Origin of the sequence: Micromonospora sp. NPDC049089 (genome assembly GCF_040648775.1) — a bacterium.
In the GTDB taxonomy this organism is placed as follows: domain Bacteria; phylum Actinomycetota; class Actinomycetes; order Mycobacteriales; family Micromonosporaceae; genus Micromonospora.
In genome coordinates this window covers 1-47,737 of the sequence record NZ_JBEZEH010000021.1, presented here as the reverse complement: position 1 = coordinate 47,737, position 47,737 = coordinate 1, and the positions used below count along the sequence as shown (strand labels likewise).

At 70.6% G+C, this 47,737-nt stretch carries 34 protein-coding genes; 21 read left to right on the top strand and 13 right to left on the bottom strand.

Annotated elements, in window-relative coordinates:
- Positions 1 to 49: 49 nt before the first annotated feature.
- A complete protein-coding gene (locus AB0B48_RS06380) occupies positions 50 to 1,684 on the bottom strand; it encodes a GMC family oxidoreductase (RefSeq protein ID WP_357196738.1) in 1,635 nt (544 codons plus the stop codon).
- The gene (locus tag AB0B48_RS06375) at positions 1,681 to 2,250 is read right to left on the bottom strand and encodes a DUF5987 family protein (RefSeq protein WP_357196735.1); all 570 of its coding nucleotides are present in this window, start codon (positions 2,248 to 2,250) and stop codon (positions 1,681 to 1,683) included. Before AB0B48_RS06375 ends, AB0B48_RS06380 begins: the two co-directional genes overlap by 4 nt.
- Positions 2,251 to 2,624: 374 nt before the next feature.
- On the opposite strand from AB0B48_RS06375, the gene AB0B48_RS06370 reads away from it, so the two are divergent.
- The 12 genes from AB0B48_RS06370 (at position 2,625) to AB0B48_RS06315 (ending at position 20,194) form a co-directional block, all read left to right on the top strand.
- Positions 2,625 to 3,689, top strand: a complete 1,065-nt coding sequence (locus tag AB0B48_RS06370) for a carboxymuconolactone decarboxylase family protein (RefSeq protein ID WP_357196732.1) — start codon at positions 2,625 to 2,627, stop codon at positions 3,687 to 3,689.
- A gap of 216 nt (positions 3,690 to 3,905) precedes the next feature.
- Positions 3,906 to 4,484, top strand: a complete 579-nt coding sequence (locus AB0B48_RS06365; RefSeq protein WP_357196729.1) for a hypothetical protein — start codon at positions 3,906 to 3,908, stop codon at positions 4,482 to 4,484.
- Complete coding sequence (locus AB0B48_RS06360; RefSeq protein ID WP_357196726.1) at positions 4,481 to 5,053, top strand: copper resistance CopC family protein; 573 nt, start codon at positions 4,481 to 4,483, stop codon at positions 5,051 to 5,053. Before AB0B48_RS06365 ends, AB0B48_RS06360 begins: the two co-directional genes overlap by 4 nt.
- A gap of 102 nt (positions 5,054 to 5,155) precedes the next feature.
- Positions 5,156 to 6,148, top strand: coding sequence for a DUF1702 family protein (locus AB0B48_RS06355; RefSeq protein ID WP_357196723.1), 993 nt, complete (start codon positions 5,156 to 5,158; stop codon positions 6,146 to 6,148).
- A gap of 146 nt (positions 6,149 to 6,294) precedes the next feature.
- Positions 6,295 to 7,263 (top strand): DUF1702 family protein, encoded by a 969-nt coding sequence (locus tag AB0B48_RS06350; protein WP_357196720.1) that lies wholly within the window; start codon positions 6,295 to 6,297, stop codon positions 7,261 to 7,263.
- Between the two features lie 75 nt (positions 7,264 to 7,338).
- Positions 7,339 to 13,137 carry a type I polyketide synthase gene (locus AB0B48_RS06345; RefSeq protein WP_357196717.1) on the top strand — a complete coding sequence of 1,933 codons (5,799 nt, stop codon included), beginning with the start codon at positions 7,339 to 7,341 and terminating at the stop codon, positions 13,135 to 13,137.
- 5 nt (positions 13,138 to 13,142) lie between these two features.
- Positions 13,143 to 13,583: an acyl-CoA thioesterase gene (locus AB0B48_RS06340; protein ID WP_357196712.1), complete on the top strand. Its 441-nt coding sequence runs from the start codon at positions 13,143 to 13,145 to the stop codon at positions 13,581 to 13,583.
- 48 nt (positions 13,584 to 13,631) lie between these two features.
- The gene (locus AB0B48_RS06335; protein ID WP_357196746.1) at positions 13,632 to 14,138 is read left to right on the top strand and encodes a flavin reductase family protein; all 507 of its coding nucleotides are present in this window, start codon (positions 13,632 to 13,634) and stop codon (positions 14,136 to 14,138) included.
- On the top strand, positions 14,135 to 15,490 hold the full coding sequence (locus AB0B48_RS06330; RefSeq protein WP_357196709.1) for a cytochrome P450: 1,356 nt from the start codon (positions 14,135 to 14,137) through the stop codon (positions 15,488 to 15,490). Before AB0B48_RS06335 ends, AB0B48_RS06330 begins: the two co-directional genes overlap by 4 nt.
- Positions 15,491 to 15,817: 327 nt before the next feature.
- Complete coding sequence (locus AB0B48_RS06325; RefSeq protein WP_357196744.1) at positions 15,818 to 17,752, top strand: CRTAC1 family protein; 1,935 nt, start codon at positions 15,818 to 15,820, stop codon at positions 17,750 to 17,752.
- On the top strand, positions 17,749 to 18,795 hold the full coding sequence (locus AB0B48_RS06320; RefSeq protein WP_357196706.1) for an enediyne biosynthesis protein: 1,047 nt from the start codon (positions 17,749 to 17,751) through the stop codon (positions 18,793 to 18,795). The genes AB0B48_RS06325 and AB0B48_RS06320 overlap by 4 nt, the downstream gene beginning before the upstream one ends.
- An 85-nt stretch (positions 18,796 to 18,880) precedes the next feature.
- Positions 18,881 to 20,194 carry a glutamyl-tRNA reductase gene (locus tag AB0B48_RS06315; RefSeq protein ID WP_357196699.1) on the top strand — a complete coding sequence of 438 codons (1,314 nt, stop codon included), beginning with the start codon at positions 18,881 to 18,883 and terminating at the stop codon, positions 20,192 to 20,194.
- Between the two features lie 6 nt (positions 20,195 to 20,200).
- Here AB0B48_RS06315 and AB0B48_RS06310 read toward each other — a convergent pair whose 3' ends face one another.
- Entirely contained in the window at positions 20,201 to 20,743 is a 543-nt protein-coding gene (locus tag AB0B48_RS06310; protein ID WP_357196696.1) for an SRPBCC family protein, read from the bottom strand.
- A gap of 251 nt (positions 20,744 to 20,994) precedes the next feature.
- Between AB0B48_RS06310 and AB0B48_RS06305 the strand changes: the two genes are divergently transcribed.
- Positions 20,995 to 22,539, top strand: coding sequence for an NAD(P)-binding domain-containing protein (locus AB0B48_RS06305; RefSeq protein ID WP_357196693.1), 1,545 nt, complete (start codon positions 20,995 to 20,997; stop codon positions 22,537 to 22,539).
- Here the strand turns inward: AB0B48_RS06305 and AB0B48_RS06300 are convergent.
- The 8 genes from AB0B48_RS06300 to AB0B48_RS06265 all read right to left on the bottom strand — a co-directional run bounded on the left by AB0B48_RS06300 (position 22,523) and on the right by AB0B48_RS06265 (position 30,183).
- Positions 22,523 to 23,122 carry a nitroreductase family protein gene (locus AB0B48_RS06300; RefSeq protein WP_357196741.1) on the bottom strand — a complete coding sequence of 200 codons (600 nt, stop codon included), beginning with the start codon at positions 23,120 to 23,122 and terminating at the stop codon, positions 22,523 to 22,525. The two genes, AB0B48_RS06305 and AB0B48_RS06300, sit on opposite strands and share 17 nt — an antisense overlap.
- Before the next feature lie 162 nt (positions 23,123 to 23,284).
- Positions 23,285 to 24,436: a glutamate--cysteine ligase gene (locus tag AB0B48_RS06295; RefSeq protein WP_357196690.1), complete on the bottom strand. Its 1,152-nt coding sequence runs from the start codon at positions 24,434 to 24,436 to the stop codon at positions 23,285 to 23,287.
- Positions 24,437 to 24,509: 73 nt separating this feature from the next.
- Positions 24,510 to 25,652: a M20/M25/M40 family metallo-hydrolase gene (locus AB0B48_RS06290; RefSeq protein WP_357196687.1), complete on the bottom strand. Its 1,143-nt coding sequence runs from the start codon at positions 25,650 to 25,652 to the stop codon at positions 24,510 to 24,512.
- 91 nt (positions 25,653 to 25,743) lie between these two features.
- On the bottom strand, positions 25,744 to 26,310 hold the full coding sequence (locus tag AB0B48_RS06285; RefSeq protein WP_355008744.1) for a carboxymuconolactone decarboxylase family protein: 567 nt from the start codon (positions 26,308 to 26,310) through the stop codon (positions 25,744 to 25,746).
- 237 nt (positions 26,311 to 26,547) lie between these two features.
- Positions 26,548 to 27,612 carry a PHB depolymerase family esterase gene (locus AB0B48_RS06280; RefSeq protein ID WP_357196683.1) on the bottom strand — a complete coding sequence of 355 codons (1,065 nt, stop codon included), beginning with the start codon at positions 27,610 to 27,612 and terminating at the stop codon, positions 26,548 to 26,550.
- 240 nt (positions 27,613 to 27,852) lie between these two features.
- The gene (locus AB0B48_RS06275) at positions 27,853 to 28,776 is read right to left on the bottom strand and encodes an AEC family transporter (protein ID WP_357196680.1); all 924 of its coding nucleotides are present in this window, start codon (positions 28,774 to 28,776) and stop codon (positions 27,853 to 27,855) included.
- Positions 28,777 to 28,873: 97 nt separating this feature from the next.
- Positions 28,874 to 29,830, bottom strand: coding sequence for a hypothetical protein (locus tag AB0B48_RS06270; protein ID WP_357196677.1), 957 nt, complete (start codon positions 29,828 to 29,830; stop codon positions 28,874 to 28,876).
- Positions 29,827 to 30,183, bottom strand: a complete 357-nt coding sequence (locus tag AB0B48_RS06265; protein ID WP_357196674.1) for a PadR family transcriptional regulator — start codon at positions 30,181 to 30,183, stop codon at positions 29,827 to 29,829. Before AB0B48_RS06265 ends, AB0B48_RS06270 begins: the two co-directional genes overlap by 4 nt.
- A 261-nt stretch (positions 30,184 to 30,444) precedes the next feature.
- On the opposite strand from AB0B48_RS06265, the gene AB0B48_RS06260 reads away from it, so the two are divergent.
- The 4 genes from AB0B48_RS06260 to AB0B48_RS06245 all read left to right on the top strand — a co-directional run bounded on the left by AB0B48_RS06260 (position 30,445) and on the right by AB0B48_RS06245 (position 35,165).
- Positions 30,445 to 31,236 carry an SCO2525 family SAM-dependent methyltransferase gene (locus AB0B48_RS06260; RefSeq protein ID WP_357196671.1) on the top strand — a complete coding sequence of 264 codons (792 nt, stop codon included), beginning with the start codon at positions 30,445 to 30,447 and terminating at the stop codon, positions 31,234 to 31,236.
- Positions 31,237 to 31,431: 195 nt separating this feature from the next.
- A complete protein-coding gene (locus AB0B48_RS06255; protein ID WP_357196668.1) occupies positions 31,432 to 33,273 on the top strand; it encodes an SCO2524 family protein in 1,842 nt (613 codons plus the stop codon).
- Complete coding sequence (locus AB0B48_RS06250) at positions 33,274 to 34,203, top strand: SCO2523 family variant P-loop protein (RefSeq protein ID WP_357196665.1); 930 nt, start codon at positions 33,274 to 33,276, stop codon at positions 34,201 to 34,203. It abuts the gene before it with no gap.
- Positions 34,188 to 35,165 (top strand): SCO2522 family protein, encoded by a 978-nt coding sequence (locus AB0B48_RS06245; protein WP_357196662.1) that lies wholly within the window; start codon positions 34,188 to 34,190, stop codon positions 35,163 to 35,165. Before AB0B48_RS06250 ends, AB0B48_RS06245 begins: the two co-directional genes overlap by 16 nt.
- 6 nt (positions 35,166 to 35,171) lie before the next feature.
- On the opposite strand, the gene AB0B48_RS06240 is transcribed toward AB0B48_RS06245, so the two are convergent.
- Positions 35,172 to 36,128, bottom strand: a complete 957-nt coding sequence (locus tag AB0B48_RS06240) for an SCO2521 family protein (protein WP_357196660.1) — start codon at positions 36,126 to 36,128, stop codon at positions 35,172 to 35,174.
- A 297-nt stretch (positions 36,129 to 36,425) separates the two neighbouring features.
- On the opposite strand from AB0B48_RS06240, the gene AB0B48_RS06235 reads away from it, so the two are divergent.
- The 3 genes from AB0B48_RS06235 to AB0B48_RS06225 all read left to right on the top strand — a co-directional run bounded on the left by AB0B48_RS06235 (position 36,426) and on the right by AB0B48_RS06225 (position 43,018).
- Positions 36,426 to 40,640, top strand: a complete 4,215-nt coding sequence (locus AB0B48_RS06235) for a HEAT repeat domain-containing protein (RefSeq protein WP_357196657.1) — start codon at positions 36,426 to 36,428, stop codon at positions 40,638 to 40,640.
- A 76-nt stretch (positions 40,641 to 40,716) separates the two neighbouring features.
- Entirely contained in the window at positions 40,717 to 42,516 is a 1,800-nt protein-coding gene (locus AB0B48_RS06230; protein WP_357196654.1) for a RyR domain-containing protein, read from the top strand.
- Positions 42,506 to 43,018: a hypothetical protein gene (locus AB0B48_RS06225; RefSeq protein WP_357196651.1), complete on the top strand. Its 513-nt coding sequence runs from the start codon at positions 42,506 to 42,508 to the stop codon at positions 43,016 to 43,018. Before AB0B48_RS06230 ends, AB0B48_RS06225 begins: the two co-directional genes overlap by 11 nt.
- 288 nt (positions 43,019 to 43,306) lie before the next feature.
- Here the strand turns inward: AB0B48_RS06225 and AB0B48_RS06220 are convergent, their stop codons facing one another.
- Positions 43,307 to 46,393, bottom strand: a complete 3,087-nt coding sequence (locus AB0B48_RS06220) for a hypothetical protein (RefSeq protein ID WP_357196648.1) — start codon at positions 46,391 to 46,393, stop codon at positions 43,307 to 43,309.
- A 150-nt stretch (positions 46,394 to 46,543) separates the two neighbouring features.
- Here AB0B48_RS06220 and AB0B48_RS06215 point away from each other — a divergent pair.
- On the top strand, positions 46,544 to 47,737 hold a 1,194-nt coding region (locus AB0B48_RS06215; protein WP_357196645.1), incomplete at its 3' end, for a serine protease.

Sequence of the window (47,737 nt, the reverse complement as noted above, 5' to 3'; positions counted from 1 at the left end):
TTACGGAGGCTGCGGACGTGCTCGGCCCGGCCGGCCGACGCCCGACGGTTCAGCGGGCGAACACCGCCCGGCGGCCGGCGGTCTCGCCGTCCGGCGATGGCGCCCCGTAGGTGACGGAGACCCCACGCTCCTGCGCGGCCCGAATGATGCCCGGCATGGCGCGTTCGGCGAGGGCGGCGATCGTGAACGCCGGGTTCACCGTGAGCGCACCGGGGACCGCCGATCCGTCGGTGACGAAGATTCCGGGGTGTCCGCGCAGCTCGTGCCGGTCGTCCAGCGCCGAGGTGGCCGGGTCGTCGCCGATCCGGCAGGACGCCAACGGGTGCACCGTGTACGCGCCGACCAGGTCGTTCGTCCACGGCTCGACCCGGGCCAGCCCGTCGCGTTCCAGGATGTCCTTGATGTCGGCGTCGGCCAGTGACCAGCCCCGCCGGGTGTTCGCGGTGGGCTTGTAGCTCAGTGGACCGTGCCCCAGCATCTGCTGGGAGAAGCGGTGCGCGTTGCCGGTCTCCGGCGGTGGTCCGAAGACGCCCTCGTTGTCGTCCTCGGACATGATGAAGATCGTCAGCCAGGACTGCCAGCGGCGCAGCATCTCCTTCTTGTCCACCCCGAACCAGGTCGGGCCGCTGGCGTCGGGTGCCTGCGCCAGGATGGTGCCCAACCCCGGCGGGAAGTAGAGCTGCTCCAGTGAGTAGCGCTCGAACTCGGGCAGGTTGCCGTCGAGCCGGTCCCAACTGGCCACCGTCGGGCCGCGCCCGATCTGGTAGGCCTCGTAGGCCCGCCCGTCCGGTCGGGACAGCCCGAGCACGTCTCGGATCCGGTCCTCGTCGAAGACGGCGGTGTTCAGTCGCTCCCCGTTGCCGGAGAAGTAGCGCCCCACCGCGTGCGGCATGGTGCCCAGCCCGGGCTCCGACCGTTGCAGGATCACCGGTGTGGCACCGGCACCCGCCGCGACGATGACGAGCTTCGCGTCGATGGCACCTTCGTCGTGCAGGATCCGGTAGTCCTCGCCGTCCACGATCCGGTAGTGCACCCGGTAGCCGCCGTCGTCGTTACGGGAGATCTGCTGCACCTCGTGCAGCGGCCGGATCTCCGCGCCGTGGGCGAGCGCCGCCGGCAGGTAGTTCAGCAGCAGCGATCGCTTGGCGTCGAACCGGCAGCCGGACATCATCCAGTTGCAGTTGGTGCACATGTCCACGTCGACGGCGGACGGCGCCGGGTTGGCGGTGCGCCCGGCGTGCCGACAGGCCGCGCCGAACAGACCACCGGCGTACGGGATCTTGTCCCAGGTCTGCCGGGTGATCGGCAGTGCCTCGGCGACCCGGTCGTACCAGGGTTCGAGGGCGTCCCGGCTGATCGAGCTGGGCCACATCCGGCGGCCGATGCTGCCTTGTCGCTCGAAGACGAAGCGCGGCGCGCGCGGCATGGTGGCGAAGTAGACAACGCTTCCGCCGCCGACACAGTTGCCGCCGAGCACGCTCATGCCGTCGCCGACCACGAAGTCGAAGACCCGGGTGTACGACGAGCCGAGCAGGAAGTCGTGGTCGAACTCCTCGCCGCGCAGCCACGGGCCGCGCTCCAGGACGGTCACGCGGGCACCGCCCGCAGCGAGGTGGTACGCGGGGATGGCCCCGCCGAAGCCGCTGCCGATGATGAGAACGTCGGTCGATTCGATGCTGGTCATGCGGGGCTGCCCGTCGCCGTCGTGTCGGGGTGGAGGTCGGCCAGTTGCCGGCCGTAGGAGAAGGACTCGAACCGCCAGATGCCGTCGGCCTGCGGCTGTTCGTAGCCGATGGTGAGCAGACCCGGGTGGCCGGCGGCCAGCGCGGCGGGTGTGCTGAGGTGCGCGGCGCTGTCGAAGGCCATGTTGCTGAACAGGGCCAGGCCCACCCACATCTGCTTTTCCGGGTGATCCGGTTGGGTGAGGTCCGCGACCAGGGCGGTGCGGTGGTCGAACGGCAGTGCCACGAACGGCGGCACCGTCGGGTCCAGCGTCAGGTCGCGGCCGGCCGCGTACTCCCGTGCGTGATCGTTGAGGGAGAACACCAGGGAGTCCAGCCCTTCGGCCAGACCGCCGGCCGGGTTCTCGAGAAGCTCGACCGCACCGGCCGCCACCGCACCACCGCCGGCTGACACCCCGGCCACGCTGCGGTCCCCGGGAAACCGTTTCTCGCCGGGAATGATGGTGTCCGCGAACGCCTCTAGCACGAGGGTCCGATCCGGATTGCGCTCGGATTCGTCGGGCTGCACCGCATCGCCTCCTGTCCGTGGTCGGCGCGCCGGTACGGGTCGTCCGACTGGCGGACGCGCGACCGGAGGAGGTGCCCGCCGGGCCGGTCAGTGCCGTGGCCGTCGTGCCGGACCCGCGGCGGTGACCCACCGGACACCGCTCACGGATCGCTTTCCCACATCGTGACGGCAGCACGACGGGGACCGCATCTTCGTCGTTGCGCTCGCACGGAACCCCCGAATCTGGAGGAAAACCCCAGGTTCTGTGCGGGGCTTCTCCGGTCGTGCGCTGGACCGGTCGGCCCCACTCCAAGCGACCGCCGCCCGCTGATACTGACCGGGAACACGACGACGGATGGAGGACGGACATGGTCGCCGGGCGAGTAGCGTCCTCAATGGTGCGTCGGCAGGTCAGGTACGTGTCCCCGGTTTCGCCCGGGTCGGCCAACGGACTGGTCGCCGAGGTGTACGCGCAGGTGGCCGACGAGATGCGGCTCGTGGTGCCGCCCGCGTTGATGCACTCTCCGGCACCGGACGTTCTGGCCGCGTACTGGGCGCTGACACGTGAACCCCTGGTCACGGTGGGGCCGGTGGACCGGGCCACCAAGGAGGCCGTCGCCGCGGCGGTGTCGGTGGCGAACACCTGCCCGTACTGCGCCGACATGCACACCGTCGGCATGTACGACCTGTCCGGCGAGCACGCCGCCGAGGCGGTCGCCGGCGACCGGATGCAGGACATCACCGAGCCGGAGCTGCGCGTCGCGGCGGAGTGGGCGCGTACCGCACACCAGTCCGACGACGCCGCGCCGCCGCCCGCCGGGCTGTCCCCGGCAGACCGCGCGGAACTGATCGGGGTGGTCGTCGCCTTTCATTACCTGACCCGCATGGTGAACGTTTTCCTGGCGAACTTCCTGCTGCCGCCGGGCCTTGCTCCGTGGTCCCGTCGCCGACTCAAGCAGGGAATCAGCCGGGTCCTGCGTCCCACCCTGCGGGAGCCGCGCGAGCCGGGCCGGGCCTCGGGCCTGCTGCCCGCCGCGCCGCTGCGCGCGGCCACCGCCTGGGCGGCGCCCCGGCCGGCGGTGGCCGCCGCGGTGGGCCGGGCCGACCAGGTCTTCCGCGCCGCCGGTGACCGCGCGCTCTCCCCGGAGGTACGCGACCTGGTCACCGGGCATCTCTCGGGGTGGCGGGGGAGGGACACCGGAATCAGCACCGACTGGTGCGAGCGCCTGATCGCCGACCTGGCACCGGCGGATCGAGCCGCAGCGCGGTTGGCGCTGCTCACCGCGGTCGCCTCGTACCAGGTCGACGCGGAGGTGGTCCAGGAGTTCCGCCGCCACCACCCGGAGGACGCTTCGCTGGTCGACGCCGCGGCCTGGGCTGCCTGGTCGGCGGCTTCCCTGGTCGGCGCCCGGCAGGTGGCCGATCCGGTGACCGGGCCGCCGCCCCAGCGCCACGGCTGACCACCGCCCCGCATCCGGACGTGCCGCCCGGCCGCCGGGTGGCGCATCCGCGGGTGCAGAGCAAAGGCTGCGGACATGGAAGCGGCGGCGGACGAGGCGGGTCCGGCGCCAACTGAGCATTGTGGAAGTAAGACGATGCGCCGCGATCCGGAAGGGTGGGAGGGGATGCCGTCCGCAGGGCTCGGACGGCGACCGCTACGGCGACTGGAGGCCAGGATGAGTGTTGATGCGGCGCGAACCGGGAGGGTCGGCCCGACCAACTGGTGGAACGGTGCCCACCACCGTACCGCGCTGAACCTGTTCATGGTCGTGGTGCTGGCGCACTGGGCCGAGCACCTCACGCAGGCGTTCCAGATCTGGGCACTGGGCTGGCCCGTGCCGCAGGCGCGCGGAGTGCTCGGTCTGTACTTCCCCTGGCTGGTCACCTCCGAATGGCTGCACTACGCGTACGCGCTGGTGATGCTGGTCGGCCTGTGGCTGCTGCGCGGCGGTTTCGTGGGCCGGTCACGCACCTGGTGGATGGTCGCCTTCGGGATCCAGTTCTGGCACCACATCGAGCACCTGATGCTCTTCGTGCAGGCTCAGACCGGCACGTTCTTCTTCGGCCGTTCGGTTCCCACCAGCATGTTGCAGCTGGTCCTGCCCCGGGTCGAGCTCCACCTGTTCTACAACACCGTGGTGTTCCTGCCGATGGTGATCGCGATCATCCTGCACCTACGGCCGAACCGGGCCGAGTCCGCGCTGATGACCTGCCGCTGCGCCCCACGGTTTACCGTGGCGCCCAGCATGCCGTGACGGCGCCGGAAGCAGCGCGTTCGGGGCCCGGGTCCCGCTGGTTCGGGTACCTCCTCGCCATTGTGGTCTGCGCGGTGGTGGCGCTGGCGGCACTCACCGACAAGCCGACCGCCCGGGTCGCCGCGGTGACGCCGGCGGACGGTGCGACAGTGGCCGGTCCGCCGGCCGAGGTGGTGGTCACCTTCGAGGGCACGGTGCGAGCGAGGGAGTTCCATCTGGCCGTCGCGCCGGCCGGTCAGAGCCGTTCGATAGCGGCCGGCCCGGCGAAGCTGGAGGAGCAGCGGTTGGTGCTGCCCGTCAGTGTTCAGACCGCCGGGGCGTACCTGGCCGCGTACCACGTTCTCCTGACCGACGGACGGCAACTGAGCGGCACGACCCGGTTCACAGTGGCCGCTGGCGGGCCGCCCGTGTCGGTGGCCGCCGACGCCCCCTCGGTCGGGCCCGGTGGGCACCAACACGGTGCCGACGACCCGCTCAGCGTGGGCCTCCTCGTGCTGGACCTGCTGCTGGTCGTGGTCGTGGCCGTCGTGCTGCTGCGCCGGCCCCGGATCCGGGCGGGGCGACGCTGACGGTGACCGGGAGCGCATGAACGAAGGCGCGCGAGACGCGGCCGGCGTACGACGATGGGTACGCCGGCCGCGGCACGTCGCCGGGCCGTGAGGAGGACGACGATGCCGACGACAGTGGGTTCGATACGGCGGCTGGTCCTGACGCCGTCACTGGCGGAGACGACCTTCGCCCGCCGCGGCTTCCCCGTGACGCCCGGCCCGGTGACCCGCCGGCTCGAGGCGATTCCGCAGGCGGTGATCTGCGGGTTCGAGTGGGGCATCGACATGCGCGACCAGTGGGAGCTGGAACGTCGTCTGGAACTGGTCGAACCGGAGATGCGCGGCTTCGCGTACGAGGGCGCCGCGATGGCGCTCACCGTCATCGACGCGATGCCGGGACCACGCCGTCACCGAGCCCGGGAGCTGCTCGCCGGTCCGGGCCGGCCGCACACCTTCCTGACCTACATCGGCATCGGGTTCGCCATGGCCCGCCTGCCACGCCCACTGTGGAAGGGTGTGCTGCCGGATCTGGCCGGCACCCCCTACTACCCGACGATGAGCTGGCTGGCCGTCGACGGCTACGGCTTCGACCGGGCGTACTTCGAGACCGAGCGGTGGGTGACCCGGCAGGAGTTGCTGCCCGCGTACCCCTGGCAGGGGCGGGCGGACTACTTCCCGCGCGCCGTCGACCAGGGCATCGGCCGGGCGCTCTGGTTCATCCACGGGGCCGGCGCGGCGGACGTCGCCGCGGCGGTGCGGCGATTCGCGCCGGCCCGGCAGGCGGACCTGTGGAGCGGTGTCGGCCTGGCGGCCACGTTCGCCGGCGGCGCCGACCTCGGCAGCCTGCGCTCGCTGGTGGACGCCGCCGGAGAGGACCACGCGCACCTGGCGCAGGGCGCGGTCTTCGCGGCGAAGGCCCGGCACTTCTCCGGGTTCCAGCCGGCGCACACCGAGGTCGCGCTGACGGCACTGGCCGGCATGTCGGTCGAGGCCGCCGCCGCCCTGGCCGACGACGTCGCGGTCGACAGCTTCGCCGACGACGCCGAACCGGACTACGAAGTGTGGCGCCGCCGCATCCGCGCTCATTTCCCGGTGCCCACCACGCGCGTGTCGTAGCGATTCCCGCTACCCGTTTTTACGCCCATTTTCCGGGCGCGGCCCCTGCCTGCCCGAGGTCGGTGAAAAGCGCCGCAACAAAGAAGAAGAATGTCCTCGCCCGGGCTGCGAATATTGGCGACATATCTATTGCCCTGGGGGTGCTGATGAGAGCTTGGCGAAGGCTGCGACGGCGTGTCCTTACCCCGGACATCTCCCAGACGAGGTGTGACGTCCGGGGCTTCCACGTCAAGGACGAGGCGACGCGTGAGCGCTTGGAGACCGTCGGCGGGTCCTTCCTCGCCGGCTTCGGCGAGGCCGCGGAGGCCCGCGTCGTGGCCGACGTCGTGGCGCCGCTGGAGCGGTTGGCGCCCACCTGGCGCGGCTTCGCCTACGAAGGCGCGGCCATGGGCCTGAGCATCCGCGACGCGCTGCCCGGGCGGGGCGGGCGGGTGGCCGAGTTCCTCGCCGGCCCCGGTGACCCGCACGTCTACATGGCGTACGTCGGTGTGGGCTGGGCGATGGCCCGCCTGCCCCGGTTCCTCTGGTTCCGGCTGTACGCGCCGGACCCGCTGCTGCGCTGGCTGGTGCTGGACGGCTACGGCTTCCACCAGGCGTACTTCCGCACCGGACGCTACATCGAGCAGCGCTACCGCGAGGAAACCTTCTCCTGGCCCGGCGACGACCCGGGCAGGTACGCGGTGCGTGCGATCGACCAGGGCGTCGGCCGAGCCTCCTGGTTCGTGGTCGGGGCCGATCCGGACCGGCTGGCCCGCCTGTTCGCCGGGTTCCCGGAGCGGCGTCGAGCGGATCTGTGGGCCGGTGCCGGGCTGGCCGCCACCTATGCCGGCGGCGCTGACGAGGCGGGGCTGGAGCGGCTGCGCGAGCTGTCCGGGTCGTACCGGGGCGACCTGGCCCAGGGGTCGGCCTTCGCGGCCGGGGCCCGGGTACGCGCCGGCCTGACGGTGCCGCACAACGAGGTGGCCACCCGGGTGCTGTGCGGGTTGTCCACGCGGGACGCTTCGGCGGTCACCGACGACACCCGGATCGGGGTGGCCCCGGCGAACGGCTTCCCCGCGTACGAAGTGTGGCGGCAACGGATCAGGAACGCGCTCGTGCCGATTCGGAATAGTTGATTTGCTTCATTCACCGAAGACCGTGCGCGAATTGTTCCGTGCTGCGCCGGGCGTTTGAGGAAGGGCGTAGTCAGTATGACAAGAATCGCTGTGGTGGGCATGGCGTGCCGATATCCCGACGCCACGTCTCCGCGGGAGTTGTGGGAGAACGCACTGGCTGGCCGGCGGGCCTTCCGGCGGCTGCCCGACGTGCGGTTGAAGCTGGACGACTACTGGGACGCCGATCCGAAGACCCCGGACCGGTTCTACTCGCGCAACGCGGCGGTCATCGAAGGGTACGAGTTCGACCGGGTGGCCTACAAGATCGCCGGCAGCACCTTCCGCTCCACCGACCTCACCCACTGGTTGGCGCTGGACGTCGCCGCCGCCGCGCTGGCCGACGCCGGCTTCCCGATGGCCGAAGGGCTGCCCCGGGAGCGGACCGGCGTGGTCATCGGCAACAGCCTCACCGGTGAGTTCTCCCGCGCGAATCAGCTCCGCCTCCGCTGGCCGTACGTGCGGCGGATGGTCGGCGCGGCGCTCAAGGAGCAGGACTGGGACGACGACCAGCTCGCCACCTTCCTGGACGGCTTCGAGGCCACCTTCAAGAGTCCGTTCCCGGAGATCGACGAGGACACCCTGGCCGGCGCCCTGTCGAACACCATCGCCGGGCGGATCTGCAACCACTTCGACTTCAACGGTGGCGGATACACAGTCGACGGTGCCTGCTCCTCGTCGCTGCTGTCGGTGGCCACCGCCTGCAAGACGCTGATCGACGGCGACGTGGACGTCGCGGTCGCCGGCGGCGTCGACCTTTCCATCGACCCGTTCGAGATCATCGGCTTCGCCAAGACCGGTGCGCTGGCCACCGGCGAGATGCGGGTCTACGACCGCTCCTCAAACGGCTTCTGGCCGGGCGAGGGCTGCGGCATGGTGGTGCTGATGCGGGAGGACGAGGCCCGCGCCGGAGGGCACCGCATCTACGCCTCGATCGCAGGCTGGGGCATCTCCTCCGACGGCAAGGGCGGCATCACCCGGCCCGAGATCAACGGCTACCAGCTGGCGCTGCGCCGCGCGTACGAGCGCACGGGCTTCGGCATCGAGACCGTCGGGCTGTTCGAGGGCCACGGCACCGGCACCAAGGTCGGCGACGCGACCGAGTTGGAGGCGCTGTCGCTCGCCCGCGCCGAGGCGGACCCGACGGCGCCGCCAGCCGCGATCGGCTCGGTGAAGGGAATGATCGGTCATACCAAGGCAGCCGCCGGAGTGGCCGGCCTGATCAAGGCCGCGATGGCGGTGCACCAGGAGGTGCTGCCGCCCGCCATCGGCTGCGTCGACCCGCACGCGCTGATCAGCGAGGGCACCCCCGCGCTGCGGGCACTGCGCCGGGCGGAGGCCTGGCCCGCTGACACACCGGTTCGCGCGGGGATCACCGCGATGGGGTTCGGCGGCATCAACACCCACATCGTCCTGGACAACTCCCGTTCACGCCGCCGGTCGACACTGGACACCCGTACGCGCGCGCTGGCCACCGGCCTCCAGGACGCCGAACTGCTGGTGGTCGACGCGCCGACTCCGAATGATCTGGTGCAGCGGCTGGACCAGCTGATCGAGTTCGTGCCGTCCCTGGCGTACGCCCAGCTCGCCGACCTGGCCGCGACCCTGCACGGTGAGCTGCGCGAGCAGCCCTTCCGGGCGGCCGTGGTCGTCTCCTCGCCCGAGGACGCCGAGCGGCGGCTGCGCAAGGTACGCGACTCGGTGGAGGCCGGGGAGACCCGGATGTTCTCCGCCGACGGCCGCTGCCTGGTCGGCCACGTCAGCGGGCCGGGACGGATCGGCTTCCTCTTTCCCGGCCAGGGCTCCGGACGGGGCGTCAGCGGCGGCGCGCTGCGTCGCCGGTTCGCCGAGGCGGAGGAGGTGTACCAGCGGGCGAACCTGCCCACCGGCGGCGACGTGGTGGCCACCGAGGTGGCCCAGCCGCGCATCGTTACCGGCTCCGCCGCGGGCCTGCGGGCGTTGACCACGCTCGGCATCGAGGCCGCCGTGGCGGTCGGTCACAGCCTGGGCGAGATCTCCGCGCTGCACTGGGCCGGCGCGATCGACGAGGCGGGCCTGCTGCGTATCGCCGCCGTGCGGGGCCAGACCATGGCCCGGCACAGCGCCTCCGGCACGATGGCCAGCCTCGGTGCCGCGCCGGAGGCCGTCGACCCGCTGATCGCCGACCTGCCGGTGGTGATCGCCGGCTACAACAGCCCCGACCACACCGTGATCGCCGGTGCGGAGGACGCGGTCAAGGCTGCGTGCCGGAGGGCGTCGGACGCGGGGCTGAACGCCTCCGTCCTGTCCGTCTCGCACGCGTTCCACTCGCCGCTGGTGGCCCCGGCGGCCTCGGCGTTCGGTGCGGCGCTGGCCGACGAGCCGTTCCGGCCGCTGGACCGGCGGCTGGTCTCCACTGTCACCGGCGACGTGCTGCCGGCCGACACCGACGTGCCCGCCCTGCTGAGCCGCCAGATCACCGACCCGGTGCTGTTCACCCTGGCTGTCACCCTCGCCGCGAAGGACGTCGACCTGTTCGTCGAGGTCGGGCCGGGCCGGGTACTGACCGGGCTGGCGTCCCGGACCACCGACGTACCAGCGGTCGCCCTGGACACCGACGAGGAGTCGATCGCCAGTCTGCTCAAGGTGGTCGGCGCGGCGTACGTGGTCGGTGCGGCACCGGTGGACAGCGGGCTGTTCCACGGCCGGCTGATCCGGCCGCTCCAGATCGGCCAGCGGTTCTCCTTCCTGGCCAGCCCGTGTGAGGAGGCGCCGCCGCTGCTGCTGCCGGAGGCCACCGCCGCGGCGGCGCTCACGCCGGCCGCCCGGCCCGCCGAGCCGACTGTCGCGGACCTCCTCGGCGAGTCCGCCGAGGAACAGCTGCGCCAGTTGGCCGCTGAGCGGGCGGAACTCCCGCTGGAGACGGTGCAGCCGGACAGCCACCTCCTGGACGACCTGCACCTCAGCTCGATCACCGTCGGCCAGGTGGTCAACGACCTCGCCCAGCGGATGGGGGTGCCGACCGCGGCGCTGCCCACCAACTTCGCCACTGCCACCGTTCGGGAGCTGGCCGAGGCGTTGGACGAGTTGGCCGGTACGGCTGGGCAGGCCGGGTCGGTGACCGAGCCGTCGGTGGCCGGAGCCGCCGCCTGGGCCCGGCCCTGGCGGCTGGACCTGGACGAGCTGCCCGCGCCCGCGCGGGTGGCTCCCGAGGAGACCGGCCGGTGGCGGGTGCACGCCGCACCCGGACACCCCTGGGCCGACCGGTTGGCCACCGCCCTGCAGCGGGCGAACCTCGGCGACGGGGTGCTGGTCTGCCTGCCCGACCCCTGCCCGGAGGAGGCGCTCGACCTGGCGCTGACCGGGGCCCGGGAGGTCCTTGGCGGTGCCCCTGGCACCAGGTACGTGCTGGTCCAGCACGGTCGCGGCGCGGCCGGCCTGGCCAAGACCCTCCGCCTGGAGGCGCCCCACGCCCGGGTCACCATCGTTCACCTTTCCGACGACGCGGCAGTGGTGGACCGGGTGGTGACCGAGGTGGCGGGCACCGCCGACTACCGCGAGGTGCACTACGACACCTCCGGCGTACGCCGGGTGCCGACGCTGCGCGCCATGCCGGTGCGTGCCGCCCGGCCCCGTCCCGCGCTCGGCGCGGACGACGTGCTGCTGGTCACCGGCGGCGGCAAGGGCATCACCGCCGAGTGCGCGCTCGCCATGGCCACCGACAGCGGGGCGAGCCTGGCCCTGCTCGGCCGTTCCGACCCGGCGTCCGACACCGAGCTGGCGGCCAACCTGGCCCGGATCGCCGAGGCCGGGGTGACGGTCCGCTACGCCCGCGCCGACATCACCGACGCCGACCAGGTACGTCGTGCCGTCGCCGAACTCACCGCGCAGCTCGGTCCGGTCACCGCGGTCCTGCACGGTGCCGGCCGTAACGAGCCAGCCTCGCTGGCCAGGCTGGACCTGGCGGACTTCCGGGCCACGCTCGCGCCGAAAGTCGACGGCCTGCAGGCCACCCTGGAAGCGGTCGACCCGGACCGGCTCAAGCTGCTGGTGACCCTGGGCAGCATCATCGGCCGCGCCGGGCTGCGCGGCGAGGCGCACTACGCCACCGCCAACGACTGGCTGGCCGAGACCACCGAGGAGTTCGGCCGACGGCACCCGGGATGCCGGGCTGTCTGCCTCGAGTGGTCGGTCTGGTCGGGTGTCGGCATGGGCGAACGGCTCTCCGTGATCGAGTCCCTCACCCGCGACGGGGTCACCCCGGTCACGCCGGACCAGGGCATCGCGATCCTGCGCCGGCTGCTGGCCGACCCGGACGCGCCCGGCACTGTGGTGATCAGCGGCCGCACCGAGGGCATCGACACGGTCCGCTACGACCTGCCGGAGCTGCCGCTGCTGCGGTTCGTGGAACGGCCGTTGATCCGGTACCACGGCGTGGAGCTGATCACCGAGGTCGACCTCAACGTCGGTACCGACCTCTACCTGGCCGACCACCTCCTCGACGGCAACCTGCTCTTCCCGGCGGTGTTCGGCATGGAGGCGATGGCCCAGGTGGCCGGTGCGGTCACCGGCGACGGACGGGTGCCGGTCATCGAGCGGGCAGAGTTCCTCCGGCCGATCATCGTCCCGCCGTACGGCCGCAGCCGGATCCGGGTGGCCGCGGCGGTGACCGACGACGACACCGTCCAGGTCGCCATCCGCAGCGAGGAGACGGGCTTCGCCGCCGATCACTTCACCGCGACGATGCGCTTCACCGACTTGGTGGCCCCCGACGGCCCGCCCGACCAGGTCTGCGACGAGATCGCCCCGCTGTCGATGTCACCGGCCGACGATCTGTACGGCGACGTGCTGTTCCAGGGTGACCGGTTCCAGCGGCTGCGCCGCTACCGGCGGGCCGCCGCCCGCCACGTCGACGTCGAGGTGGAGGCACTCGACGACGTCGACTGGTTCGCCCGGTTCGTGCCAGACCGCCTGCTGCTCGGTGACCCCGGTGTGCGGGACGCGCTGATGCACGGCAACCAGGTCTGCGTACCGGACGCCACGCTGCTGCCGACCGGAGTGGAGCGGATCCACCCGGCGGGGGAGAAGCTGACCGGCCGGGGTGAGCTGCGCTACTGCGCCACCGAGCGTAGCCGCGACGGCGACACCTACGTCTACGACGCCGTCCTGCGGACCACCGCCGGCGAGGTCGTGGAGCGCTGGGAGGGACTGCGACTGCGTGCCGTGCGCAAGCAGGACGGTCGCGGCCCCTGGGTGGCGCCGCTACTCGGGCCGTACCTGGAGCGGGCGCTGGGCGACGTCCTCGGCGCGCAGGTGGCCGTGGCGGTCGAGCCGGACGGCCCGACCGAGGCGACCGACCAGCCGGGCGGGCACCTGGCCGTGCGGCGGGCCCGGTCGCGGATCGCGGCGCGGCGTTCGACCGGCGAGCCGGTCGAGGTGACCTACCGCCCCGACGGCCGCCCGGAGATCGCGGGCGGGCGGACGCTGTCCGTGGCGCACGGCGCGCGGCTGACGCTGGCGGTGACCGCGACCGGCGCCCTCGGTTGCGACGTCGAAACGGTGCTCCACCGCGACGACGCGGTGTGGGACGGCCTGCTCGGCGAGCACGCCGGCCTGGCCCGGCTCGTTGCCGCGGACACCGGTGAGGACGCCGACACGGCCGCGACGCGGGTCTGGACGGCGCTGGAGTGTGTGCAGAAGTCCGGCGGCCAGCCCGGCGGACCGCTGACCCTGCTGCCCTCGCCGCGTCCCGGCTGGACGGTGTTCGGGGCCGGCGAGCTGCGGGTGGCGGCCTTCGTCACCGCGGTACGCGGCGTCGACGAGCCGGTGGTGTTCGCGATCCTCACCGAGGGGAGGTGACGACGGTGGAGCGCTGGTTCGAGTACCGGCACACTGTCGGGTTCGAAGAGACCAACCTCGTCGGCAACGTCTACTACGTCAACTACCTGCGGTGGCAGGGGCGGTGCCGGGAGATGTTCCTCAAGGAGAAGGCGCCGGCGGTCCTGGCCGACCTCCGGGCGGATCTCAAGCTGTTCACACTGCGGGTCGATTGCGAGTTCTTCGCCGAGATCACCGCCTTCGACGAGCTGGCCGTCCGGATGCATCTGCGTGAGCTGGCGCAGACGCAGGTCGAGTTCGGCTTCGACTACGTCCGGCTGGACGCCGGCGGCGGCGAGCTCCTCGTCGCCCGCGGCTCGCAGCGCGTGGCGTGCATGCGCGGCCCCAACACCCGCACCGTCCCCACCCGGGTGCCCGAGGCGTTGGAGGCCGCGCTCAAGCCGTACGCCGTGGGCGTACGGGCCTGACCGGCGACCCCAGGAGTCACTGTGACTGCTCATCCCCAACCCACCGGCCTGGTGACCGACCCGAAGAAACTCCGCTGGGCACTCGCCGCCTTCGCCACCGGCGTCACGGTGGTCACCGTAGGCGGCCCGACCCCGCACGGCATGACGGCCAACTCATTCACCGCGGTCTCCCTGGATCCGCCGCTGGCCCTGGTCTGTGTCGGCCGGGACGCGATGATGCACGGCGCACTGACCGAAGCCGGGCAATTCGGGGTCTCGGTGCTCGGCGCGGCGCAGGAGCCGGTGGCCCGCTACTTCGCCGACCGGCGCCGGCCGCTGGGCCGGGAGCAGTTCGAGTTCGCCGAGTGGCAGCCCGGCAGCCGGACCGGCTCGCCGCTGCTGGTCGGCGCGATCGCGCACTTCGAGTGCGAGTTGTGGCAGGCGTACGACGGCGGGGACCACAGCATCTTCATCGGTCGGCTGGTGGCGCTGGACCGCAACGCCGACGATGCGCTGGTCTTCGTCGACGGTCAGTTCCGCCAGTTGGAGCGTGCGCGTAGCGGAGCCACGACGTGAGCGTCGGGACGCGGGCCCGCCGGACGCCGCCCGGCCCGCCGCGCCTCGCGGCGCTCCGCATGCTGATGGTGATGAATCGCGACCGGCTGGGAATGATGACCTCGGCCGCGCAACGGTACGGCGACGCGGCGCGCCTGCCCGTCGGCCCGAAGAGCCTGTACTTCTTCAACCACCCGGACCACGCCAAGCATGTGCTGGCCGACAACGCCGCCAACTACCACAAGGGCATCGGGTTGGTGCACGCCCGGCGGGCGCTCGGCGACGGGTTGCTCACCAGCGAGGGTGAGCTGTGGCGCAAACAGCGCAAGGTGATTCAGCCGGCGTTCCAGAGCCGGCGGATCGCCGCCCAGGCCGGTCAGGTGGCGGAGGAGGCCGCGGCCCTGGTCGAGCGGCTCCGCCGCCGAGCCGGCGACGTCGTCGACATGTCGGACGAGATGACCTCGCTGACGCTGGGGGTGCTGGGCCGTACTCTGCTCGACACCGACCTGGGCCGGTTCCCGACCATCGGCGGTGACTTCGCCGCCGTGCAGGACCAGGCGATGTTCGAACTGGCGACGTTGAGCGCGGTGCCGCCGGTGCTCCCGCTGCCCCGGCAGCTGCGGTTCCGGCAGTCCCGGCGGCGGCTGGAGGGGATCGTCGACCAGTTGGTGACTGAGCGCGGCAGTGCCGACGACGACCGGGCGGATGTGCTGTCCCGGCTGATCGCCTCCGCCGGCCGGGAGCGGGATCCGCGCATCGGACGCGCCCGACTCCGCGACGAGCTGGTCACCCTGCTGCTCGCCGGCCACGAGACGACCGCCAGCACACTGAGCTGGACCCTGTACCTGCTCGACCGGCACCCCGAGGCACGCGAACGGCTGCGCGAAGAAGTGGTCTCGGTGCTCGGTGACCGGCTGCCCACAATGGACGACCTGGGCCGGCTGCGTTACACCTCGATGGTGCTGGAGGAGGTGATGCGCCTCTACCCGCCGGTGTGGCTGCTGCCGCGCAAGGCCCTGTCCGAGGACGAGGTGGGCGGCTACCACGTCCCCGCCGGCGCGGACGTGCTCATCTGCACGTACACCCTGCACCGGAACCCGCGGTTCTGGGACGACCCGGAGCGATTCGACCCGGAGCGGTTCGACCCGGCCCGTTCCGTCGACCGACCCCGGTACGCGTACATCCCGTTCGGCGCGGGGCCCCGGTTCTGCGTGGGCAATCACCTGGGTCTGATGGAGGCCACCTTCGCCACCGCGTTGCTGGTGCGGGATCTGCGCCTGACCCGTCCGGCGGGTCGTCCGGTGGTGCCTGAGCCGATGCTGTCACTGCGGGTGCGCGGCGGCCTGCACATGCGCGTCGGCCTGCCCGACTGACAGTGGTCCGCCGCCGTCCCCGCCCGGTCCGCCGGGTGGGGACGGCGCCGTTCACGACTGTTTTTCCCGAGCACTTTTCTCCCGAGTCGCAACCGTCGTGAGCAGTGGCACTCGCCGCTTTCGAAAAACATTTCTTCATCCGTGCGCGCTTCGCCGTAAACAGCTTCGAGAGCAATTCCTGAGAAGACACCGCGCCGCACCGGACGAAAGCATGGCGATGGTTCGTACCGAGACGCCGCGTCCGACCGCACCGCCCGCTGCCGGCCGACCCCGTATGTCCCGGCGCCGTCTACCCGAGGGGGACACTTGCCACCGCAATCCGTAGGCATCCTGCGCCGACTCATCCCACCCGTGTTCGTCCTGGTGCTGGTCGCCGGCCTGTTCTCGGTGGCCCGGCTGCCCTCGGCCTCTGCCGAGGAGCGAAGCGCGCTGGCCTCCCGATACGCGTTCACCGAACGACCGATCGCGCTGCCGCCCGGCCTGCCGGAGCGCACCGGGCGTCAGGTGAACCCCCGGTACGAGCACATCCGGTCCTGGATCTCGTCCGTCGGCGCCGCAGTGGCGCTCAACGACCTGGACGGCCAGGGTGGCGCGAACGACCTGTGCCTTGTCGACACCCGCAGCGACGCGGCGATTGTCACCCCGGCCCCGGACAGCGGTGCCACCTACGCGCCGTTCGTGCTGGATCCGACCCCGCTGCCGATGGGTCCGGCGATCGCCCCGATGGGCTGCACCCCCGGCGACTTCAACCTCGACGGCCGGATGGACCTGCTCGTCTACTACTGGGGCCGTACGCCGGTGTTGTTCCTGCAGCGCCCCGGGGTGACCTCGCTGAGCCTCGCGGCGTACCACCCGATCGAGCTGATCCCACAGCAGACCACCGGCTCCCTCTACCGCGGTCCGTTGTGGAACACCAACGCCGTCGCGGTGGCCGACTTCGACGGTGACGGCCGCCCGGACATCGGGATCTTCAACTACTTCCCGGACAGCCAGGTCCTCGACCCGCAGGGCCTGCCGCACGTGCAGATGAACCACTCGATGTCGCACGCGCACAACGCCGGTGGCGCGTACCTCCTGCGGTGGACCGGCGCTACCACCGGTGACTCACCCTCGGTGAGCTACGAGAGGCAGGTGGGCGGCGATCCGGAATTCTTCACCGGCTGGACCCTCGGCGCCAGCTCCGCTGACCTGGACGGCGATCTGCTTCCGGAGCTGTACCTGGCCAACGACTTCGGACAGGACCGGCTCTTCCACAACCGGTCCAGGCCCGGCCAGATCCGATTCGACCTGGTGGAGGGAGAGCGCACCCCGATCACCCCGAAGTCACTCGTGCTCGGACACGACTCGTTCAAGGGCATGTCCATCGACTTCGCCGACCTGGAGGGGCGCGGACGGTTCGACGCGTTCGTCAGCAACATCACCGAGTCCTGGGGTCTGGAGGAGAGCAACTTCCTCTGGCAGAACACGGCCTCGACGCCGGAGCAGGCCCGGAAGATGCTGAGCAGGGGCGAGGCGCCGTTCCGCAACCAGGCCGCCGCCAAGAACATGGCCTGGGTCGGTTGGGGCTGGGATGCCAAGATGGCCGACTTCGACAACAGCGGACGGTTGGCGGTCGTCCAGGCCACCGGCTTCGTGAAGGGCACCATCAACCGGTTCAACTGGTTGCAGGAGTTGGCGATCAGCAACGACCTGCTGCTCTCCGACCCGGACATGTGGCCCAAGGCCGAACCCGGTGACGACCTCGCCGGGGACAACGAGCTCGCGTTCTGGGTACGCGAGGACAACGGCCGGTACGCCAACATCAGCAAGGAACTCGGTCTGGCCCTGCCCGTTCCCACCCGGGGTGTGGCGGTGGCCGACACCAATGGCGACGGCGGCCAGGACTTCGCCGTGGCCCGCCAGTGGGGTCCGCCGGCGTACTACCGCAACGAGAAGCCCGGGAACGGCAACTTCCTGGGGCTGCGGCTGACCCGGCCGACGCTGTCCGGCGACGGTGCCTCACCGGCGTACGGCGCGCAGGTGCGGCTCACCACCGCCGACGGCCGCACCCAGCTCGCCCAGCTCGACGGGGGCGGGGGTCACTCCGGCAAGCGCAGCTTCGACGTGTTCTTCGGCCTCGGCACCGCCGGGGACCGGCCGGTCAAGGCCGAGCTGTGCTGGCGCGACCTCACCGGTGCCACTCACCGACAGACGCTCGACCTGACCGCCGGGTGGCACGACTTCATGCTGACCAGTCGAGCCGAGGAGTTGACCAAGCGATGACGGACGTCAAGCAACCCGAGGCGACCAGGGAGCTGTCCCTCGCCACCCCGGTCACGCCGTCCGCGACGGCAGCGCAGCCGACGCCCACCACGGACCGGCCCGCCGTACCGCGGGTCGACAGCAAGGACCCGCGCTACATGGCGCTGCGCAACTTCGCCATGTCGATGACGGTCTTCAACATCCTGGGTTACACCGTGCTCGGTTTCGAGCAGCCCTGGCTGTGGCCGATCCTGGCCCTGGCGGTCGGATACGGCACCGAGATCATGGTTGAGATGGTTTCGGCGCGGGCGCTGAAACGGCCGGCGGCCTTCAGCGGCAACGGCGCGTGGGGGGTCTACACCTTCCTGCTGCCGGCGCACATCACCGCGCTGGCCGCGAACATGTTGCTGTACGCCAACGACAACTTCTGGCCCATCGCGTTCGCGGTGGTCGTGGCAGTCGGTCAGAAGGCGGTGCTCCAAGCGCCGATCAAGGGTCGAATGCGGCACTTCATGAACCCGTCCAACTTCGGCATCACCATCACGCTGCTGGTGTTCTCCTGGGTCAACATCGCCCCGCCGTACCACTTCACGGAGAACGTGCCCGGGGTGATCAGCATCCTGATCCCGGTGATCATCGTGACGGCGGGAACGGTGATCAACGCCATGTTGACCAAGAAGGTGCCGCTGATCGTCGGCTGGCTGGGCGCGTTCGTGATCCAGGCGGTGCTCCGGCACTTCATCTGGGACGTGTCGCTGGTCGCCGCGCTCGTCCCGATGACCGGGGTGGCCTTCGTCCTGTTCACCAACTACATGATCACCGACCCGGGCACGACCCCGGCGGCACCTCGGATGCAGTTCATGTTCGGTGCCAGCGTGGGCATGGTCTACGGCCTGCTGATGGTGTTCAACGTGGTCTACACGCTGTTCTTCGCCGTGACCCTGGTCTGCCTCGCCCGTGGGCTGTTCTGGTGGGGCAGGTGGCTGGTGCAGCGCAACCGGCCCGAGGAGAACCTGACACCCGCACCGCCGCCCGCCGCTGTGGCGCTACCGGTCGCCCGCTGACCGTCCGCCGGTCCCGGTCACCGGTCGGCCCGCTCGTCGTGGGTCCGCCGGTGGCCGGGACCGGCCGCTTTCGTGGAGGTGCACCATGAACCTGCTCGTCGTCGGCGCCTCGTACCGGACCACTCCGGTCGACGTACTGGAACGGCTCGCGGTCGGATCCGCCGAGCTGCCAGGGCTGCTGCGCACGCTGCTCGACCGGCCGGCGGTCGAGGAGGCGGTGGTGCTGTCCACCTGCAACCGGGTGGAGGTGTGGGCGGCGGTCAGCGGCTTCCACGCCGGGCTGCGCGAGATAGGCGCGACGCTCGCCACGCACGCCGACGCCCCGACCGACGTGCTGGCCCGGCACCTGTACGCGCATTACGACGACGCCGCAGTGGCGCACACCTTCACCGTCACCGCCGGCCTGGACTCGATGGTGGTCGGCGAGGCGCAGATCCTCGGGCAGGTGCGGGCCGCGTACCGGGCCGCGGTCTCGTACGGCAGCGCCGGCCGGCTGACCCACGAGCTGGTGCAGCACGCGCTGCGGGTCGGCCGACGGGTCCGGGCCGAGACCGACATCGGGCGCTGCGGCGCCAGCACGGTGACCGCCGCCCTCGACGTGCCGGCGGGACACCTGCCCGGTGGCCTCGCCGGCCGCCCCGCCCTGGTGGTCGGTGCCGGGTCGATGGGCGGGATCGCCGTCGCCGCGCTGGCCCGCGCCGGCGCCGGACCGATCGCGGTCGCCGGGCGCGGCGCCGAGGGCATCCGCCGGCTCGTCGCGGCGTACGGCGTGCGGCCCGTGCCCGCGGCGGACCTGGTGCCGGCTCTCGCCGCCGCCGACGTCGTGGTGACCGCGACGACAGCACCGGACCCGGTGCTCACCGCCGAGCTGGTCGCGCCGGCGCTACGTCGCCGGCTGACCCGCGGCCCGGACCTGCCGCTGTTCGTGCTGGACCTGGCGATGCCCCGGGACGTGGACCCGGCGGTCGCCCGGCTCGACGGCGTGGTGGTCGTCGACATCGGCGGACTCGGCGCGGTGGCGCGCCACGGCGTCGAGCGCCGGGGCCAGGATGCGGCCGCGCGGATCGTGGCCGCCGAGCGCGACGCGCTGGCCGGCCGGCTCCGCGGGGCCGACGCCGGGCTGACCGTGGCCGCGCTGCGCCGCCGGGCCGACCGGACGGTCAGCGCGGAGCTGCGCCGGCTGGCCCAGCGCCGACCTGACCTCAGCGAGGCGCAGCGGGCCGAGGTGGCCCGCACTGTCAACCGGGTGGTCCAACAACTGCTGCACCCCCCGTCGGTACGTGTCCGTCAGCTCGCCGGTGAGCCGGACGGCGAGCGTTACACAGCGGCGCTGCGTCAGCTGTTCGACCTGGAGGTGCCGCACAGCACCCCGGTCGCCGACGTGCCCCGGGTGGCCTGACCGTCGTCAGCGACCGTCGTCGGCGGGCGTCTCGGCGAGGGCCTTGATGCCCTCCAGGGTGGTGAACATGGCCTCCCGTAGGGCGGCCGTGCGGCGTTCGATGATGACCTCCTCCTGCTCCGGTGCGCGGTCGATGATGAGGCTCAGACCGGTGCGGCCCGGCCCGATGCGGACCGAGTGGGTCAGTCGACATCCACCCGCCTCCTCGACGAGCCGGAACTGCCAGGTCGAACCCGGACGCTCCGGGTCGGCCGGGCCGCCGCCGAACCGGCCGGCCTCGTCGACCACCACCCAAGCGAACACACGTGGCGCGTCGAGGCGCACCACGTGCGAGACGGTTTGCCACTCGCCCAGCAGGGGGTGGTGGTTCTCCCCTTCGAACCGGGCGCCCAGCGTCGGCCTGTCGCAGTCGTCCAACCACCGCACGCGCCGTAACTCCTGGCTGAACCGCGCGGGCAGTTCGATGTCCGTCACCAGGTCCCACACCCGGGCGGGGTCGGCCGCCACATGCAGGTCACACTCGATTGTCGGGCCGTCGGCGTACCGCACGTCACCGCTCCTCTGTTCGTTTCGGACTCGTGCCGGTCCACTACAGCGCATGACATGATCGGAATTCAAGTGCGCGAATTCGTGGTGGCGTCGAGCGGGCGGGTGGCGTCGTCGCTATTGCGTAGACAGGCAATGCGCGGGTTGCGGTGTTATGGGTTGTTGGCCCGCCGGCCTGGAGGCGGCGGCATTGACACACGCCGACATTCATTCCAAGGTCGATGGATTCGTCTCTCCGTCGAAGGGGCCGCAGGATGGTCAGCAACGAGCACAGGTACGTCATCGTCGGGGCGGGTCCCGCCGGCGTTCAACTGAGCTACTACCTACAGCAGCACGGTGCCGACTACCTGACGCTCGAAAGCGGAGACGCGCCGGGTGGGTTCTTCCGGCGGTTTCCACGCCATCGCAGGCTCATCTCGCTGAACAAGGTGCACACCGACAGCACCGATCCGGAGATTCGCCTGCGCTGGGACTGGAATTCGCTGCTCAACGACGACCCGGACCTGCTGTTTCCGAAATTCAGCGAGGAATACCTGCCGGCGGCCGATGACCTGGTGCGCTACCTCGCCGAGTTCCAACGTGTGCACACGCTCAACATCCGATACGGCACGACGGTCGAGCAGATCACGCGTACGGGCGACGGCTTCACAGTGCGCACCGACCAGGGTGAGGTGCGCGCGCGCTGCCTGGTCGTCGCGACCGGCTGGGGCCAGCCGTTCGTTCCGGCCATCACGGGCATCGAGCACGCCATCGGGTACGAGGACATGGTCATCGACCCCTCGGCGTACGACGATCAGCGGGTCCTGATCATCGGCAAGGGCAACTCCGCGTTCGAGACCGCGTCGGCCATCCTCGGCCACGCGTCGATGGTGCACCTCGCCAGCCGGCAACCCCTGCGACTGGCGTGGAACACCAAACACCCCGGGGACGTCCGTGGTCAGTACGGCGCGATCCTCGACAGCTACCAGTTCAAGACGCTGCACTCGGTGCTCGACTGCACGATCGACGAGATCCGGCCGGTCGACGGGCGTTTCCAGGTGTCGATCACGTACACCCACGCTCAGGGGGAGACCGCCGTCCTCGACTACCACACGGTGCTGAGGTGCACCGGCTTCCGGATGAACACCGCGATGTTCGACGAAACGGCCCGTCCCGACATGGTGCGGGACGGGCGTATGCCCGGGCTGCGCCCCGACTGGCAGTCGAGCAACGTCGACGATCTGTACTTCGCCGGCACCATCGCCCAGGCCCGGGACGTCAAGCACGCGTCGTCACCCTTCATCGACGGCTTCCGGTACAACCTCCGTACGTTCACCCGGATCCTGCGTGAGCGCTACGACGACGTCCCGTTGTCGTACGCGACGACGCCGGCCGACGCCGCGTCGCTGACCAAGCTGATGCTCGACCGCGTCAACTGGTCCTCGGCGCTGTGGACCCAGTTCGAATACCTCTGTGACGTCTTCGTCCGCGACGACGCCACCGGCGACTTCCACCACTATGAGGACCTACCGGAGGACTATGCTGTGGAGCGCTTCGGGGCTGCCACGCAGTGGTACACGCTCGCGCTCCGGTGGGGCCGCGACGACTACGGCGACGTCTTCGCCATCGAGCGGCATCCGATCCCCGACCGGGCCAGGGAGAGCGCCTTCATCCACCCGGTGATCCGGCGGTACCGCGGTGCCGAACTGGTCGCCGAGCAGCACCTGCTGGAGGACCTGCTGGCCGAGTGGCGGCGAACGGACCGGCACGTCGAGCCCCTGGTCGACTTCCTGACCAGGGACCTCACCAGCGGATCATGACCTCGTCGAGGGGTTTGCGGGTCAGGTCGGGGACGTGGGCGTCCGGCGTGGGATACCCGACGGGCATCACCACGTACGGGCGCTCCTCGGGCGGACGCTCACACACCTCGTTGAGAAATCGCATCGGGCTGGGCGTGTGGGTCAGTGTGACCAGGCCGGCATGGTGCAGCGCGGTGATCAGCAGGCCGACCGCCATGCCGACGGACTCCTTGACGTAGTACGGCTTCGGGGTGTTCGGCCCCTGGTGCACCTCGAACACGACGATGACGGCCGGTGCGGTCTCCAGGAACGGTTTCCGCCAGTCGGTGCCGAGTCCGGCGATCGCACCGAGCCACTCCTGCGAGGCGCGGCGGTCGTAGAACGCGCGTTCCTCGGCCTCGGCCGCGTCGCGTAGCCGGCGTTTGCGGACCGGGTCGGTCAGCACGACGAACCGCCACGGCTGCACGTTGGCCCCACTGGGTGCGGTCGACGCGGCCCGGATCGCTGCCTCGACCACCCCGTCGGGTACGGGGTCGCTGGCGAAGTCGCGCACGGAACGGCGCCGCGCCATGCGGTCGGCGAACGCCTCCGCCTCCCGCACCATGTCCGCGGGGGATCGACGCTCGAACTGGATGGGGACCTTGGAAAGCAGGTCTGTGTCGTGCACCTGGAACCTCCCCTGATCCGGCGTGCCGGTTTCTGCGGGAGGGTCACCTGCCGCCGGCATCCGGTTCGTTCAGCATTTCGGAGGCCTGACGGCATGTCGTTACGCAGGTGTGCTGTCTTCGCGGGTCGGCACGTCAGGCGCGGTCCGGGTGGCGATGTCGTCGACCACGTCGGTCAGGCGTCCACGGAGCGCCGCGGCGGCCCGCTGGCGGGTCGCCCCGTCGCCGTCCACGGCGAGCGACCTCAGCCATGTCTCCACCCGCTGGCGGTCACCCGCCTCGTTCAGCGCTGGTCCGGCGAGCGCTACCAGCCGTTCGGCGAGGGCCGTGGCGGGCAGCAGCCGGCCCGTGGCGGCGTCGACGCCGTGGCCGCCCATCCCGTCGCGGGCGGCTCGCCAGTACGCCAGTCGCATCAGCTCCGGGACCAGTTCCGGCCCCTGGTCGCCCCGGTCGACGGCATCCCCGGAGACGACCACCAGAGCCCGCACCAGGGCCGCGAGCGCCGCGGATTCGGCGGCGCTGACGGGTACGTCGGCCACCCGTACCTCAAGGGTGGGGTGGTTGGTGGACAGCCGGAGATCCCAGAAGATGGTGCCGTGATCGACCAGCGCGCCCGCCTCGAGCAGCATGTCCACGTGGTCGTCGTACTGTCGCGCCGACGTCAGGAACGGCGGCGGGCCGGCCACCGGCCAGCGCCCCCACGTGACGCTGCGCCAACTGGCGTACCCGGTGTCGCGTTCGGGCCAGTACGGCGAGTTGGCCGTGAGGGCGAGCAGCACCGGGAGGTGCTGGCGCAGATGGTTGCCGATCAGCACGGCACGGTCCCGGTCGGGCTGCTCCACGTGGACGTGCACGGCGCAGATCGCGAGCTCGTCGTGCAGCCCACGGTAGGTCGCGGTGCCCCGGTCCTGGCGAGGCCCTTCGGTGAGGGGTGGCGGCACGGCACGGCCCAGCACCGGCGAGCCGCTGGCGATCACCCGCAGACCCGCCGACAGGGCTGCGGCCTGGACGGCGGCGCGGCCCTCAGCGAGCTGCGCGCCGATATCCTCGACGCTTCGGCACGGGTCGGTCCTCGTCTCCACCTGAAACTTGGTGATCTCACCACCCACCCGGGTGCCGAGGGCCGGGCGCGCTCGGTCGACGACGATGGCCGCCTCCGGCACGAGCTCGCCCCGGTCGGCGTCGACGACGAGGAACTCTTCCTCGACGCCGAGCAGGGGAATGGATGATCCCGCACGCTGTCCCGTAGTCATCCCGACGCCGACCTCTCGCTGCCGGTCGTGTGCCGGCGGTGAGCACGTTACGTTACGGGATCACGTCGGTGGGTCAAGATCCGGGACGCTCCGATGTGGACAGAGCCTCGACGAGCCCGGCCAGGAGCGCCGTCCGTTCGGGCATCCGGTCGAGGCAGACATACTCGTCGGCGGCATGCGCTCCGCCGCCCACCGCGCCCAGGCCATCCAGGGTCGGTACGCCCAACGCGGCGGTGAAGTTGCCGTCGGACGCGCCGGCCGCGTACGCGCCGACGAGGCCCGGGATGCCGAGCTGACGGGCGACCGACTGGGCCAACTTCAGCAGCGGTCGCGCGAGCTCCTCGGACATCGGGTAACGGTTGATCCCTCCCTGCACGGCCAGCGTCGCCTCAGGCAGGAACGGCACCAGAGCGCGGATGGCGTGATCGACCCGTTCCAGCTCGTCCCTGGTCCAGGCCCGCACGTCAACGGCCAGGCTGGCGCGCTCCGGCACCGTGTTCGTCGTGGTGCCAGCGGACAGCAGGGTCGGTGTGACGGAGGTGCCGCCGCTGTCCATCGCGCCGAGCGCACCCAAGGTGAGAACCTGGTGGGCCACCTCGACCGTGGCGTTCACTCCGCGCTGCGGTTCGACGCCCGCGTGGGCGGCGCGACCCTCGACGATGACGCGGTAGACCGAACCGCCCTTCCTGGCCACCTTCACCTGCCCGTCCGGGGTGGCCGCCTCGCAGACGAGAACGGCACCGGAACGCCGTGCCTCGCGTTCGATCAGCGGCCGTGACGTGACGGACCCGGTCTCCTCGTCGCAGGTGAGCAGCACGCCGACGGACGAGGTGTCCTCGATCAGTCGCAGTGCCGTGAACATCTGCACGATCCCGGCCTTCATGTCGCAGACGCCAGGTCCCGTCGCCACGTCCCTGCGTACGGTGAAGGGCCTGGATCGGATCGTGCCGACCGGGAAGACCGTGTCGAAGTGGCCCAGGAGCAGCACGCGCTGATCGGCGGCCGGCCACAGCAGGTGCGGCAGACCGTCGATCACGACCCGACAGGCGGGCCGGCCGAGCGCCTCCTCGCCCCAGCGGGCGAGCAGGTCGGCACAGGACTCAAGATGGGGCAGCGAGCCCGGTGCCGACTCGAGCGCGACGAGCGCGCCCAGCCGGTCAACCATGTCTGCTCGGAGCTGCTTCGTCGCGGGGAGCAGCCGGCGTGCGAGGTTCATCGATCCCTCCAGCGTCACAGGTGCCGGGCAGGGCCGGGCCTGTCCGTCGACCATCGCAGAGGGATCAGGGTGGGGTCACCCGTGTCTGTGCTCAGGCGGCTGGCGGCCCGCTGACCGCAGCCCCGTAACCAACCTCGACGATCCGACGTGCGGTCTCGGCGTAGGCGTCCCGGCCCTCGGGCGCGAAGGTGCCGAGCCCGTCGACGTAGCGGTTGAACATGCAGAACGCGGCGGCGATCAGGACGGTGTCGTGGATCTCCAGGTCGGTGGCGCCCTCGGCGCGGGCGTCGTCGACGAGTTCGGTCGTGACCTCGCGACCACTGATCTGTACCGCACCGGCGATGCGCAGCAGTGCCCGCAGTTTGGCGGAGATCGGGGCGGTGTCCAGGTCCGCGCGTACCTGGTCGACGAGGGAGTAACCCTCGTCGAGTTGCGCCGCGGCGAACGCGGAGTGCGACGCGCAGCAGAAGTTGCAGTCGTTACGCCCGGACACGTACGCGGCGATCAGTTCGCGCTCACCGGCCGGAAGCGAGTGAGGGGCACGCAGCAGCACCTCGGCCAGTTCGTTGAGTGGCTTCGCCGTCTCCGGCCGGTACCGCATCGGTCCGGAGATGCCGGGAAACTGCTTCTCGTCCAACCCGAGATCGATGTGCGCCATGGTCGTCAAACCCTTCGCTTGTGGGTCACGGCCCCGCCGACATCAACGTCCACAGCGGACAGGAGCGCGCGCGGCCGTGCGGCTGGTGCCGCGCAGCCACGATCCCACTCGGTCCACCGCTCGGATCTCTTCATTTGTGCTCTCTTCCCGTCGAGGTGGCGTCGGGCGCACCGCGAAAACATCAGGTGCCCCGGTCGACCTGTCCACGGAACGACCGATTTCCGGCCGACGCGGTCCTCACGACATCGGGTTGCGCTCGGCGAACTCCCACATGATCGCGCTGGCGTCCGGGCCCGCGTGATCGGTGTACCTGCCGTCGCCGTCGGGGCCGGGCCAGGCGTGCCCCATGTCCTGGACGCGGTACGCCTCGACGATCGACGAGCCGTCCGGCGCGGTGATCGTCGTCCGCGTGTACGCGTGCCGGTCGGCGGCGCCCGGCACGGACGCGGTCTTCGTGGTCGGGTCGAGGCTGTCGTTGGGCAGCCCGTCGTCGACGAGGTCATTCACCGCGGTCCAGTGGGCGACGAGTCGGGTGCCGACCAGGGGCGGCACGACCTCGTCCTGCTCGCCCTGGATGACCAGCAGCGGCACCCGTCGGGCCCGGTCACCCATCTGTGCCCAGCCCTGACGTGCCGTGTCCAACGGCGGCGTGGCGTCCGGTTTGTCCGGGTCGACCCGGTTGAGCCCGTACTCGCCGCCGGCGACCGAGGTCACCGTGGCGAAGACGTCGGGGTAGGTCACGCCGAGGATGACAGCGGTCCCCGCGCCCGACGAGGCACCAGCTACGTGCACGCGCGCCGGATCCGCGTCGTACTTCTGGACCACCTCGCGGGCGACACCGGCCAACAGCGCGGGTTCGCCGGTGTGCCGTTGCTGATGCCGTGGGTCGGCGGAGTTCCAGCAGGCGATGACGTTACGGGAGATCAGTTGCGTGGGGTAGACGACGATGAAGCCCTCCCGGTCGGCCAGGCTGTTGAACTGCGTCGTGGACTTCATGGAGTTCCACCCGTAGCCGGTCATCGCGCAACCGTGGATGGCCATGACGACCGGAAGCCGGGCCGTCCCGTCGTGCTGGGGTGGAAGGTGAACCTGGTAGCGCTGCGAACCGGCAGCGCCTTCGTAGACGTGGTTTCGGTCGTTCTCGCCCATCTGCCAGGGCAGGCCGAGCTGGAGTGCGGCGACGCCGAGGCTGACGGCGGCCACGACGATGGCGAGAGTGCCGGAGACGATCCAGAGCCACCGCCGTCGCGAAGGACGGGTGGGTTCCATGTCGGCATCCACCGGGGAGGGCGGGACGGTCATGGGTGTCTCCTTTCTACCTCGAAGGAAAGGTCCCCCACAGTGCGAAGCCGCCGTACGTGAGGTTCAGTCCACCAACGTCGAGGACGGGTGTCGGGGACATGCACCCATGACAGCAGCGTTCGCGGCCACCCGTCAGTGCAACCACGTCACGGATACCGGTGACGCTGTGTCACTGGTCGTGGCCGGGTTGCCAACGCACGCATGCCAGTCATGCGCTTCGGAACGAGTCAGCTGACCGGCCTACCCGAGCAACGTTGCCGCCGCGGTCAGTGTTGCCAGCGACAGCGTTGTGGTCACCACCACCGCCCGGTTGGCCACCGCCTCGCCGACGCCGTACTCCTGACCGTAGATGAACGTGTTCTGCGCCGTCGGCAGGCCGGCGCACACCACCACGGCGAGCAACTGCGGCGGGGACAGGTGCAGGGCCAGCCCGGCCGCGTACGCGATGACCGGCTGTGCGACGAGCTTCAGCGCGGTGATCACGGCCAGTCCGCCCGGCTCGGCTGGCTCGGCCTGCGACAGCGCCCTGCGGTGCAGCGACGCGCCGAGCGCGACCAGGGCGGCCGGAACCGCGGCGCCCGACAGCAGGGCGAGCGACGCGCCGGCCGCCGACGGCAGATGCAGGCCGGTAGCCGAGAACGCGACACCGAGCAGCGACGCCAGGATCACCGGGTTGCGTACCGGCAGGGAGGCGATACGGGCGACCCGTACCCGCCCGGCCGGGTCGCTGTGCCGGTCCAGGGCGACCAGGATCACGGGTGTCACCACCAGCACCTGCAGCAGCACCACCTCCGCCAGGAACGACACGTTGCCGAGAACCTGCGTGGCGATCGGGATGCCGAGGTTCGCCGAGTTCACGTACCCGGCGGCCATGCCCCAGATCGGCCGTTCGCCGGACGTGCGACCGAACAGCCAGCTCGCGCCGACCCACCCGAGCCCGATGACCGTGGCGGTGCTTATCCCGAAGGCGAGCAGCGGGCGGCCGGCCAACCCGGAGAGCGGCATTCGGGACAGGGCGAGGAACAGGGCGGACGGCATCGCAAGGTGGAACACGAATCGGCCGAGCACCGACGCCGCCGCATCGCCCAGCAGACCCCAACGACAGGCCGCGTAACCGATCGCGGTGAGGATCCAAATCGGTACGAACGCCGCTACCAGGCTCATACGGACATGTGCGTGGATCGTGAAGTCACGCGTTCAGACTCGCACCCAGCCCGGACCGGGCGAATGTCCCGCACCTCAGCAACGTCGCGGAGCACTGTCATAGGGTGACTTGCCGGCGGGCGGCGATTCTGCTGACCGTGACGTTGATGGCGAAAATCCCGACCACGACTTCGAGGAGCACGTTTCGCGGGTTCCAGTCCCAACCGTAGAGCGTCCAACTGGTCGGCTGATAGGCCAGCATGGGCAGCATCAGCGCCAGAAGGACCGCGCTGGCCGCGATCGACACCCGCACATCAAGTGCCGCGCCCACGAGGGCCGCCACCAGCCCGGCCGCCATGATGACCGGAAGGGTCAATCCGTCTGCCCAGCCATTGAGCGGGTTGGGCGTTATGACCGCCATGGTTGTCGTGGCGCCGAGAAGCCAGGTCCATTGTCGCGTGGCCCGTGGTTGGCGCGCTCGAAGGAGCGGCACCATTGTCAACACGGCCAACAGGCATACCCACGTGGAAATCTGCATGATCAGGTAGAGGCCGGTCCGGAGCCCCAGAGCAGAGTCGTACCTTGCCCATGGTTCTACGGCGTACCTCAGGTCATTCGCTATGGAGTGCCAGATCTCCCAGCCGAAGGCGCCAATGGTCAGGGGAAGGGCGAGGCGGTAGCGAGCCCACACTGCGGCGGCCAGCGCGAGAAGCAGCAATGCGGGCGTGACCGAGCTTCGCTCGTACAGAAAGCTGGCCGAATTACCCGGCAACAGCAGCCACAGGCGCCACGTGAGGGGCAGGGCCGTAAGGGCAACGCCGCACACGAGCAGGGACAGCACGGTCGATCGCAGCGCGGAGTGTCGCAAGGTGTCCCGGGAGCGGAGCTGGTCCACACCGGAGCGGACCCGCAGACCTCCCACCACGAGTGCGAGGGACTCCCGAAGCCTCGGGTGCCTCCGGTCCGTCTCGCCCGCGACCAGCAGCGTTTCCAGCATCTCGTCGGCGCGGTACTGCCGGTAGGCCCGAGGGTACGCGCGCAGCAGCCACCGGTAGCGGCGCTCCAGGCCGGTCATGCCGGCGCCGTCCGAGCCGTCGCGGCCGTCGACCGTACGGAACGGTCTCGAACGACCCGGGCCGCAGCGGCCATCCGGGCCGCCTCCTCGCGCAGTGCGGACAGCCCGCGCTCGGTCAGCTCATACGTGCGACGGGCCCGACCGTTGACCACCGCCTCTTCGGCCACCCGCACCATCTCCTCGCCGGTGAGCCGGTCCAGCGCGGCGTACAGCGTGCCGGTCGTCAGCCGCACTCGCCCGTCGGACAGCTCCTGCGCACGCTTGACGATGGCGTAGCCGTGCAGCGGTTCGTCCTGCAACGCAGCGAGGATGAAGTACGTGGGTTCCCGCATCGCCGCGGGGGGCTTAGTCATGTCATCAACATAAGCAGATGATCGACGTATGCGTCAAGCTCCATCCTCACCCGGGGGCTGCGCCGACCGCAGGCTGGGCCGGCCACCAGGAGGCGATCTGGTCGGGTTGGCGGCATCCGGCCACTGTCCTGTCGTCGTCAATCTCGGCGGACGACGAAGTTCCTGCACTTGTGGGCCAACACCACCTTCGATAGATAATGGACAGCACCGAGCGCCGCTTCAGCGACCAATGTGATCCGCCGAACCGATGGAGGCCCGTCCATGGCGTTGACCCCGGCGACTGGGGGCGGTTGCGGCGAGTCGACGCCACGCTCGCCGATCCAGTCACCGAGGCCGGTCAATTCCGACGTGGAGTGGGACAGCTTCGACCCGCAGGCATATGTCCGGCACAACTACGCCGATCTGCGGTCCGACGATCGGGAAATACTCTGCCGCATCCGAGACTTCTTCGCCGAGGCGAAGCTCTCCGACGCGCGGTGCGTCGACGTGGGATCGGGAGCGAATCTGTACCCGGCCCTGTCGCTTCTGCCGTTCGCGAAGGCCGTCGACCTGTGTGAATGGTCGACGGCGAACGTGAACTGGCTGCGCACACAGGTCGACAGCTACGACCAGCTCTGGGACCCGTACTGGCAGGTGTGCGCGGAGCACCCGGCGTACGCGGCACTGGCGGACCCGCGTCGGCGTCTGGCGCAGGTGGGCAGGGTGGTACGGGCCAGCGTTTTCACCCTGCCGAGGCATGCGTGGAGCGCCGGCACCATGTTCTTCGTGGCCTGCTCCATCTCGGCCGACCGGGCCGAGGCCGAGCACGCGATCGGTCGGTTCCTGGACGCGCTGCGGCCCGGGTCGCCCTTCGCCGTGACGGTGATGCTCGGGTCCCTCGGCTACAGCGTCGGTCGACAGATGTTCCCGGCGGTGGCACTCCAGCGCGCCGACGTGGTGGCCAGCATCGCGGCGGGCGCGTACGACCTGGACGTCCACGAGGTGCGGCCCAAGCCGCCGCTGCGGGACGGGTATTTGAGCATGCTGCTGGCCACCGGCCGTACTCGCGGATAGCGCCGATGCCGTGCTGTCGGCGCAGCGTGGCGGCGCGGCAATCCGTCGCGCCCGACCGGCCGGAGCGTCAACACGCGGCCGTCGAAGCCTTTCAAGTGGCACTCGACTGGCCCGCTACCATGATGCTGTACGTCATCGTGGGCACGGCAATACCAGAGATTTCGAGTCGACGACTACAACAGACGGCGGTGGATCATGCGGATGCAGCCGCGCCAGGAGATCCTCGACATCTGGCGGGCTACGGTTCGCAGTTGCTGGGCGAACGGTGAATGGCACTGGGGTGGCCGAAGTGGCAGCAACTCGATCAGCGACGCGGAGCAACTGCTGACCCTGTTGCTCCCTGCGGCCAAGGTCCCCGTGTTGTCACTGGACGACCCGGACCGCGCCGACGAAGAGGTGATCGAGGCGCTCAGCCCTATCGGCGGCGCGATCGAGATTCCCCGCCGGCTGGTCAGCGTGATGATCGACTATTTCCGGCGGTACACCGACGACGCCGGCACTCCGATCTTCAGCGGAGGCAGTTACCTCACCCCTGTGGAGGGCGGCCCGGAGCTCACCGACGAGCAGCGTTCCCTGGACATCGGCGACTCGTTCGCGGTCTCGGTCACACTCACGTTGGCGACTATCGGTTTCGTCAAGGTCTACCGGGGCTCCACCCAGCGGCGCGACCTGTTGGCGCAACTGGACGAACTGGACGCGATGGCGAGCGTGCGCCTCACGGCGGCGATGGTCGGCCTGCTCCGCAGCTTCAGCACCTTCGTCTTCACCTCCACGGACGAGTACGGCATTCGTCTGTGCGACATGGTCAACCAGGACGAGCTGCCGCGCCGCGAGCTGGTGGCGGCGCTGCGCGAGCAGTTGCGGGACACGATGGCGAGCCTGCGCAGCGTGATCATCGGTTCGGGTCGGGTGACCGAGGACCTGGACAACAGCGAGATGCTGTTCGAGTGCGGCTGGTCGTGGGGGATCATCTCCGGGGCTGAGGAGGTTCCGACCACTGAGCCGATCGGCTTGCAGCGTGAGGGCTCCGCGGAGAACGCCCCGTACCTCTACTTCACTGTGATCGCGATGGACGCGATCGAGGATCTGAACTCCGAACGCACCCGGTTGCTCGGGTTGCTCAACGAGGAGCAGCAGCGGCTGTCCCGGGCGCTGCAACTGCGTTGGGAGCTCACCCGCACGTACTGGGCGACGGTGGCAACCTTCGGCAACCGGCGGCGGTGGCCCATCGAGGACATCCCCTGGCGGACGACCGACGGTGACCGGACCGACTACTACACCCTCCAGGCCACGTCGCTGGCGGTGAAGGGCCTGATCGCCGTCGGGCGCGGCGGTGACGAGGAGCTCGGGCGGATCGCCTCGGTGCTGGTGGAGCTGGCACAGCGGGCGCGGATCACCCGGCGGGCGTCGCCCGGCGAGCCGGCGCTGTTCGTGCACGCGCCAGGCAAGCGGGTGACCCTGAACGACGACACGTCAAAGCCGATCATGACGTGGAACGTGAACGAGTTCTCCACTGTGCTGCTACAGCGGGCGGCCACCGTCGCCGGTCTGTTGAGCAACGCCCGACGGCGCAGCGAACTGCTCGAGCTGGCCGACGAGGTGTGGGACCACCTGCTGCTGCGGCGCATCCCGGATGGCCGGCACCAGGGGCTGTGGGACCACGCCGGTGGTGCTTTCCCCGGCCTGGCGCCGAAGCCGGACGCACCCTCCTGGTATCTGACCGAGCGGGTGGTGCAGGCTCTGGTCACCTCCGGTCAGCTGCTGTGGGAGCGGCCGTTCCCACGAGCCGGCCGGCTGGCCGACTACGCGCAGGACCTCATTGACGAGGCCGAATACCTGTTCGACCGGGAGTTGATGCGCGGCACCTTCGACGGTGAGGCGATGCAGCGCAGCATGCGCAGCATCCGAGCCAGCCTGGGCCGCGCGCAGCTGCTGGTCGACGAGCGTCCCGGCACGGCGGCCGCTCTGGTGAACACTCTCCTGTTGCTGCTCAACGACATCGCCACCGGGCAGCAGAAGGCCAGCGAGGGGATCTGAATGCTGGTCTTCGTCACGTCGCACAAGGGCGGCACCGGGCGGTCGGTGACCGCGGCGAACATCGCCTACCGCAGCGCGTTGTCCGGTCGCCCCACCTGCTACCTGGATTACGACTTCGGCTCGCCGACCGCCGGCATCACCTTCCAGATCCCGCAGGCCGTCAACGGTGTGGAGGGCGCCGGGCCCAACGGTGGCGGCCTGCACCGGTACTTGCGCGGGGAGATTCCGTCTCCGGAGCAGTTGGACGTGTGGGCCACCTCCGAACGTGCCAGTCTGCGTCAGAGGCCAATCGGGTCCGGCCCGTTGGTGCTCCTGCCGGGACAACGCAACGGTAGCGAGTTCGGTTTCACCAACGACATCGCCAAACGCTGCGCCGAGCTCTTCCTGCGCCTGGAGGAGGAGTTCGACCTGACCCTGGTGGACCTCAGCGCCGGCCGGTCGTACGCCAGCCAGATCGCGCTGGCCGCCACCGCGACCTCGACCCTGCGCAAGGTCGCCGTGCGCTGGTTGGTCTTCCACCGGTGGACTCCCCAGCACGTCACCGCAGCGGCGGACCTGGCGTTCGAGGCGGGTGGGATCGTGGCCATGGGCAAGGAGTACGGCCACGAGCCGGACAGGCTACGGGAGTCGCTGCGCTTCATCCGTACGGCGGTGATCGACTCACGTGGCCCGGAGGTCGGCCACCTCGGCCTCGCCCAGCAGGCATTCCTGCGTAAGTGCGACGCGGAGCTGTCGGAGCTGGCCCGACGCCGAGGTGTCGGGCGTACGACGCTGCTCGGCGCGGTGCCGCTTGATCCACTGCTGCAGTGGCGGGAGCAGCTCATCTCCGATCACGACGTGCAATCCAAAATTGCCAACGTCAAGACGGTGGACGCCTTCGTTGACCTGACTGAGAAGCTTTTCGACGAGACGGCATGGGACACCGCGTGATCGGCATGGATGTCAGGTTCCAGGAGGCAGCTGCGGTGCGTCGGACAGAGAGCGTGGCGTACTCGCATCTGTCCGTTGAGCTGGGGCACTTCTACGCGGAGGACTTCGGCGACGGGTGTGACGAGCTGAAACGCAAGTTCGAGCGGATCGCGGACTGGTCGGCCGCGATCCCGGCTCTGGCCCGACGAGGGCTGCCCGCGCACCGGGAGCCGCGGATCAGCACCTGCTTCATGATGGACGACTACTTCCACCGCTTCGGTACCCCCCGCGAGGTGATACCGCAGGTGCAGAGCGCCGCCGCGGAGCACGGGCTGATCCTGGACTACGTGGCCCGGGAGTCCAGCTTCGCCCGGCACGACGGCGCCGAGCTGGCCCGGTTGGTGGTCGACACACTGGTGGTCGAACCACCTCGGCACACCACCGGGAGTCGTCCACCGCTGAGCGAGTCGGGCTGGCTGTCCAACGGTAAACGGTCCCCCGGGCACGTCGACGCGCCGGCGATGACCCTGCCACGCCCGTGGACTCCGCCGTTGCAGTCCGGTGATCCCCGGCACTCCATCTTCGTCGACATCGAGCTCTGGTCCGACGAGCCGGACGCCCGGGTGTGGGCCTGCGCCCTGCTCGCCTCGGTCTGGCAGATGACCCGACTCGGCGTACTACGGCATCGGGGCGAGACGATGACGCAGCCGTGCCGGCTCGCCGGCGAGCTGCCGACGGACTGGGACGAACTGCCGGCGATCGTCCAGCTGAACCCGGCGGCCGCGCCGTTCTGCGCGTATCGCACGCTGACCCTGATGGGCACCCAGTACCTGCCGGTGGAGCTGGCCGTACGGACCATCCTCGGTCAGGTGGCGGTGCCGCCGACGGTCGCGCAGCAGGTCGCCAAACGGGCCGGCGGTGAGGGTCTGCTCCTGCCCAGCGAGTTGGTCGACCGGCTGAGCTACGTGTTCATCAGCGACTGAACGTGCTCAGCTCCCGCACGGCTCGTCGACGGCCACCCGGCCGGCCAGGTCGCGCAGCAGAGCCATGTTGCTCACGCTGATCTGATCCCGGATCCAGTTGACCGACGAGTTCCACTGACGGCTGAACCCGGGTACCTGCTCCAACTGCTCCCAGATCGGCCGCAGCCGCGGGTGCACCCGCGCGCCGGGCAGCCACAGGTGCAGCAGGTGCTCCAGCACCGGCCGCAGCCGCTCGACGTGCTCCTGCCCGGAGGCTGATCGGGTGACCGCGGACTCCACCAGCGAGGACAGCATGGTCAGCAGCCAGTCGTGCAACGCGAGATCCTCGCAGAGCCCGGCAACGGCGGCCGGCACGTCCTGCGGGTCGAGCACGAGTTCGACCGTACGCAGGGTGGGCGAGTCCACGGTCACCACCGCCGAGACGTCCCGGTCCGGACGCGCGTCGGCCTGCGCGGTCCAGCGCAGCCGTGTGCGGGCGGTGCGCAGTGGCGGGCGCCGGTCCAGCAGGTCAGACATCTGCACACCGTCGAGAACCCTGCCGGTGATCGCCTCCAGGTTCAGCACGTCGGCGTTGTTGCCGTGCAGGAAGCCCGCGCTCAGGTCGGCGACGTCCAGCTTGCCGACCGTCTCCAGGACGCCGGGGTTGGCCAGATAGTGCGACCACGGCTGGCGGCGCTTGCCGGCGACGACGTGGATGACCGAGGAGGCCTGCACCATCCGGCCGCCGGTGACGATGGCCCGGGTGACCACCGCTCCCACCCCACGTAACTGGCGCCCTCTGGCGCTCGGGAGCCAGCAGTCGACACCGGTGCGGACATCGGGTGACACCGCGTACAGCGATGGACGCCGGGAGGTCAGCACGGCCTCGCCTTCGATCAGGCTGAGCATTTCGGCGCTCTGCTCCTGGGCCAACGCCGTGCTGTGTTGCAGAAGGCTGGTGTGCACCTCACCGACAGTGAGCATGGCTTCCTCCGCAACGCTGCCACCGACTCGCGCTCATCGCGCGGTATGCGGCTCATGCTGATTGACGTACACCCCTCGCGACCGGCACCGACACGGATCCGCGTCGGACAACCGAGACTCCACGGGTGCGAGTTTCGACCGCCCGGATCCGTATCTGTTGACGGTCATCATAGGCCCGGAGTGAGCGGGAATCCCATGTACGTCGGGCATTCGGAGTGTTCGCGGGTCGGCCGGACGTGACAACTGCTGATATTTTCAATGGTGCGGTCGCCAGCCACTCCCTGGAGTTTGCCGTTCATGAAGGTCTACATTTCGGCCACACAAAAGGACCTGCTGGAATACCGCGCTGCCGTGCACGCCGTGGCTCGCCGTCTGGAGATCGACGACGTGGCCATGGAGGCGTACGGCGCCGACATCCGTCCGCCGCTGGACCGCTGCCTCGCCGACGTGCGCCGATGCGACCTCTACGTGGGCCTGTTCGCCTGGCGGTACGGGTTCCGGCCGCCCGGCCAGGAGTCCTCGATCACCGAGTTGGAATACCGGGAGGCGCTCGCGGCGGGAAAGCCATGCCTGGTCTTCCTGCTCGCGGAGGACACGCCCTGGCCGGTCGACATGATCGACCGGGACGCCGACTGGCAGCAGATCGTCGCCTTGCGCCGTGAGCTCAAGGAGCGTCACCTCTGCGCCTTCTTCTCCGGCGTGGACGACCTCACCGCCAAGGTGACCGCCGCACTGGCCGACGTACGCAGTGGCAGGTCCCCGGCGCGCGAGCCCGCCGACCCGGACACCCACCTGCCGACGGCCGTCCGCAACCAGTACTACAAGCAGTTGTCGCTGAGATACCACACCGTCTCGGTGGACGCGGTCTCACCGCGTCCCACCATCGGCTACCTCACCGTCGGGCTGCCCAAGGTGTTCGTGGAACCCCGCGTCCACGAGGACGCGCGACCGGAGATGCCCCTGGCGTGGTGGCGTTGGGCCGGGTCCACGCCGGGCGACGACGTCGGCGGGCTGCCCGGGGTGGTCAACCCGGAGGAGGTGGAGCGGCTCTGGGAGGAGTACGCGGCCAAGGACGAGCTGTCGTTGTTCGATGTGGTGTCCGACCCGGGTCGGCGCACGATCGTGCTGCTCGGCGACCCCGGCTCCGGCAAGTCCGCGGCCGCGCGGTACCTGGCGCTGACGCTGGCCGAGGTCTGCGTCGAGCCTCGACTGAGTGCGCTGGACCGGTACCTACCCGTCCTGATCGAGCTGCGCTCGTACGCCACCCATCACGGGGACGGCCGGTGCGACGGCTTGCTCGACTACGTCGGCCACCGCCACCAGCAGGGGCTGGCCGGCATCGACCAGGACGTGTTGGAGGCGTACCTGCGCCAGGGCGGTCAGGCACTGTTCCTGTTCGACGGCCTGGACGAGGTGTTCGACCCGGCGCAGCGGGAAGAGGTGGCCGCGCAGATCGCCACTTTCGCCAACGAGTACCCGGGAGTGCTGACAGTGGTCACCTCGCGGGCGGCCGGCTACCAGCGGCACACCTTTGCCAACGCAGGCTTCGACCACTTCACCCTGGAGGATCTCGACGACGAGCAGATCGCGAGGTTCCTCGGCAACTGGTACCGCTACGTGATGCCCACGCCGGCCGCGGAGGCAGAGCGGCAGCGGCGGCAGATCCTCGACGTGGTGGGCAGTTCTCGAGCGATGCGCGAGATCGCCGGCAACCCCCTGTTGCTGATGCTCATGGCGATCGTCGGCCGGGGTCACCCGCTGCCCCGCAACCGACGCCGGCTCTACGCGCACGTCACCGACGTTCTGATCTCCGAGTGGGATGTGACAAAGCAACTGCGCGAGAGCCACGGCGAGGTGCCGTCGCTGGACCTGCAGGCGAAGCGTCGGCTGCTGCGTCACCTGGCGTATTGGATGCAGTTCCGCGAGTCCGGCCCCGCCGGAAACTACATTGAGTCCGACGAACTGGCGCGCATCTTCCGGGACCACCTCGTCGCTTTCTACGGCTTCGAGAATGAGCGGGCGCTCGCCATGGCCTACTCGATGATCGACAAATTGCGGCAGCGAAGCTTCATCCTGGAACGTTACGGGCTACGACTGTTCGGGTTCGTGCACCGAGCGTTCCTGGAGTTTTTCTGTGCAGAGGAGATCGTGGACAGATGCGAGCATGATCCAACCAACTGGGGCCTCGATCGTCTGCGTTCACTGTTTCGCGAGCACTGGGCCGATCCGTCGTGGCGGGAGGTGCTTCGACTGGTCGCCAGCGCCCTCCCCGCCCAGACCGCCAACGAGCTGGTCACCCTGCTCGCCACCGAGGCCACCCAACCGTGGCCGCCGCTGAACCTGACCGGGCCGCCGTGGAACCTGGTGCTGGCGGCGCAGTGCGTGGCCGAGGCGCCGCAGCCCGCCGAACTGGCCGACGCGGGCGACGCCGTGCTGCGGCAGGTCGTGCGTCTCATCGAGCATGGCATCTCCGCGGACGACCCGAACCTGGTGGATCTCACCGAGCAGGAGCTGCTGTCCTCGATCCGGGCGCTCGGCCCGAGTTGGCCCGGCCGGGAGATTTTCCTGCACTGGTACCGCCGCCGTGGTGTCCGGACCAGTTGGCGATCTGGCTCTCCCTTCGCCACCCGGATCGCGGCGGTGCTGTCCACCGCCGAGGAGCAAATGGAAGACCTGCTCGTCCGGGAGCTGGGGCAGGGTCGCGAGCGTCAGGCCCACCTCACCCTGGTCGCCGGGCTGGCCGAGGCCGCCGGCCGCCTCGAGGCCACCGGCGGCAGCAGTCGCCGATGCCGGGACATCCTGGTCGCCCAGGCGCAGGCCGAGGTCTCCACCGCGGTACGGCAGGCCGCCGTACGCGCAGTGGTCGCCCACTTCGGCGCCGACCCCGACCTCGTGGACGTGCTGCGCGGTTTCGCCAGTTCCCCCGACCTCGCGGTGCGGGCGCTGGCCGTGCAGTCCCTCGGCACCCGGTCCGAACTCTCCGACGACGTCCGTCAGGTGTTGGCCAGAGCCACCGGGGACACCGCCGTCGCGGTGCGGCGGGCCGCCGCCGGAGTGCTCACCGCACGGTGCGCCGACCTGCCGGACGCACCCGAGACGATGCAGCGACTGCTGGCCACCGACGCCGACCCCGGCGTGGTGCAGTGCGCGCTGAAGGGTCTGCTGGTTCTGCCGGAGTACGCCGACACCGCACGAGCCACGGCGTTGCAGCGGGTCACCGGCGATTCCCCGGACGAGGTCCGACGCTGCATTCTCACCGAGCTGCTGCCCGAGCGACCCGACCCGGAGAGCACCGAGCTGCTGCTGAAGCTCGCCTGCTCGGACACGTCAGCGCGGGTCCGCGCGGTCGCCGTGCAGCGGTTGGCGCTCGTACCCGACCCCGAGGGGCGCTGCCGGGCCCGGCTGATCGATCAGATCGAGCAGGACGAGGAGTCCTCCGTGCGGGCCGCCGCGGTCACCGCTCTGATCGACCGGGACCGCGCCGACGACACGGGGTGGACCGTGGTGGCTCACTCGGCTCGCGTCGACGAGGACGCGACGGTACGCCTCGCCGCGGTGCGCGCGCTGGCCGAGGCCTACCCCGACCACCGCACCGGGGAACTACTGCTGGAGAGCGCTCGACGCGATCCGACCGCGAGCGTCCGGCTCGCCGCGGTCGACCTGCTCACCGGGCGACCGTTGTTCGGTCACGCGACCCGAGATCTGCTCATCAGCCGCGCCTCCCAGGAGCGGGACCCGATCGTCCGGCTGCGGGTCACCCGTAGCCTGGCCCGTCTCGCCGACCCACCGGACCTTGAGGTGCGGGAGTGCCTTGCCGAGCAGGTCAGTCGGGACCCCGACCCGAACGTGTTGTGCGCGGCCGCACAGGCGCTCGCCCGCCACGGCGAAGCCCCGGGCCTGATGGAGACACTGTGCCGGCGGGCACGCCGGGACAGCTACGTCGGCATCCGGTTGGCCGCCGTGCAGACCCTCTGCGCGTACGGGAGCCCGGAACTGGTGACCGACGTGCTGCTGGAATGCGTCGAGGCCGACACCGACCCGACAGTGTTCGACGCCGCCGTGCGCTGTCTGACCGAGCAGGGGTCGGCGTCCATGGCGGTGACGCTGCGACTCATGCGCCGCCTGTCGGACCAGAACCCGGCGATCCGCGCCCGCATCGCCGCCGCGCTCGGCGAGCACTTCGGCGCCGACCCGGAGGTTCAGGTGCTGCTGGTCGGGCTGGTCCGCGACGATCCGGCCCTGGAGGTTCGCCGCCGGGCCGTCGAGCAGCTGGGCGCCAGCCTGGCTGGCCGCACGGGGGTACGGGACCTGCTGCTGCGGCTGGCTGACGACGATGACTGGGAGATCCGCCGGACCGCACTGCTCGCGTTGACCCGGCACTACGACAGGGACACCCGGACCCGGGAGATGCTCGTGCGGCTCGCGTATCAGGAGGATGACGGCGCGGTTCGGCGGCTGGCCGGGCAACTGCTGGCCACGCTGGCCGACACCCGGCCCGACGACTTTCCGTGATCGATCCGGAGCCGTAGGTGTTCGTGGGTGCGCGTCGAGCGACAATCCGATCGACCTCGTCAAATACCATGAGCTCATGACGGATCCGGTCGCCGGCTCGTCCCGCCCGACCGGCTGGAGTCTGCGAGTCCTCTTCGGAGTGATCGGGCTGGCTGCTCTCGTCCTCGGCTATGTCGGCTTCGAGCGCCTGCTCCAGGCCCGACCGGACGTCGCCCACGATCCGTACGACGTGCTCTACTACGACCTGCAACTCTTCGTCTTCGGCGCCGAACCATTTCAGGACGCCGGCCCCTACCCGTGGCAGTTGCAGGTCGCCCGGTTCGCCGCACCGCTGTTCACGCTCCTCGCCGTCGCAGAGGCCAGCCGGCTGCTGCTGGCCGCCGAGAGTCGTCGCCTGCGCGCCCGGCGGGCACGTGGTCACGTCCTGGTCTGCGGGGACTCCCAGTTCGCCCGCATGCTCGCCGACCGACTCTTCGCCGATGGTGAACGTGTGGTGGTGGTGCGCTCCGAACCGTTCGGGCCGCTGGAGTACCGGCGGCGCCGGTACCTCGGCGTGGTCGGCGACCCGACCAGCCCCGAGGTGTTGCGCGGCGCCGGCCTGCCCCGAGCCCACACCATCTACGCCTGTAGCGAGGACGACGACCGCAACCACGCCATCGCCAACACCGCCAACCGGCTCATCCAGGACCGACGGCAACCACCGCGGGTCTACATCCTGGTGCACGACTCGGAGATGTGTCTGTCCCTGCAGGCCCGACGACTCGGTGCCGCCGGGTCCAGCCGGCTGCGGCTGGACTACTTCCACGTCGACGACGTCGCCGCGCGCGCGCTGAACCGGCACCACCCGCTGCCCAGCGGGGGAGACCGACCGACCAGGATCCTCATCGCGGGCACCGGCGCCTTCCGCCGGGCTCTCCTGGTGGAGACCGTCCGGCACTGGCGCGCATCCCGAGCCGACACCCCCCGGGGCCAGGCCGCGCCACCCCTGCGGGTGGACGTCGTGGCACCGGATGCCGGGACCGAGATCGCTCTTGCGTCGTCGCGGTACCCGTTCCTGGCCACCGTGTGCCAGTTGACCGCGTACGACCTGGATCTCGACGGTGTCGTCGGTCTCGGCCGCGACCGCTACGACCGCATCTACGTCTGCGCACCGGACGAGATCAATGGCCTGCGGTTCGTGCTGGACACGCCCGCCCTGTGGCAGGGCGCCGAGAGTGCCGTGTTCGTGCCGGTCTACCGGCAGGCGGCGCTCGCCGCGGCCTTCCACGGCGACTCCCGACACGACCTGCTCGACGAGGTGCACGGCAAGCTCCGCCTCTACCCGGTGCTCACCCACGCCTGCGATGCCCGGCTGATCGCCGAGGACCTCACCGAGCGGCTGGCCCGGCTGATCCACGAGCGCTACGTCCAGGCCCAGCAACGCGCCGGGGTACGACTCGGCGCTGCCCCGGCGATGGTGAACTGGTCACGACTACCCGAGTCGTTGCGGCGGGCCAACCGGGCCCATGTGCAGGACATCGCCGCCAAACTGTTGGACCTCGGTTGCGTCGTGGCCCCCCGCCACGGTGGCACCGGTGACGCCTCGGCCGCCGGGCAGGCCATCGACGACAGGATCGAGGAACTCGCCCGCCTGGAGCACGACCGGTGGTGCCGGGAACGGCGCGGGGACGGCTGGACGTACGGTGATCCGCGCGATGACGTTCAGCGGCGGCATCCCGCCCTGCGGCCGTGGGAGGAGCTGCCGTCCGACGTGCAGGAGCAGAATCGTGAGGGGATCCGGGCACTGCCCGATGTGCTGTCCGACAACGGGTTCGAGCTGATCCGGCTGGCACCTCCGGTGCCCGCGCAGCGCAGAGGCCCGAGGGATGCCGCCTGACCTCGGCCCGGTCCGCGTCGGCGTGACCGGGCACATCAACCTGACCCGCGACACCGAACTGCTCGTCGCCGACGCGCTCCGCGTCGAGTTGGGCCGGATCAGCGACCGGCCCGTGCACGGCGTGACCTGCCTGGCGGCCGGTGCGGACCAGGTCTTCGCGCGTGTGATCCTCGATCTGGGCGGCACCTACGAGGTGATCCTGCCGGCCCGCGACTACCGGGTCGCGGTGATCAGGCCGGAAAATCGGCTGGCCTTCGACGAGCTGCTCGACCGGGCGGCGGCGGTCGTCCACACCGGTCACGACCGCTCGGACACCGCCGCCTACGTGGTTGCCAACCGTGAGCTGGTCCGACGGGTGCAACGACTCGTGGCGGTGTGGGACGGCAAACCTGGCCGCCACCCGGCGTCGACGGATCGGACCATCGACTGGGCGCGGCACCACGGCGTCCCGACCACGATCCTCTGGCCTGTCGGTGCCCGCCGAACGCCCATCGACGACTGACGGCCGGTCCTGCCGCCGGGCCCGACGAGCGGCAGCGCGGAAAACGACGGATACTCGCGTGATGACTGGACCCGATCTCGACCCGGAACAGTATCCGCCCATCGATCCGCGCGAACCGGTGCCCGACGACCCGGGGGTCCTTCTGCCCGGCGCGCCTGACGAATTGCCAGAAGCCCCGGCCGAACCGATGCCGGACGACGGTGGAAACGCCGGTGGTGTGCGCGAGCCGGCCTAGACCGGTCCGTCGTGTCCGATCCCGCGCGGATCCGGTTCATCGGGGGGTAGGGGTCAGGCGGACTGCCGGTGGCGGCCGAGTGACAGCAGCAGGCCGGCGGCGGCCAGCGCGATTCCGGCGGCGGTGGTGTATGCGGGGAGTCGAGCGGGGATCCCGAGGTGGACGGTGATGCCGAGGATGCGGGACAGGCCCCAGGGCAGCAGCGTGAGCTGGTCGTTCCACACCGTCAGCGCGCGTTCCAGGCCCACTACCGAGACCAGGGCGGACAGCACGCCGAGGGGCACACCCGCAGCGGTGAGGGTCAGCCCGACGGCGCTTCGGCGACGCAGGTCGTACCGGTCGCGCAGGACCACGGCGACGGCTACGAACAGCCAGCAGAACGCCGCGAACGCGACGGTGACGTACGCCGCGCGCAGACCCGGCATGGTCCAGAACGCGAACCAGTAACCGCCCGGTCCGCGTCCGGCGAGCGCCGCCAGCAGGAGCACGCTGCGCAGCAGCGCGACGCCGCCGACCACGGCCCACAGGTGGAACGGATCCCGCCGGCCGACGACGAGGCGCACGACGAGGGCGAACAGCGCCCACCCGCCGAGGGTGACCAGCAGGTGCGCCGGCGCGGCGAACCAGGTCAACACGAGCCGGCTCGCCACCAGCACCAGGGCCGGGACCAGCCACACCAACACCCGGTCCGCCCGCGTCATGGGCGTCGGCAGCGCGGCGACCCGCCACGGCCGGAGCGCGCCGAGCAGCAACCCGCGCGCGGCGGCCCCGCCGAACCCGCGCGCGTACAGGCCGAGTAGCACCAACAGCAGGATCGATCCGAGCATCGCTCGGGCCGCCCAGGCCATCGCCGGGTCTCGGTCGGCGCGTCGCGCCCCGAGGTCGGCGGCGGTGAAGTTGTACGCGGGCAGGTCCAGGTCGGCGGCGTAGCGCTGCCGGTGCGTGTCGCGCGCGTCGTGGTACGCCGCTGCGGCCAGCCGCCAGTCGTGGCGGGCGGCCGGGGCGCCCGTGTCCAGCCACTGCGCGTGCCGCAGCACCATGGTCCGGTATGCGCTCAGCGTCTCGAACAGGTTGACCTGGTAGTCGAGAGTCGCGGTGAAGCGGCCGCGCAGTTCGGCATCCCGCCAGGTCGCCGGTTCGGTAGCGGCGACCAGGTCGCGCATGCGCCGGGCCAGCGCGACGGCCTGCGTGCCCTCCTCGATCGCCTCGTCGACGCGGCCGCCGGTCACCGCGTAGATGCTGTCCAGCGCGGCGGAGTCGCCGGTCGGGATGTCCCACTCGAAGATCCACATCATGGGCGGCGGTTCCAGCCCGAGCGCCCGCACCGTCCGGTCGGCGTACGGGCCGATGTAGAGGCCCTTGCTGACCGCCTGCCGGGATAGAGCCATGGCCTGCCCGATCGCGGCGACGGTTTCCGGGTCGCCGGAGAACGTGCGGTACGCCCAGTCGGCAGTGACCTGCGCCGGGTCGGCGTACGGATCCCAGGCGAGTCGGCCGACGGCGTACGTGTTGAGGTCGTAGAGCTGCCAGAACCCCGCGCGCAGGTACAGCGACATGGGTCCGGCGCGCAACGGCCCGCCGTCCTGGGTCCAGTTCCAGACACCCTCGACGTTCGGGTTGGCCGCAAGGAATGCACGCAGCGCCTGGCTGTGCAGCGGGCCAAGGTCGTTGGGCAGCGACCCGAACGCCTCGAACTCGCGCCGGGCCTGGAACTCCACGATGCGGCGGTGCCCGCCGCCCAGCAGCGTGGTGTTCAGGGGTAGGTGGCTGTAGAAGTCGCCCAGGGTGTACTTGGTGGACACGACGAGATGCGGATCGTCGAGCCCGCCGAGCACCTTCGCGTACGACGCCGGGTTGGTGTGCAGGTCGCCGACGGCGCCGACGCCCACCGTCCAGGTGCGGAAGATGATCTCCTTGCCGGCCGGGCCCGCGGTGTCCAGCAGCGCCCGCAGCATCGCGCGTACGGACGTTTCCGTGGTGACCGCGAGCCGTGACGAGTAGTCCCAGCCGGTCCCGGCGTACACCTCGCCGCCCTCGCCGACGCGGACCATCAGGCCGTCGACGAACGGCATGCTCTCGAACAGCTCGGCCAGGCCGGCCTGGTAGACCGACCACAGCCGAGGGTCGGCCACGTCGAGGCCGCCGGCCGTGCGCGTCAGGTATGCCTCCAGCGGTGGCGACACCGCGAGCATGTCGGTCAGCAGAAAGACCCGCATTCCCATGTCCTCGGCGTACCGGAAGACGGGGCCGAAGGCCGCGACCATCGCCCGCGCGCGGTCGACGTGTGGGTCGCCGGTCGGATAGACGGCGCGCCCGTCGCCGACCTTCGCGAACGTGACGTACTCCAGGAAGCCGGGTACGACGATGCCGTTGAACCCCTGCGCCACCGAGTGATCGACGAACTGCCGGAACTGCGTGTCGATGCGGGCCACGGCGCCGGCGTCCACCCACGGCGCGCCAGGCAGCACCGCCGACCCGACCACGTCGGTGTTCAGGCCGTAGTCGTCGCCGGCGGCGAAGTCGGTCGGGTCGGGCTCGCGTCCGACTGAACCCGCGTCGGTCAGCCGAAGGCCGAGCCGGGGGATGACCACCCGACCCGCGTCCGACGCGGGGAGCGCTTCGGCACCGGAGCGGATCCGGTCGGCCAGCCGGTACAACCCGGCTGCCACGCCCGCGACGTCGCCGCCCTGGACGGCCAGTTCGGCGCCGTGCACGTCGAGCCGGTACGACTCGGGCGTTCCGGCGAGGGTGGCCAGCACGCCCGCCCGCAGCGTCCTCACCGCCGACAGGTCCAGCGCCGTGCCGGTGCCCGGCGCGGCCGTTGCTGACCTGGCCGGGCTCGACGTGGCCGACACGAGCACGGGTCGGGGCAGGCCGCGGAGAACGACCGCGTCGGCGACGGCGGTTGCGGCCTTCTGGACGCGCGGCTCGTCGGGCACGACGAGGGACGCCAACGGCGGGATCGGTGCGGGCGTCCGCGCCGGCGCGGCGACAGCGTCCTCACGGGGCACGGAGGCGGGGGAGTGGCTCAGCCCCAGCGTGTCGCCGACTCCCCACGCCGTGGCCGCGCCGAGCGCCAACAGGACCGCCGCGGCGACGAGCAGCGGGTACGGCCTGCGGACCTGGGCAACGTGAGCCACGCTCGCATGGTAGTGGTCGCACCGGCCTCCGTCCGCCCTCGGCCAGCGCGGATGGCAGTTATGACATAGATGGGATTACATGTCTTGGGTGAACTCAGGTATGAAGGCCGAAGGCACGCCTCGGTGCTGATTCCTGAGAAGGAGCGACGGATGAAACTTGCCCTGCGCCGCCTGCGAACGGGGGCGGTAGTGCTCGCTGCCTGCACACTTGGGCTGAGCCTCCTGTCGGTACCCGCCGCCGAGGCGTACTCGGTTGCCCCTCTCGCGCCAGGATCCGAGCGGGCACCGGAATCGCACCAGTTCTCGGCAGAGGGCGTGACGACGATCGGTGAACTCCGCACCGTGAACAGCTCACTGTCCTACGCCCCCAGCGGCGGGACACAGATCATCCAGCACCCCGGTGCCACCTACGTCAAGGTGCACTTCAGCTCTCTGCGACTGGCCGACGGCGACTACGTCACCGTGTCGAGCCGCGACGGCAAGGAGAGCTACCGGTACGACCGCCACCTGAACCGGGCGACCGGTTCGGACTACACCACCGACGGACAGCCGGGTTTCTGGGCGATGTCGGTGGAGGGTGACACCGCCGTCGTGACACTGCACAGCAGCCGCACCGCACGTGGCAGCGCCGCAACCATCGACCGGTTCTGGCGCGGGTACGACCGCACGGAAATCACCGCGCACAACTTCACCACCCAGTCCGTGTGCAGCACCGACGCCCGCCGCGACGTGGTCTGCTACCAGAACAGCCACCCCACCGAGTACGCCCGCGGCGGCGCGGTGGCACGGCTGCTGATCAGCGGCGGTGGCCTGTGCACCACCTGGCGGATCGGCAGCACCAACCGGATGCTGACGAACAAGCACTGCTTCTCGACGCAGGCGGCCGTGAGCGGCAGCGAGATGCAGTTCAACTACCAGTGCGCCACCTGCGGCGGCGCGAACCCCGGCGCCGGCACCAAGGTCAGCGGTGCCACCCTGTACCAGGTGAGCAGCGGTGGGTCCAGCCAACTGGACTACGCCCTGTTCTCGGTCAACAATTTCACCGCCATCCAGGGGTTCGGCACGCTGTACCTGGCGACGACCGCCACCAGCAACGGCACCCGGATCTACATCCCCGGGCACGGCGACGGCACCGCGAAGCGGCTGTCGATCTACGAGGACACCCAGAACGGCACGACCTGCGCCGTCCGGAACGCGAACTACAACACCTGGAACATCAGCTACAGCTGTGACACCTCCGGCGGCAACTCGGGTTCACCAGTGCTGAACGCCAGCCACCGCGTGATCGCCCTGCACCACCTCGGCGGTTGCCCGTCGAACCAGGGTGCCAAGGCGCATCTGATC

Coding starts and splice junctions, on each gene's coding strand:
- AB0B48_RS06345 (WP_357196717.1), top strand. CDS start 7,339: ATGACAAGAATCGCTGTGGTGGGCATGGCGTGCCGATATCCCGACGCC.
- AB0B48_RS06260 (WP_357196671.1), top strand. CDS start 30,445: ATGGCGTTGACCCCGGCGACTGGGGGCGGTTGCGGCGAGTCGACGCCA.
- AB0B48_RS06350 (WP_357196720.1), top strand. CDS start 6,295: ATGAGAGCTTGGCGAAGGCTGCGACGGCGTGTCCTTACCCCGGACATC.
- AB0B48_RS06225 (WP_357196651.1), top strand. CDS start 42,506: ATGCCGCCTGACCTCGGCCCGGTCCGCGTCGGCGTGACCGGGCACATC.
- AB0B48_RS06275 (WP_357196680.1), bottom strand. CDS start 28,776: ATGAGCCTGGTAGCGGCGTTCGTACCGATTTGGATCCTCACCGCGATC.
- AB0B48_RS06240 (WP_357196660.1), bottom strand. CDS start 36,128: ATGCTCACTGTCGGTGAGGTGCACACCAGCCTTCTGCAACACAGCACG.
- AB0B48_RS06290 (WP_357196687.1), bottom strand. CDS start 25,652: ATGAACCTCGCACGCCGGCTGCTCCCCGCGACGAAGCAGCTCCGAGCA.
- AB0B48_RS06365 (WP_357196729.1), top strand. CDS start 3,906: ATGAGTGTTGATGCGGCGCGAACCGGGAGGGTCGGCCCGACCAACTGG.
- AB0B48_RS06250 (WP_357196665.1), top strand. CDS start 33,274: ATGCTGGTCTTCGTCACGTCGCACAAGGGCGGCACCGGGCGGTCGGTG.
- AB0B48_RS06320 (WP_357196706.1), top strand. CDS start 17,749: ATGACGGACGTCAAGCAACCCGAGGCGACCAGGGAGCTGTCCCTCGCC.
- AB0B48_RS06270 (WP_357196677.1), bottom strand. CDS start 29,830: ATGACCGGCCTGGAGCGCCGCTACCGGTGGCTGCTGCGCGCGTACCCT.
- AB0B48_RS06315 (WP_357196699.1), top strand. CDS start 18,881: ATGAACCTGCTCGTCGTCGGCGCCTCGTACCGGACCACTCCGGTCGAC.
- AB0B48_RS06280 (WP_357196683.1), bottom strand. CDS start 27,612: ATGACCGTCCCGCCCTCCCCGGTGGATGCCGACATGGAACCCACCCGT.
- AB0B48_RS06245 (WP_357196662.1), top strand. CDS start 34,188: ATGGGACACCGCGTGATCGGCATGGATGTCAGGTTCCAGGAGGCAGCT.
- AB0B48_RS06230 (WP_357196654.1), top strand. CDS start 40,717: ATGACGGATCCGGTCGCCGGCTCGTCCCGCCCGACCGGCTGGAGTCTG.
- AB0B48_RS06355 (WP_357196723.1), top strand. CDS start 5,156: ATGCCGACGACAGTGGGTTCGATACGGCGGCTGGTCCTGACGCCGTCA.
- AB0B48_RS06285 (WP_355008744.1), bottom strand. CDS start 26,310: ATGGCGCACATCGATCTCGGGTTGGACGAGAAGCAGTTTCCCGGCATC.
- AB0B48_RS06305 (WP_357196693.1), top strand. CDS start 20,995: ATGGTCAGCAACGAGCACAGGTACGTCATCGTCGGGGCGGGTCCCGCC.
- AB0B48_RS06370 (WP_357196732.1), top strand. CDS start 2,625: ATGGTGCGTCGGCAGGTCAGGTACGTGTCCCCGGTTTCGCCCGGGTCG.
- AB0B48_RS06300 (WP_357196741.1), bottom strand. CDS start 23,122: ATGGTGCGGGAGGCGGAGGCGTTCGCCGACCGCATGGCGCGGCGCCGT.
- AB0B48_RS06265 (WP_357196674.1), bottom strand. CDS start 30,183: ATGACTAAGCCCCCCGCGGCGATGCGGGAACCCACGTACTTCATCCTC.
- AB0B48_RS06295 (WP_357196690.1), bottom strand. CDS start 24,436: ATGACTACGGGACAGCGTGCGGGATCATCCATTCCCCTGCTCGGCGTC.
- AB0B48_RS06235 (WP_357196657.1), top strand. CDS start 36,426: ATGAAGGTCTACATTTCGGCCACACAAAAGGACCTGCTGGAATACCGC.
- AB0B48_RS06380 (WP_357196738.1), bottom strand. CDS start 1,684: ATGACCAGCATCGAATCGACCGACGTTCTCATCATCGGCAGCGGCTTC.
- AB0B48_RS06255 (WP_357196668.1), top strand. CDS start 31,432: ATGCGGATGCAGCCGCGCCAGGAGATCCTCGACATCTGGCGGGCTACG.